This is a genomic window from Butyrivibrio sp. XB500-5 (genome assembly GCF_003625505.1).
In the GTDB taxonomy this organism is placed as follows: Bacteria; Bacillota; Clostridia; order Lachnospirales; family Lachnospiraceae; genus Butyrivibrio.
In genome coordinates this window covers 115,343-173,013 of record NZ_RAIS01000008.1, presented here as the reverse complement: position 1 = coordinate 173,013, position 57,671 = coordinate 115,343, and the positions used below count along the sequence as shown (strand labels likewise).

At 41.6% G+C, this 57,671-nt stretch carries 48 protein-coding genes (1 of these 48 cut by a window edge); 46 read left to right on the top strand and 2 right to left on the bottom strand.

Translation table 11 applies throughout. The annotated features are described in order from the left end of the window. From essC to D6856_RS13805, 41 genes are all read left to right on the top strand, one after another. Positions 1-1,028, top strand: partial view of a type VII secretion protein EssC gene (gene essC / locus D6856_RS14005; RefSeq protein WP_120687405.1) — the end only. It extends 3,556 nt beyond the left edge of the window; the window shows 1,028 of its 4,584 coding nt (coding positions 3,557-4,584); the start codon falls outside the window, past its left edge; it ends in the stop codon at positions 1,026-1,028. A 34-nt stretch (positions 1,029-1,062) separates the two neighbouring features. Continuing rightward, positions 1,063-1,392 carry a hypothetical protein gene (locus D6856_RS14000; RefSeq protein WP_120687404.1) on the top strand — a complete coding sequence of 110 codons (330 nt, stop codon included), beginning with the start codon at positions 1,063-1,065 and terminating at the stop codon, positions 1,390-1,392. A gap of 16 nt (positions 1,393-1,408) precedes the next feature. Next, positions 1,409-1,717: a hypothetical protein gene (locus D6856_RS13995; protein WP_120687403.1), complete on the top strand. Its 309-nt coding sequence runs from the start codon at positions 1,409-1,411 to the stop codon at positions 1,715-1,717. 68 nt (positions 1,718-1,785) lie between these two features. Next, the gene (locus D6856_RS13990) at positions 1,786-2,184 is read left to right on the top strand and encodes a hypothetical protein (RefSeq protein ID WP_120687402.1); all 399 of its coding nucleotides are present in this window, start codon (positions 1,786-1,788) and stop codon (positions 2,182-2,184) included. Between the two features lie 15 nt (positions 2,185-2,199). After that, positions 2,200-2,448 (top strand): EsaB/YukD family protein, encoded by a 249-nt coding sequence (locus D6856_RS13985; RefSeq protein ID WP_120687401.1) that lies wholly within the window; start codon positions 2,200-2,202, stop codon positions 2,446-2,448. Between the two features lie 3 nt (positions 2,449-2,451). Then, the gene (locus D6856_RS13980) at positions 2,452-3,462 is read left to right on the top strand and encodes a hypothetical protein (RefSeq protein WP_120687400.1); all 1,011 of its coding nucleotides are present in this window, start codon (positions 2,452-2,454) and stop codon (positions 3,460-3,462) included. A gap of 18 nt (positions 3,463-3,480) precedes the next feature. Continuing rightward, positions 3,481-4,338, top strand: coding sequence for an FHA domain-containing protein (locus tag D6856_RS13975; RefSeq protein ID WP_120687399.1), 858 nt, complete (start codon positions 3,481-3,483; stop codon positions 4,336-4,338). Positions 4,339-4,382: 44 nt separating this feature from the next. Beyond that, positions 4,383-8,042, top strand: coding sequence for a hypothetical protein (locus D6856_RS13970; RefSeq protein ID WP_120687398.1), 3,660 nt, complete (start codon positions 4,383-4,385; stop codon positions 8,040-8,042). Next, on the top strand, positions 8,030-9,184 hold the full coding sequence (locus tag D6856_RS13965; RefSeq protein WP_158588966.1) for a WG repeat-containing protein: 1,155 nt from the start codon (positions 8,030-8,032) through the stop codon (positions 9,182-9,184). The genes D6856_RS13970 and D6856_RS13965 overlap by 13 nt, the downstream gene beginning before the upstream one ends. A 64-nt stretch (positions 9,185-9,248) precedes the next feature. Continuing rightward, positions 9,249-11,816, top strand: coding sequence for a hypothetical protein (locus D6856_RS13960; protein ID WP_120687396.1), 2,568 nt, complete (start codon positions 9,249-9,251; stop codon positions 11,814-11,816). A 20-nt stretch (positions 11,817-11,836) separates the two neighbouring features. Next, complete coding sequence (locus tag D6856_RS13955) at positions 11,837-12,382, top strand: hypothetical protein (RefSeq protein ID WP_120687395.1); 546 nt, start codon at positions 11,837-11,839, stop codon at positions 12,380-12,382. Beyond that, positions 12,357-12,890, top strand: coding sequence for a hypothetical protein (locus D6856_RS13950; RefSeq protein ID WP_120687394.1), 534 nt, complete (start codon positions 12,357-12,359; stop codon positions 12,888-12,890). The genes D6856_RS13955 and D6856_RS13950 overlap by 26 nt, the downstream gene beginning before the upstream one ends. A 59-nt stretch (positions 12,891-12,949) precedes the next feature. After that, the gene (locus tag D6856_RS13945; RefSeq protein WP_120687393.1) at positions 12,950-13,366 is read left to right on the top strand and encodes a hypothetical protein; all 417 of its coding nucleotides are present in this window, start codon (positions 12,950-12,952) and stop codon (positions 13,364-13,366) included. 34 nt (positions 13,367-13,400) lie between these two features. Then, on the top strand, positions 13,401-13,832 hold the full coding sequence (locus tag D6856_RS13940; RefSeq protein WP_147367847.1) for a hypothetical protein: 432 nt from the start codon (positions 13,401-13,403) through the stop codon (positions 13,830-13,832). Continuing rightward, positions 13,825-14,748, top strand: coding sequence for a leucine-rich repeat domain-containing protein (locus D6856_RS13935; protein WP_158588964.1), 924 nt, complete (start codon positions 13,825-13,827; stop codon positions 14,746-14,748). Before D6856_RS13940 ends, D6856_RS13935 begins: the two co-directional genes overlap by 8 nt. 77 nt (positions 14,749-14,825) lie before the next feature. Beyond that, the gene (locus tag D6856_RS13930; RefSeq protein ID WP_120687390.1) at positions 14,826-17,384 is read left to right on the top strand and encodes a hypothetical protein; all 2,559 of its coding nucleotides are present in this window, start codon (positions 14,826-14,828) and stop codon (positions 17,382-17,384) included. Beyond that, positions 17,381-18,394 (top strand): hypothetical protein, encoded by a 1,014-nt coding sequence (locus D6856_RS13925; protein WP_120687389.1) that lies wholly within the window; start codon positions 17,381-17,383, stop codon positions 18,392-18,394. The genes D6856_RS13930 and D6856_RS13925 overlap by 4 nt, the downstream gene beginning before the upstream one ends. 165 nt (positions 18,395-18,559) lie before the next feature. After that, positions 18,560-20,911 carry a hypothetical protein gene (locus D6856_RS13920; RefSeq protein WP_120687388.1) on the top strand — a complete coding sequence of 784 codons (2,352 nt, stop codon included), beginning with the start codon at positions 18,560-18,562 and terminating at the stop codon, positions 20,909-20,911. A 45-nt stretch (positions 20,912-20,956) separates the two neighbouring features. Then, the gene (locus tag D6856_RS13915; RefSeq protein ID WP_120687387.1) at positions 20,957-21,349 is read left to right on the top strand and encodes a hypothetical protein; all 393 of its coding nucleotides are present in this window, start codon (positions 20,957-20,959) and stop codon (positions 21,347-21,349) included. Between the two features lie 22 nt (positions 21,350-21,371). Next, entirely contained in the window at positions 21,372-22,091 is a 720-nt protein-coding gene (locus D6856_RS13910; protein WP_120687386.1) for a hypothetical protein, read from the top strand. Positions 22,092-22,113: 22 nt separating this feature from the next. Continuing rightward, a complete protein-coding gene (locus tag D6856_RS13905; RefSeq protein ID WP_120687385.1) occupies positions 22,114-22,569 on the top strand; it encodes a hypothetical protein in 456 nt (151 codons plus the stop codon). After that, a complete protein-coding gene (locus D6856_RS13900; protein ID WP_120687384.1) occupies positions 22,566-22,919 on the top strand; it encodes a hypothetical protein in 354 nt (117 codons plus the stop codon). The genes D6856_RS13905 and D6856_RS13900 overlap by 4 nt, the downstream gene beginning before the upstream one ends. A gap of 43 nt (positions 22,920-22,962) precedes the next feature. Beyond that, the gene (locus tag D6856_RS13895; protein WP_120687383.1) at positions 22,963-23,484 is read left to right on the top strand and encodes a hypothetical protein; all 522 of its coding nucleotides are present in this window, start codon (positions 22,963-22,965) and stop codon (positions 23,482-23,484) included. Between the two features lie 47 nt (positions 23,485-23,531). Further along, the gene (locus D6856_RS13890) at positions 23,532-24,350 is read left to right on the top strand and encodes a hypothetical protein (protein ID WP_092246528.1); all 819 of its coding nucleotides are present in this window, start codon (positions 23,532-23,534) and stop codon (positions 24,348-24,350) included. Positions 24,351-24,431: 81 nt separating this feature from the next. After that, positions 24,432-25,250 carry a PP2C family protein-serine/threonine phosphatase gene (locus tag D6856_RS13885; RefSeq protein WP_092246525.1) on the top strand — a complete coding sequence of 273 codons (819 nt, stop codon included), beginning with the start codon at positions 24,432-24,434 and terminating at the stop codon, positions 25,248-25,250. Between the two features lie 45 nt (positions 25,251-25,295). Beyond that, positions 25,296-26,981 (top strand): serine/threonine protein kinase, encoded by a 1,686-nt coding sequence (locus tag D6856_RS13880; protein ID WP_092246522.1) that lies wholly within the window; start codon positions 25,296-25,298, stop codon positions 26,979-26,981. 38 nt (positions 26,982-27,019) lie between these two features. Further along, on the top strand, positions 27,020-27,490 hold the full coding sequence (locus tag D6856_RS13875; RefSeq protein ID WP_092246519.1) for a hypothetical protein: 471 nt from the start codon (positions 27,020-27,022) through the stop codon (positions 27,488-27,490). Continuing rightward, on the top strand, positions 27,477-29,351 hold the full coding sequence (uvrC, locus tag D6856_RS13870; RefSeq protein ID WP_120687382.1) for an excinuclease ABC subunit UvrC: 1,875 nt from the start codon (positions 27,477-27,479) through the stop codon (positions 29,349-29,351). Before D6856_RS13875 ends, uvrC begins: the two co-directional genes overlap by 14 nt. 62 nt (positions 29,352-29,413) lie before the next feature. Beyond that, positions 29,414-30,358 carry an HPr(Ser) kinase/phosphatase gene (gene hprK, locus D6856_RS13865; RefSeq protein WP_120657949.1) on the top strand — a complete coding sequence of 315 codons (945 nt, stop codon included), beginning with the start codon at positions 29,414-29,416 and terminating at the stop codon, positions 30,356-30,358. A gap of 76 nt (positions 30,359-30,434) precedes the next feature. Beyond that, entirely contained in the window at positions 30,435-31,370 is a 936-nt protein-coding gene (locus D6856_RS13860; protein ID WP_120657950.1) for an ROK family glucokinase, read from the top strand. Positions 31,371-31,431: 61 nt separating this feature from the next. After that, positions 31,432-32,343 (top strand): UDP-N-acetylmuramate dehydrogenase, encoded by a 912-nt coding sequence (murB, locus tag D6856_RS13855; protein ID WP_243114097.1) that lies wholly within the window; start codon positions 31,432-31,434, stop codon positions 32,341-32,343. Between the two features lie 56 nt (positions 32,344-32,399). Beyond that, on the top strand, positions 32,400-33,275 hold the full coding sequence (rapZ, locus tag D6856_RS13850) for an RNase adapter RapZ (RefSeq protein WP_092246507.1): 876 nt from the start codon (positions 32,400-32,402) through the stop codon (positions 33,273-33,275). 55 nt (positions 33,276-33,330) lie between these two features. After that, positions 33,331-34,272, top strand: coding sequence for a DNA-binding protein WhiA (whiA, locus tag D6856_RS13845; protein WP_120687381.1), 942 nt, complete (start codon positions 33,331-33,333; stop codon positions 34,270-34,272). Between the two features lie 13 nt (positions 34,273-34,285). Then, positions 34,286-34,549, top strand: a complete 264-nt coding sequence (locus D6856_RS13840) for an HPr family phosphocarrier protein (RefSeq protein ID WP_120657952.1) — start codon at positions 34,286-34,288, stop codon at positions 34,547-34,549. Positions 34,550-34,768: 219 nt separating this feature from the next. Then, positions 34,769-35,722, top strand: coding sequence for a GNAT family N-acetyltransferase (locus D6856_RS13835; protein WP_120687380.1), 954 nt, complete (start codon positions 34,769-34,771; stop codon positions 35,720-35,722). Between the two features lie 166 nt (positions 35,723-35,888). Continuing rightward, complete coding sequence (locus D6856_RS13830) at positions 35,889-37,682, top strand: Na/Pi cotransporter family protein (protein ID WP_120687379.1); 1,794 nt, start codon at positions 35,889-35,891, stop codon at positions 37,680-37,682. A gap of 52 nt (positions 37,683-37,734) precedes the next feature. Continuing rightward, entirely contained in the window at positions 37,735-38,295 is a 561-nt protein-coding gene (locus D6856_RS13825) for an NUDIX hydrolase (RefSeq protein WP_120687378.1), read from the top strand. 62 nt (positions 38,296-38,357) lie between these two features. Continuing rightward, positions 38,358-39,122 (top strand): Crp/Fnr family transcriptional regulator, encoded by a 765-nt coding sequence (locus D6856_RS13820; protein WP_120687377.1) that lies wholly within the window; start codon positions 38,358-38,360, stop codon positions 39,120-39,122. A 13-nt stretch (positions 39,123-39,135) separates the two neighbouring features. Beyond that, complete coding sequence (gene pflA / locus D6856_RS13815; protein WP_120687376.1) at positions 39,136-39,867, top strand: pyruvate formate-lyase-activating protein; 732 nt, start codon at positions 39,136-39,138, stop codon at positions 39,865-39,867. Positions 39,868-40,032: 165 nt separating this feature from the next. Next, the gene (gene pflB / locus D6856_RS13810; protein WP_120687375.1) at positions 40,033-42,297 is read left to right on the top strand and encodes a formate C-acetyltransferase; all 2,265 of its coding nucleotides are present in this window, start codon (positions 40,033-40,035) and stop codon (positions 42,295-42,297) included. A gap of 211 nt (positions 42,298-42,508) precedes the next feature. Continuing rightward, positions 42,509-43,864, top strand: a complete 1,356-nt coding sequence (locus D6856_RS13805; RefSeq protein ID WP_120687374.1) for an MATE family efflux transporter — start codon at positions 42,509-42,511, stop codon at positions 43,862-43,864. Here the strand turns inward: D6856_RS13805 and D6856_RS13800 are convergent. Beyond that, positions 43,848-44,351 carry a helix-turn-helix domain-containing protein gene (locus tag D6856_RS13800; RefSeq protein ID WP_120687373.1) on the bottom strand — a complete coding sequence of 168 codons (504 nt, stop codon included), beginning with the start codon at positions 44,349-44,351 and terminating at the stop codon, positions 43,848-43,850. The two genes, D6856_RS13805 and D6856_RS13800, sit on opposite strands and share 17 nt — an antisense overlap. Before the next feature lie 435 nt (positions 44,352-44,786). On the opposite strand from D6856_RS13800, the gene D6856_RS13795 reads away from it, so the two are divergent. The 5 genes from D6856_RS13795 (at position 44,787) to D6856_RS13775 (ending at position 56,355) form a co-directional block, all read left to right on the top strand. Beyond that, positions 44,787-46,556, top strand: a complete 1,770-nt coding sequence (locus D6856_RS13795) for an ammonium transporter (RefSeq protein WP_120687372.1) — start codon at positions 44,787-44,789, stop codon at positions 46,554-46,556. Positions 46,557-46,660: 104 nt separating this feature from the next. Continuing rightward, positions 46,661-48,244: an asparagine synthase B gene (gene asnB / locus D6856_RS13790; protein ID WP_120687371.1), complete on the top strand. Its 1,584-nt coding sequence runs from the start codon at positions 46,661-46,663 to the stop codon at positions 48,242-48,244. A 27-nt stretch (positions 48,245-48,271) separates the two neighbouring features. Further along, positions 48,272-50,380: a glutamine synthetase III family protein gene (locus tag D6856_RS13785; protein ID WP_120687424.1), complete on the top strand. Its 2,109-nt coding sequence runs from the start codon at positions 48,272-48,274 to the stop codon at positions 50,378-50,380. Between the two features lie 64 nt (positions 50,381-50,444). Further along, entirely contained in the window at positions 50,445-54,854 is a 4,410-nt protein-coding gene (gene gltB, locus D6856_RS13780; protein ID WP_120687370.1) for a glutamate synthase large subunit, read from the top strand. 13 nt (positions 54,855-54,867) lie between these two features. Then, the gene (locus D6856_RS13775; protein ID WP_120687369.1) at positions 54,868-56,355 is read left to right on the top strand and encodes a glutamate synthase subunit beta; all 1,488 of its coding nucleotides are present in this window, start codon (positions 54,868-54,870) and stop codon (positions 56,353-56,355) included. Between the two features lie 119 nt (positions 56,356-56,474). On the opposite strand, the gene D6856_RS13770 is transcribed toward D6856_RS13775, so the two are convergent. After that, positions 56,475-57,623, bottom strand: a complete 1,149-nt coding sequence (locus D6856_RS13770; protein ID WP_243114096.1) for a peptidoglycan recognition protein family protein — start codon at positions 57,621-57,623, stop codon at positions 56,475-56,477. Positions 57,624-57,671 lie beyond the last annotated feature (48 nt).

The window sequence follows — 57,671 nt, the reverse complement described above, 5'->3', positions numbered from 1 at the left end:
TCGGATTTAAGATTCTGACAAACTTCGGAAGAAAGATCGCATATTACTGTAATGATTCCAGTCAGTACGGCGGTTTATTTGACAGATGCCGGTTAGAACCGGACGAAGTGGCGGGAAGAGCCATAACAATAGTAGATGGACAGATAAGAGAGTTTCAAACTTATCTTTCGTTTGATGCTAAGAAAGAGATAGAGAGAATAGACAAGATCAAGGAATATGTCAAAGAGATCAATACTAAGTGTGGCGATGTTCACGCATATAGAATTCCGACTATTCCGGAAGAAGTTACTGAAGATTATATCGAAGAACATTACGACAGCCAACTTCAGCAGATCAGAGAGTACAACATACCGATTGGTATCAGCTATTCGACTATCGAACCTGTTTATTTGCAATTACAAAGATCAACACTGTTCTCTTGTATGGGTACAGATGAATCTGACAGGTTAGCGTTTATTAAAAGCACGGTTTACAGACTTAATAAATATAAAGATGTGGCTCCGACAAAGCTGTATATCGTAGACAGCGTTAATAGGGAGTTGTCATTTGCACAAGACCTCGATATAACAGCGGGTTATGCTATTACGGCAGGTACCGTCAGCGAGTATATCAAAGAAATCAGTGATGAGGTCGGAACTCGATACGACGAGATGGAAAACAATCCTGACGTATTGTTTGGTAAACCGATGTTGATACTTATCATTAATTCACCATTAGCAGTGGATATGATATCACAAGATATCGAAACCTCTCAGCGTTACGATTTTATCGTAAGCAAATTAAGAGGCTACAGAGCTTGTATTATGCATTCCAATCTTGAGAACACTGCTATTACTTTCAAGTCAGGCGAGATACTTAGACAGGTTTCGCAAGAAGCAACGCATATCATGTTTGAAAATGCAAATATGATAAAACCTGTTGAAATACCGCTTGCATTTGCAAGGAAAAATAGCAAGAAGCCGGAGAATGGAGATGCGTTTTACATAGGAACAGGCGTAATCGATAAAATTAAAACAATTACGTCATAACCCAAAATAATAAAAGGAAAAGGAGAAAGAAAAAATGAGCAATGCAGTAGGCGCAGTAGGAGCCAGCTATAGCGTTTTGGAACAGTGTATATCTGAAAGCAAGACGCAGCTACAGGAGATGGAGCAGCTTTATTCCAGAGCAATTAATGAGAAGTTGTCTCCCGAAGTAATGAATGGTGCAGAGGTAGAGCAGTACGAGGCAATTGTTGCCGACATCAAGAATAAGCTTGATATCATAAATGCCAATATTGCATCATTTACAAAACAGCTTGCAAAGACATCTGTATCTCACAAAGCTAACGAGAGTCAGAATGTTAGTGCACTAGTTAACGGTTATTTAAGTGGCGTTGGCGGAAACGCATAAGAAGGAGGAAAGAAATATGCCAGGAGTAATGGAACATTTTGTCGATATCGGCTTAACAAATCAGAAGGGATCAAAGTGGGAGCAGTATGCTCATGAAGCATCTCTTATCATTAAAAAGCATTATAATACAATTGCAACAGCAGCTGCACAGGGAATTATCGGAGCTGCATCTAATGTACTTAGCAATGCGAATGAGACTGTTAATCCCGGAATGCTTAAGCATACAGATAAGATGGCTGGTTTAGGTGCCGGACTCAAGAAGGCGGCAGTTAACGCATCTAATATGGATTCTGAGGTTTCAAGAACATTTAATGTAAATGCTTGAATTTTATATGTTTATAAGTCCGGACCGGAAATTTGTCCGGACTTATAAACCCTTATGGGAGGAAAGATATGTCAGATAACGGAATGGATAATTATGATGCTGCGGCAGAAGCGGAAAGAAGACGACAAGAAGAAATCGCACATCTAAAAGCGGAAAAAGCGTATTTAGAAGGAAGAATCAATGCCCTTGAAGGTTATAAAGCTGAGCTTGAAGGGATAATAGAGGCAACGACCGGAGAGGTTCTTGAACCGGAGATTGATTACGATATGATGGTTGTTCTCGATATCGCTCATTGGAAAGGTGATCGAGAAAGAGAAGGCGAGAATAAGCGATATGATAGCACAGATAAAATATCGGGTCATAATTCGGAAATACAAACTGTAATTCAAAAAATAGAAGAATTACTGAGAAAGTATTATGAAAGACTAAGAGAAGTTGAAGCACGATTAAGAGCACTTGGGGCTTGATAAAACGGGGCTAAGATGGACAATAAAGCAATAATAATATTTAAAAGTAAAAAGAATGAAACAGGTATTGATATAGAGATACCTTTAAATATTTCTGCGAATGAATTGATCTACGGATTGAATCAGGGAATACATTTAGGAATAAATATGGACGATCCCGAGCAGTGTTATCTCAGAATGGAAAACCCGATAGGTTTTTTGAGAGGAGATACTATGCTAAATGAGTACGGGATAAGAAACGGATCTGTGATATATGTGGAGTAAATGATGAAGGCATTAATATTTGTCAGCTGCGATGAAGAATATGCGGAAAGCGTAGTGGGAACTCTTTCGAGAGAAGTCTCGGGAGAATATAAACTTGAAGTGATTACCGATATGGACTATCTGAATAGTTATTTAGAGACTTCCCACAAGATAGATACATTGATTCTTGATGAAAAACTTCGAAAAGATTTTTCAAATCAAGCTGTCAGTCACTTGTTTATTGTAACCGAGACAGATATGATCGGTGCCGACATTATCAGTAAATATGCGGGAGCGCAGGGTATACTGAAAATCTTGGGCTCAAAATATCTCAGACGCAGAAAAGGATCCGAGCAAAACAGCAGAACAACAATACACGATATAGTAAGTATCAGCGATACGGAAATTAAGACAGTAGCAGCCTTGACGATTGCAGGACAGCTCGTAAAGTTTGGCCGAAAAGTTCTTTACTTGTCCGCGGATAATCTTCAGGACTTTAATTATGCGATGCCGGAAAAAGAATGTTATTCCGAGGAAGATCATGCACTCATAATAAACGCGGTATCCAAAGGAATAACCGGCGAGCTTTCCAAATTAATAAAGAACAACGGGTTTGATTATGTTCCACAGTTTAGACATCTGCTGTCATCATATGGAATGACTTCTTCTACAATATTCCGATTTGCTGAAATAATCAGAAGATTAGATATATACGATGAGATAGTGATAGAGCATCCGTATGGGTTTTCTGCGGATAGTATCACAAGACTGGCAAACAGTAAAAGCACGATTATTATAACTAGCAACAAAGATGGTGCAAACAGAAAACTGGAAAAACTCTTGGATAATACAAGAGAAATAACAGAGAATAGTCTTCTTGTTATGTATTCTGAAAATGGAAAATACGAAATAAATGAATCCGAGAAATCTATGTACGGCGTAAATATATGCGAGAAGATAAAAGACGTTTCGGGAAGCATAGAAGACTTGATCGAGAATAAAGTACTACGAGATACAGCTGAGGCACTTCTTTAAATAAAGAGGAAACAATAAATGAAAAAGAAGCAATTTAAAAACCATGTATTATATGAGATTTCAGAAGGAGATCATGTCTCCAATCTGGGAATTAATTCCGTGCTTCGCCAAAAAGAATACATGTTGCCAATACGCGATATCGATTACAACGGAAAACACAGCATTATCTGCGCCACGGACAATCTGGTAAAAGAGACTGAAAGAAGTATCAGCGAGTCAAAAATAGCGATACTTATCAAGTCCCTTTCGGAACTGTTACGTGTGTGCAGCGAAAGTGCTTTTTTGGATTATACATATATAGATTTAACCGATGAAACAGTATTTTTTGACAGACAAGAAAATGTATATCGGTTTCCGCTTATTCCTGTAGATAACGCCGAAGAGCTTTCTGATAGAAAGGAATGGCTGGATTGTTTAAAAAAATTTTTACTTATGGGACTGGCTGAGAATAGCAATAACAGATCTCTTTTGCAGTTTAGAGAAGGACTGGAGAATGCGGATGATATTGTTTCATATGTAATTGAAAAAGCACCATCGATAAAAATAATAGATGAACTCAAAAGAGAATCTGAGGAAAATAGTATCGAACTTGAATACGATGGTCATTACGGTACATTTTCTCTTTTTATATGTAAGGATGAATTTGTTATCGGACAAGCAGATGATTGCGATGGTATATTACGCATGAATCCGACAATATCGAGACATCACTGTAGGATAAGACATACAACAGACGGCTGGGCAGTTGCTGATATGGGAAGCAGTAATGGGACCGGCGTTGATGGGATTCAGCTTAATCCCAATCAATTTATACCGATCCACAGCGGTGATAAACTAAGGATATCGGATATGGACTTTACGGTTCAAATTGGATGATCAAACATTAACGAGAGTAACGCTTATAACAAGGAGGATTATACATGGGTTTCAACGACGGAAAATTTTACGACGCAAAACTTTCAAGAGATTATTATGAAGGACTAAGGAAATCCCGTAGGGATTTTGATGATAACGCAGACCTTGTAAGGATAGCACATGATGCTTTTGATTCCAACGCGCTTTACAACGGAGACACCGCACGAGCTCATAAGAGATTCATCAAGAACGGCTGCGGAAAGATGCTCAATGATGACACCAAGATGATGGAAGAAATGACTGCGCATCAGGAATACATGATGAACACTTTTGAGGGTATGGTCGATGCAGATCCCAATGCCAGGATAGAGATAAATACTCTCGATACTATCAATCGAGATTTTAAGGCTTTTCACGGAAGATTTAAAGAGCTTACCGAACATACCCATAAAGTAGTAACGGATCTGAATAATGAATTCGGAGCTGAAGTCGGAGGATTCCCATTTCCTAACGGCCCTGCTGCGCTTGAACCTCTGACATTACTTTGCGGCGGAGAAGATCCGGGCAAAGGCTATCTTAAAGATTGTCAGAACATGCTCATATCTTATGATGATACTGTGCACGGATACTTAAAGACAAAAGAAATTCCCTATAATACTCTGGACTTAAATAAGAGAGTCAAGGCAACTAAGCAGATCATAAATGCATATGCATATGCAGATCCCGATGTAGACGGAGTAAAGATCGATCAACTTGAAGGACCGAAAGCTAAGGCGGTCAAGGTGGTCAACAAGCGAATGGATGATTTCTGTTCTGAAATAGAGAAATATTTTGATAAAAAAATAGATCAGAGCACTGTGATCGGTGATGGTAAAAACTCCGATGACGGTTCATTCTTATGCTCTTTTGAAATGATAGAGGCATCAAAGAGCCCTCAGGCTAAGGCAGTTTTGTCTTCACCTTATTATACTCCCGCCAAAAAGCTGGTAACAGAAAACGCAAAGCCATATATTGCTGATTCCAACGCTTATAAGATTACTCCAAGAGACACCGCTATTGCATTTGGTGTTGCAGGCGCTGCACAGAGCTATGTAGAAAGCGGAAACATCTCAGCGATTGGAGATAATGCGGCCAATTTCTATGAGGCATTCCAGCAGGGCGGAGCGAGCTATGTTATCGATAGCGTAGCAGGCACATGCAGTATGCCCGGAGCACAGAATAATATCATGAACCTGTTGGCAACAAATAACGGCGGACAGGTATATGAGATGACCTATGACGATAACAATGTACTGCCTGATCCTACAGGAGTACAAGGCCTAATTAATTTAAATACAACTACCGCAGGAATAAACGGTCAGATTACAAATACATGGAATAATATCGGAAGTACTGTTGGAAGCCAGGGTCAGGGCAATATAGGAGCAGCGTTGGAAAATCTCTTCCAGGCGTTTGGATATATTACGGTCTTTGGTTCATCTTTCTTTAATAGCAATGCAGGCTCTAGTGCAGGTAGTCCTTTTAAAGGAATTGATCCTAAGATGCTGACTACGAAAATGATTAAAGGTGCTAGTTTGAATGAGGAGGATGAGGAAGAAGAGGATACTACTATTACGACACCTCCCACAAATGTTACGAACGTTAATAATACTACAAATACTACAAGAACTACGAATGCACCGAACAATACATATACAGGCGGACAGACTACGATAACAAGTTTATCAAAAGCTCAAGAATTATTACTTATAGATCCGGCAACCGGAAAGTATGGATTTGAAGAGCTTGCTGAAAGGATAAGAAACGGAGAGCAGCCTACCAAAGAAGAGCTGGATGCTTTAGCAGAGATCTTTGAATCGTATTTTGGAAGATTAGAGGATGGTACTGCAAGACCAATCGATTACGAAGTGGCAGGACGCTTGTTGAAGGTTTTGGTAGATGCACAAGAGACTCCAGGTAGTTATCAATATATAGTAAATGAAGAGCTATCCAAAAAAATACTAAGCAGATTAGACCCGAATTCGCTGGCCGCATTAACCATAAACAGGTTGAAATTTAAAGGTGAACTTGGCGATGAAGTCGCTAATGGTAAAGCTCATTCAATGGAGATGCTGTCCTTTAGCATAACAAAAGATAGAGCCGGAATCGCATTAACAATGAATGTTGATAGTAATAATGATGGAAATGCTGATTTCACTTATCATAAAGGAAGAATAGTATCATTGGAGAGTGCTACAACTTATATTCAAAAAGAACGCGCCAAAGATTCTAAGTTTGGAAACGGTGTTCCGACAGAGGAACTTGCTCGTATTCTGACTTCAGTACAAACAAAGAATGATATGAACTTTTTTGAGTGCTTAATAAATGATGGAAACTATGATGATGCATTTTCATTAACGGACGAATTAACGTTAACGGCGCAGATGGGACTTGCAGATTATCATATGTATTTTTATGAAACTGATGCAAACGGTAATTTAGTGGAAAATGAGAAGACGAAGGAGTTTATAAAAATATTAAACAGTGCTTTAAAGGGAGGCGAGAGCACAGACGATGTTACTGCACGTCGTATGTATACAAATTATTTATATACAGCGGCAGAATTGAGAGCAGCAAGTTATGCGTATTCTTTTTCATGTTATGGAAAAGATGCAAATCTTGGCCTTACTGATGAGCAATGGAACGCATTAAACGGTCAATATATAAAAGAATTAAATTTGGCGAATTTGTATGGACTATTTGCTGAAAAAACAGGAAATATTAATGGCTTTGCGTATTACCAAGTAGATGGCATAAAACAGATTTCAGAACCGGGTGGATTGGCAATAGATTTTAAAAAATATGATGCGACAGGATTTGATCCCACAGCAAATCATCCGGTGCTCGTTTTTGAGCCGGGCAAAACCGAAACTCATGTGTTTTATACATTTGATGGAGATTTGGCAACTGGTCTGCAGAATCAAAATATGGATTTAGCTAATAGAGTTGACGAATTACTTGATGAAAAAGCCAAAAATGCGTTAAAAACACTTGCTAAAGATGCAGTCAATGGAGTGGCGGCCTTTTTTGGCCCAGAAGCCTTAATTTTAGCGGCAGTAATAAACCTTGGAATAAGTGGCTTTGATGCTACTCAGAAAAAAATATCATTAAATGCTGCATATACAAATGCGATAAAGGCTGCAAGTCAGAATACGGAGTGTGCGGCTATTTTATCCGGATTAAATACCGCTAGTAATGTTGGATCGGCAGGAATCAATTTACTATCTGATTTAATAATATGGAATCAAAGTGTTGCTGATTCTTTAGCTAGACAGAGTGAAGAGTCACTCGAGTATAGAGCGTTATGGTTTGGAACAGGAGCCTATACTTATGTAGGATCAAATAAAATAGATATTATTTATAATCCAACAATTGTTTCGCCTAGATGTGTGAGTCATATCGCTGATTGGAATGAAAAAGGATTTGCTGGTGTGATGGGATGGACTAATACAGATGAAATAATTAGTTATCTTAAAGAGAATCATGGAAGTGCATTGGGGGATGATGATATAAAAGAAATAGAAAAGATTCTTAATGGCGGAGACGGCTTCTCAGTACTGGAATTAGATGATTATAGTGAATTTAACGGTTATATGAATCATATTCAAAATGCGTATAATGCTATTAATGGGGATGAAAAGGATATAAATGTAATGACAGAATGGAGCGAATTATGCCAGCAGTAAAAAATAATCAATTAGTGACAGGTATTTTTATAGCTATTTTCTTGATGTCCTTTACGATAGGAGGTTGTTCAAGAGAAAACCCGAAAGAAGTAGGATATTATATCATCGATGAAAATTTGAATATTATTAATCCCGATACTCCATTTGAACTTGAACCCGGAGATTTTTCAAAAGAAGGATACACTTTGGGAAAAGGATGTAATGCGCAATATATGATGAACACCAAGGGAGAGATAATAAGTGGTCCTGATGATTCATATGCCGGAAGAAACTTTGGTGAAGATGGCTATTTTAAGACGGGCAAGGGATATTATGATAAGGACTTTAACTTGGTGGTAGAGATTAAATATATGGATGGAGATATTGCACCTTCAAGGATTGGTGACGCCCCAAAGTCTTTTTCGAAAAATGGATTAGCAGCAGCACAGGTATTGAGAGCAAAAAAGAATGGAACCGGTATGGATAAAGTGTGGGGATATATTGATAATACCGGTGAGTTTGTAATAGAGCCTCAATATAAGGAAGCAGAAGATTTTGGCGATAATGGGTATGCGTTAGTAGAGAATATGGACGATACGTTTGAATTTATTGATGAGAACGGAGATGTGGTTTCGGAAAAATATTCAAATGCTTATTCTTTTAGTGACAACGGTCTGGCTTTTGTGTGTGAATTAGACACAAAAAGGGCAGGGTACGTTAATGATAATTTTGAATATGTAATAGAGGGAGATTACAATTCTGAAGAACCCTTTGCGGACAATAACCTTGCAGTTGTTACAAAAAAGATCGATGGGAAACTCAGATGGGGATTCATTAATGAAAAAGGTGAACAGGTTATTGATTTTCAATTTAGTGCTGCCCCATATGGTTTTGTAAATGGATATTGCGTAGTTGGTAAAGACGGTAAATGGGGATTTATTGATGAAACAGGTAATTATATATTTGAGAAAAAATTTAGCAGGCAACCCAATTCTTTCTCAGAGGATGGCATAGCATTGGTTCAGGATGACAACGGTTTATATGGCTATATAAAAACTGACGGAACATGGCTATTAGAGCCGCAGTTTGAAAAGGCAACAGACTTTAGCAATGGTTATGCAGGAGTGTGGTTAAACAAAAAACAGAAACTTAAAAAGCAATAATATAACTATAGATTATCAAAGTTAAGAAGAAAGAGTTTTATAACAAGAAAGCGGGGATGAAAAAATGTCAAAAGCAGCAGGGCTTAACCTGAGCAATGGTAGCACCCTATATTTGGATAACAGCACATATAAGGCAAGGCAAAACCAGTTACATCAAACTGCAAGTCAGCTGAATTTTAGTAAAGCACCTTTTGAGATGGAGAATGAAGTATGCGGTACAGAAGGAATGTTTCTGCTTGCCGATTATTGGCATGGGGTTTCAGATTCAAGTGATTACCTGCAGGTATTTTTGACCAAAGATGTAAATAAGATAAATAATGATGTGCAGAATTCAATAAATCAGACGGATGCCAAAATAGCAGAATCGTTTTCTACCAATGAACGCGATTATATTCTTCCTGCGGCAAAGGCTGTGATACCTTATACACCACCATATGTTTCAGTTACCACAATAAATAATAATCCGGGAACTGTTTTTTCTCTTGAAGAATATCTTGCAGCATTTTTGAGCGTATATGATGTTGATCAAGAGACTATGGCACTCGCAGAAGAGTGGATAGAGGCATATAAGGCAGGAGACCCTGTTATCATCCAGAAGATGAAAAAGTATCAGAATCTTTCTGCACAGCAGTGGGAGAATCTGTCTGAACAGGAATTAAAAGAGTTCACTGCTCTTACGGTTGTTTATACATGGTCCAATTACGTTGTGGAACAAGGCGGAGAAAGTGTAGAAAATTATGATACATATAAAGAGATCTGCGAGAAGATGACCGCGAATCTCTATTCATTTAAGCCAATTACTGAAGGATATGATTACGTTGAGGCAACGCCGGATTCAGCACTTATCTTTGCTTTGAAGACAGCCATGGAGAGCATGGGGATGTCAGATTCATTGGCATTCAATGTGGCAACAAAGGTAGAGAATGACGGTAACTCATACATTGTATATGATTCTCAATATCAGCCTAATCCCAAAGACGTTAACGTTGCATACAGCTTTGATGAGAGCGGATTTGTAAGTGTAAACATCGAGGATAGTTATGTTACAGATTATCCATTACACACAAATCAGTTTTTGGCTACAAGTAGAGACCATGCAGCTAATTATATGAATAGTCAGAGAGAAGCAAATCCCGGTTGGGATAGCCATGGCATGAGTGATGATGAACTTGTCGGAATGTATCAATCAGTTATGAACCCTAACGATCTGCAGGCTATGACCAATATAGCGATATCAGATAAAGATTTTATGGTTAATGGCAAATATGCTTTTGACATAGATTACTGGGAAGATGATACATCTCATACATGGAATTATGATAGAGGAATAAGTGATACATTTAGTGTGGCTCTTGGTGAGATGGGATCCAACATGTTGTACAGACAGGATACCGGGAACTATGAGAGCTACATAAATGCAGCATTGCAGAGCAGTATAAACGGAAGCAGACATAATATAATGCTTGACATTGCAACCGGCGCCGGAGTCTATGCTGATACATGCTCTATGGCGGTGATAAATGATGAGGCAGATCCACTAGGAGGTGGAAATGATTACCCGCTCCACATGCAGCTAAATGCAGCGAATGCAAACTTTGGTGTGTTCAGCCAGATGTATGAGAAGTTTGATGACGATACGAAATATACAAATATTGATATCGGACATATAACATACTCAAATCAGACAGGAGATATTAATTTTAATATTACCGCTGATACAGACAAGACAAACTTTTTCTTTTGGCATGATAGAGAAGAAGGAAAGACTATCACGATTGATTCAACTATAGAATCCGGAAAGGAAGCTATAGATGACTACGTTGAAGGAAAGCAGGCACAATTAAAGAAAGAGCTTCAGCGTAAGCAGGAAGATCTTGTAGTAGATACAGTTATAGATCTAACAGGATGTATCAATCCATATCTTAAAGACGGTATATACTTTGTAAAAGATTCCATGGCAGAAAAAGACGTAACGATGGATTCTGTTAACCTGGTTAAAGATGGAATTAAGGTTGCTTGTAGTGAAAGTAAGAACTTTAACCGTGGTATTGGAGGAGCAGTTACTATTTTTGGTGCAATCTCTAAATATAATAATATGCTTGCCACTTATGAAGCGGATAAGGAGAACTATAACCGCATAGAAAAGCTTGAGCTGTTCTATAACTACAATACCGCTTCCGGAACAGTGGGATTATATGATTATGATACTATCAGAAAGATTCAGGATTGGAATCAAAACGGTATTGTTGAGATTCTTGGAGAAGATTGCGGAAAAACAAATGAGCAGATCTATCAGTCAATGTATACAGCAAGCGGGGAACTTAAAAACCCTGTGCTTGAAAAGATTGCAACCGATCTGTGCGATCAATCGTTTGATGATCTGAATAACAATCCGACTGCCGAGGATATCGCTACGGCTTACAGCACGATTGAGGAAGAATCGGGATATACAAAAGACGAGATCAATAATGCTATTGATGTCTTAGTAAATGGATACAGCGAGAATGGAGAATATCATGTTGTAACCGATATTCCTTTTGAACTTCAGCATGCATGTCTTGATGCGTTACAAGAAGGCGATTCAAGCATTGATGTTTATTACGCTTGGGAGACATATTATCAGAATCAATAATAAAAAAGGAAGTTGAGAAAATGAAAAAGATGGGAATATTAATAATAACAATTCTTGTACTTATAGCAGTTGTCGGCCTTGGATATTACCTTATATACAAACCTCATATGAAAGGGAAACGGGCAGAACAGAAAACGGAAATTGAACAGTTATATTTTCATCAGAACCATGCGTTTGGAATGGGCTTAGCCCCTAGTTATCTTGACTATAATAAAATTAATAAAAACAGGCTTATCGAAAGACTGGCCGCATATGAAGATAGCGGCCAAGCTAAAGCTGAAGTTTCTTTAGATGATATTAAGCAGTATTTGTCCGGTGAGTATGATGAAAGCGGAAAGCTTGCAGCAGAGAACAGACCGGAGAATATCGAGGCTTATATTGATTGGGCTTGGAGTGATGATGGAGAAAAATATATCAAAGACTATATTCAGTGGATCACCAATTATCAACTTGATCATACTGATAAATATAGCGAAGAATCGATTGACAAATTATCGGAAGATAAGCTGCTTGAACTAATTGATGATTTTAAGAATTGCGATGATAAAGATCAGTATAAACGTTAAAAACCTGTTGGCAACAAATAATGGCGGACAGGTATACGAGATGACCTATGACGATAACAATGCACTGCCAGATCCTACAGCGGTACAAGGTCTGATTAATTTAAATACAACTACCGCAGGAATAAACGGTCAGATTACAAATACATGGAATAATATCGGAAGTACTGTTGGAAGCCAGGGTCAGGGCAATATAGGAACAACACTGGAAGATCTTTTTCAGGCGTTTGGATATATTACTGTCTATGGTTCGACTTTCTTGGCTAACAGCAACTCAGGTTCTAATGCAGGAGCCCCTCAAAAGGGTGTACAGCCTCAAAATGTCACCGCATACAATATGAGTACAAAAGGCGGAAGTACTACACCAACACCGGCAGTGCTCGGAATGCAAAAGAACGCTAAGAGCGTAACAACTTCGGTTAGCTCTTTATTTGGAAAGGGAAAAACTAAAGCTAAACCCCAAAAGACAATAGATGATTACCCTGAATATAAACAGGAGATCCTGAAGTAGATGCAAAGATAGTTGAGATCTTTGAAAAATATGTCAGCAATAATGATGCTAGACAATATTTGAAAGAGCTTGAGAGTAAAACTGTTGTTGGAGAGTGTGTTTGCCCGCGTGAATATGAAATTACAATAAGGGGTGCGGCTGTTGTTATTACAATGGATCCGTCATCATCAGTTGAGGAGTTGCTGTTCCATCAGTCGGATAAAAGAATAGAAGCTGCGGTAAACTATTGGGAGAAGCAGGGAGAATATGAATATTCACACATGTTCTTTGATAGAGAACAGATTATCGATATGTATAAGTGTGCTGAAAATGGCACTGATGCAGAATTTATCGATGATTTACTAAGAACCGATGGTACCTATAAAGAAGTATTTGATGTAGATCCGGATAAAATGAGCAGCAAAATGACTATGGTGTTTGGCCAGTATGGAAATACTCTAGCATCGTTAGCTTATTTATTCGGTAAGCTCTTATGATGTCTTGGATTCTGATTTATCAGATAATTATTATGTGAAGATAGATGATTATGGAACGATACGTTTGATTCAAAGATGGAATCATGAAGGAATATCTGCAGTATATGAAAATGGTTCGGGAGACGGGTCAGCACAAAAGGAATTATTGGCGGGTAGAATTAATAATATGATTGATGATACCTGTAGAAATATGATAGACCCTGAAGATAAAGGATATGAAGAAAAGCGAGAAGAAATAGAAAAAGCCTATAATACCATTATATATGGAACGGGTGTAGATAATACATACGATTCCATATTGGACATTCCTAATGATGTAATGAGAGATTGTGAAGAAAGAATAGATATGATAATGAATAACAAAAATGAAAAAACTGTAGTTACAGCTATAAACGAACACCGAAGTCAAGCTATAGCTACAGATGATCAGCAAAGTCAAGCTAATGCGGAGCAGAACGATGGATAAAAGAAAATGGAAAGTAATTGCGATAATACTATGCATTATTGGAATACTACTAGCAATTATTGTAGTTAATGTTGATAGAAAATTTTTTTGGGTTGGGGATTACAATTATAAATTCTTTTTAGGAAGCAGAAGAGCGGTAATTGAAGATTATAGAGGAAATGAAGAAGAGATACGTATTCCATCAAGCATAGGACCATTTAAAATAACTTTTATTGAGTATCAAGCTTATGAGGGCAAAGATTTTATAAAGAGCGTGTATATACCTCAAAAAGCTAGGGCAACAGGTGTGTCTTTTGTGCACTGTCGTAATCTTGAGTCAGTTATATGCGAGGAAGGGGTAGTTGAACTAAGCTATTATTTTTGTGATTGTCAGAATTTACATGAAGTAGTATTACCTGAAAGCTTGGAAGAGATTAGAGCTGACGCATTTCAGGATTGTTCATCTTTGAATAAAGTTACGATACCTAATAATGGTAAACGAATTATTATAGGGGATAGTGCCTTTAAAAATACAGAATTTGAGGTTAGCCATAAAAATGACAGCTATTATGTTGCCGGCGATAATATCCTAATATTTGATAATGCTCAGTCTGAAAATGAAATTGTCATTCCACAAGGTGTTAAATGGGATTGTGAACGAACTAGCATTGAAAAAGCAGATATTTATTGCCCTGATAGCTTACTCGCTGCAGCGTATATTATTGAAACTGATGCTGAGCTATTTGTAGGAGCAGAAGATTTTGAAGAGATAAATATCAAAGGTGAAGGCACAGTTGTTGCTCCGGAGAATTCTCCTATAGCAAAGTATTGTCAGGAAAACGGCATAAATTTCCGCCCTATCACAGAGGAAGAAGATGCTATCAGAAGAGAAAAGACTGAAGCGGCTGCAGCAGATGTGGTTTATCAGGATGAATAATAGACTCTCAGATAAAAAACATAAATAGCTATAGCTAAGAAGAAAGAGTTTTATAACAAGAAAGCGGGGATGAAAAAATGTCAAAAGCAAAAGCAGCAGGGCTTAACCTGAGTGATGGTAGTACCCTATATTTGGATAACGCCACATATAAGGCAAGGCAAAACCAGTTACATCAAACTGCAAGTCAGCTGAATTTTAGTAAAGCACCTTTTGAGATGGAGAATGAAGTATGCGGTACAGAAGGGATGTTTCTTCTGGCCGATTATTGGCATGGAGTTTCAGATTCAAGTGATAATCTGCAGAGTTTTTTAACCACAGATGTAAATAAGATAAACAGTGATGTTCAGAATTCGATCAATCAGACTGATGCAAAAATAGCCGGATCCTTTTCTACCGTAGGTGCAAATTCACAGGCGAATATTCTTGAAGCAGTAAAATACTATGTGGCGCATGAGAAAGCAAAGTCAATTGTTTCGGTTTCAGTTTTGGCAAATGTTCAAGCTGCGAAAACAGCGGCTTATAATGCTTTGCGTGCTCAGTTTATGTCTGTATATAACATAGATGAAGAAACGATGGCGCAAGTTGAGGAATTGATTGAGAAATATGAGGCTGGTGATCCAGCGGTTGTGACAATGCTCCAGAAATATCACAATAAATCAGAAAGTGATTGGAAAAACTTGTCTGAAGAGGAATATAAAGAATTTGCGGCTCTTACTGTACTATATGCGTTTTCGGGATATATGGTGGAAAAAGGAGCGAATGGTGGAGAGGGATTTGAAACATATAATAAAATATGCGCACAGATGACGTCTCAATTATATGCGGTTAATACGGATAATGATGAGGACAAGCTATTTAATGATGCATCACTTGATTATCAGCTTGTTTATTATATGAAAGCGGCTATGGCGAGCATGGGTGCTTCAGATTGTCTGAGTTATAATATTATGACTAAAGTGGAAGGCGATACGAATACATATCGTGTTAATAATCCGGATTATTATGATAAGAACGTTGATGTGTATTTTTATTATGATGAGAATGGCTTTGTAAGTGTCAACATTCAAGATAGTTATTTTATGAATGGTTCAAGCCCGGAGCATGTAAATCATTTTTTAGCTACGGGAAAAGAGCACGCTGCTGATTATATTGAAAGTTTGCGAGAGGGATGTTCAGATTATAGCAATCATGGAATGACTGATGATCAGCTTGCCGGAATGTTTCAGGCAGTTTCAAATCCTAACGATTTCAAGATCATGTCCAATATAGTTACATCGGATTCTGATTTTTTGAATAACGGGAATAATGCTTTTGATATTGAGTATTGGGAAGATTATACTAACGATTTTACTTATTCTAAAGGAATAAGTGATACATTTAGCGTTGCGTTGGGACAAATGCCAGCAACTATGCTTAATAATTTGGATACCACTAATTATAATAGCTTTATAGGAGCAGTAGCAGAAGCAAGCATGGATAGTTTTGGTAACCATAATATCTTAAGAGATATAGCATCCGGAGCAGGAGTGTATGCGGATATGTGCGCTCTAAATGTTATGGAAGATGAGCAAGGTGATTCAAACGATTATGAAATAAAGACGACGTTGAATTCAGCAAATGCTACATATGGAATCTTAAGTGATTTATATGGGGTGCTTTGTGACGATACAGGAACATTCCAAGGAGCTGCTTCATATTCGAATTTGGACATTAAAGGTCTTCGTTACACACCGGAAACCGGAGCGCTAGAGATGGATATAGAGGTGGACAAAGATGCGGGTTACTTTTTTTGGAGAGATACAACAAGAGAACAGGTAACACTTAAATCTAATCTTTTGTCAGGCGGGGATGGCCAGAATGCTCTTCAAGAAAACATACAGCAAGACTTGAAGGAGGAATTGGCTCGAAAGAAAGCTAATTTGGCAGTTGATACTTTGATTGATTTAACCGGATGCATAAATCCTGCTTTAAAAAGCGGACTTGCGGTTGTAAAGGATGTATCAACTCAGAGCGATTCGACGTTGCATTCTGTATCGCTATTAAAAGATGGATTAAATCAAGCAGGCATTAAGAGCGATGGACTAAATAGGACATTTTCTGGAGCTTCCACGCTTCTGGGTGCATTGTCTAAGTATAACAGCATGGAGAAGGAATATGAAGACTCAATGAATAAAAGTCGAAATGCACAAAAACTTAATTCCTTCTATAACTATAATACAGGATCAGAAACGGTTGGATTATATGATTATGATACTATCAGAATGGTTCAGAATTGGAATGACAACGGTATCGTAGAGGTAATAGGGGGTAATGAAGGTACAAACAGTAGGGTCTATGGATCGGTGGTAGATAGTGATAATAATATAGAACTGGATGCATTGAGGATAATAGCAACAGATGTATATGATAAAAAGCATAATTTTGATAAAGCGAGTGCTGATACTATATATGAAGAGTTAGAAGATATAGGATATCAAAAAGAAGATATAGAAAATGCAGTTAATGTTATTGTATATGGACATTGCGAAGAAGGGAATTATAACGATATTACAGACATACCATTTGATCTGCAAAATGCTTGTTTAGATGCAATCGTTCAAAATAATACAGATATAAATTGGGAGGATTTTCATTGAAAATAAATAATCGAATATATATTTTTGTAGTATTATTAACTGCTGTCTTTTTTTTCGCTATAGCCAGTGATGGATATAGATTGAATTATACCAGCGCCGGACGTGACGGATATACTGATAGGACAGTATATCCCAAAGGCCGGGATGCTTCTAAAGTACAAGAGGGAAAGAAAGAGAAATTAGGTGAGTTTAGTTCAGTTGATGAAGCAATTAATGAACTGGGAATTTCAGTTCATAAAAGAAAGGACTATTCTGATAATTCTTTTCTGTTTAGTTTTATTGAAACGGAAGAAGCCGAATTAGAGATAACATGTTATCAATATGATAATAAGACGGGAGAGATGTATAAAATAAATGATTCCTCTGGTTATATAAGCGACATACGTAATTTCTTCTATGACGGATATTGGTATGATTATAGTTTTGTAGAAGGCTTAATGCAGTTATGTTTGGAGGATTTTAAGTATATTCCCGGTCAGGAAGATTATGATGATATTTATTATGGAGTTTGGATCGGTGATGAAATTAAGAATATAAGTTTCAAAGAAGGAAAGTTTGAATATTCTTTGCTTGATGAGCAAAGTAGTGAACAAAAAATATATTTATGGACTTACGAGTTAACTGATTCAAAAGAACTATTGAGTTCAGTGACAGCGCCTGAAGAGTATGCAGATAGTGTACATTACAATTACGACACAAAAGATGTTAAGAAGCTACTTGGAGTAAAATGCAAGCTGACAATCGATATGAGGATTATTATCTATTGGATATTAACACTTGCATTATCAGTATTATTTGTATTTGTTGTTCGCAAGACATTTCTATTAAATAATAATAGTGAAGCGTCTACTATGAGAGTTTTAATGTGGATAATTTCGATTCTTTTGTGTGTGATTGTAACTTCGCTGATTTCATATTATATTTCTAATCCAAGATTATTCTTTGGAACAGAGGGAATAAATAAATATATGCAAAAACTAATAGGCTTTAAGTTACCGAACGCATATTAATAGCAGTAGTAGTTTTTGGAGTAAATAAGGGGAAAACATCCAATATTATATTCAGTAGCTTACTGATTAATGCTTTTAAGAATTGCGATGATAAAGATCAGTATAAACGTTAAAAACCTGTTGGCATAAGCTTATACATGAAGCTTATATTGGGGAGGACAAGACATGGGGTTTCACGACGGTAAATTTTACGATGCAAAGCTATCAAGAGAATATTATGAAGGGTTAAAAAAATCCAGAACGGATTTTGATGTCAATGCAGACCTTGTAAGATCTGCGAACAACGCCTTTGACGCCAATACACTCTATAACGGAGATACGGCAAGAGCTCACAAGAGATTCATCAAGAATGGCTGCGGAAAGATGCTCAATGATGAGACTGATATGATGGCTGAGATGACTTCACATCAGGAATATATGATGAGTGCTTTTGAGGGAATGGTAGATGCCGATCCCAATGCCAGGATAGAGATAAATACTCTCGATACTATCAACCGCGATTTCAAGGGCTTTCACGGAAGATTTAAAGAGCTTACCGAACAGACCCATAAGGTTGTAACGGATCTTAATAATGAATTTGGAGCTGAAGTCGGAGGATTCCCATATCCCAATGGCCCCGCCGCTTTAGAGCCTCTGACATTACTGTGCGGCGGAGAAGATCCGGGTAAAGGCTATTTTAAAGACTGTCAGAACATGCTCATATCTTATGATGAAACGGTACACGGATACTTAAAATCTAAAGATATTCCCTTTAATACACAAGATCTTAATAAGAGAGTCAAAGCAACTAAGCAGATCATAAATGCATATTCATATGCTGATCCCAAAGTAGATGAAGTAAAAATCGATCAGCTTGAAGGACCTAAAGTAAAAGCAGTAAAGGTCGTTAACAAGCGAATGGAAGATTTCTGTAAAGAAGTAGATAAGTACTTTGATAAAAAAATTGATCAGAGCACTGTGATCGGAGACGGTAAAAACTTCGGTGACGGTTCATTCTTATGCTCTTTTGAAATGATAGAGGCATCAAAGAGTCCTCAGGCCAAGGCAGTCTTGGCTTCACCATACTATGGCCCTGCCAAAAAGATGATAACTGAAAATGCAAAGCCCCATATCGCTAATTCCAATGCATATATGATTAACCCAAGAGACACTGCTATTGCGTTTGGTGTTGGAGGAGCTGCACAGAGCTACGTAGAAAACGGAAACATTTCGGGGATCGGAGAGAATGCGGAAAATTTCTATCAAGCATTCCAGCAGGGCGGAGCGAGTTACGTGATCGACAGCGTGGCCGGAACTTGCAGTATGCCCGGAGCAGTAACATCATTTGTTCCTTTAGGACATGGAAACCAAGGTGCTTTCATGAATTTAGCCGCATACCCAAATAGTGGAAATAATACTGTACTCCCTTTACCTTCTACAGTACAAGGATTGATAAACACTAATACCTCATCCGCAGGAATAAATGGACAGATAACAAATCTGTGGAATAATTTCGGAAACTCAATAGGAAGTCTTGGTCAGAGCAACGCTGGAACAACGCTTAATAATATGTTCCAGACGCTTGGATATATAACAGTTTTTGGTTCGTCATTCTTTAATAATAAATCAAAAGCTAATGATCCGTTTGATGATGATGGAATGTATGGAGGAGATCAAGGGGGAGCGAATACAGGATTTTTATTGTTTGGAAAGCGGGTATTTTATGATAAAGAATTATTTGCTTTTATAAGACAGCATCCCGGATATGAAAAATATACCGACGAGGAAATATGCGAATTGTTGGAGTGGTTAGAAAAAAAAGGTTGTACGTATGTAGCTGCGATAAATTCTATTTTTTATGAATATAAAGGTCGAGAGGAAGAATTTGAAAAGAAATTTGGATTTCCTATGGTTGGAAAGAATGGAGATTTTAATTACAATATGCTCCTTCTGGATTATTTCCTAGAAACTAAGGATACGATATATCTCGATGAACCTGAAGGTTTATTATGTTATGCAGCTTGTAGATTGCAATATTATAAGAAACATCCGGAATTATATAAGAAGAAATATGGGAAGAGTTTGTATGATGCAGATGGAGAATTAGCTTACCATTGGTATATAAATTGTTACGATGAAGCAGAAGCTGCATTGCAGTCGGGAAAGACAGAAGTAACGTTTGGAGAAGAGTATGATACAAGGTTTGCATTAAGTGTAGAAAATAGATTGTCTCACTATTGCGATGCGCGCGGGATTGATGTTGAGTTTAATCATATCTTTCCTCCGGATAATGAAGCTATACAGCAAGAATTAGACAATGGATGCGTGGTGGTCTTTCTTGCAGATCATTTCAATTTGGAAAACGAAAAAGGACAAATTGTATGTGAGGATGTTGGTGCGCATGAGATGACAATAACCGGTATTACTGAGGATGGGAGGTATGAAGTATCATCCTGGGGGGAAAAGTTTTATTTCGATCCGGTTAATAACGGTAAGGAAATGGAGAGTGATGCGTATTATTCTGTAGTATATAAATAATAAGTCATTATTTAGAGTGTTTTACGAGAAGGAGCAGGAGTGAAGATGAATAAAAGATTATTGGCATTAATGTTTGCTTTTTTCTTGATGGGGTGTGCAAATATGAACACAGATGAGAAAACTGAAAGCGATGCGATTTCATCAGTTAGTGATTCGTCATCAAATGAAACTTCAGTAATAGAAGAGGAGGATGTTATGTTAAAAGCCTGTTTTGGAACAGTCAAAGAAATAAATGGAGATGTGGTTACAATTGAAGGCGTTAATTCAAAAAAATACATAGGAGATATTGGGAAGTTTGAAAAATTAGATGAGGGAACTTTTGTATATTTTGAGTTCTCATCCTATGAAGAAACAGAAGAAGGGATTAACGTTGAGTTCACCATTTTTAGAGAGCAAAGCAGAGATCCCAATAGCTCTGATTACAAGGTGATAAATTAAATGCTGACGCAGGAATAATATTATGAATAAAAGGGTTCATTTAGCGGGCTTACTGATTCTGATGCTGATGATATTAACTTCATGTGGGCCGGAGCATTATGCAAGCAAATATGATGTGGGATTAGAGCACGAAGAGTGGGCTAATGAGATAGGACTTTTTTCTCATGAGAATCTTAAGGTGAGAGAGTATGAGGATGAAAATGCCGGCATCAAACTTGAACTTGAATATGAAAATGGATTAGCCGGATACAAAGAATTATGTGATGTGGTTAATGCGCACAATAAGTTTGTAGAAGAGAATCCGGATTATTTTCCAAGTGATATCAATGTGACTTTTACCAATAAATATGCAAGTGAATTTTCGCCGTCTTTTTTTTCCAATATAAGTAATGGTTCAAACGGGATAGACTATATTAGTAAATTAGGGAAAGAAGACACTGCAAAGGTTCAATATATGTATATTGATATTGCAAGTGCAACAACAGAGATTCAAAAAAGTGATGATATAGTGATAGATGTTCCTGCGATCATATTGGGGAATGACTATAGAAATATACCGAACGAGAATGCATATTCCTTCCTGAGTGAATGTAAGAGTGCAGAGCAAGTAATAATTGATTTTCATAACGTAGAATATGACAGGGGTGAAGTAAGTAATTGTATACGTAAATACTTACCGAATGCAGAAATATATTCTGTGGAATTTAATTCCGGAGAGAATCACTTAGAAAAATGTCCTTGAATATAAATATAGGAGATTAATGATGAAACTAGGGCCTTTTTTCGAAATGGCTATAAAAAGTTTTAATGGTGAGTGGTTTTATTTGTCTTATCTTGAAAATGAAAAATACTTATCGATGGTTGGTAAAATCTTTACTTTGTTTTCACCACTTCCGCTTAATGATAATTCTGTAAGCTACGATGATATTTTTTATACTGAATTTACAATAAAAGATCTTAAAGACGTTACAAGAGCTAAGATGTTCATAAAGTATAGGGGAAATGAATACGAAGCAATGAACGTAAGGAAAGGATTTGACAGTGTGGTATTAAAGGCGCGAAAAGGGTTTGAGAAAGAAGATGAAAAGCTGGGTTTTGAGTATAACCGCAACGAGGGAGTTACTTGGAGAATCATTACAAAGGATGAAATTGAAGATATACGAATCGAAGAAACCAGCTTTTACGATGAATTTTTAGAGAAGTACGGAAGCAAGGAATGATTTTCTCGTGTGAAATCAGAGCAGGAAAGATGTGTCTTAAGGTTAACGAATTAGAGGAAGTGTTAAAAGAAGAAGGTATACTCAAAGCACATATTGATGGCAGCATTAAGGAATATGTTAAAGGAGAAGTGGTTTATAGTAATAATGAATGGCATAACTGTACAGATGTATTTGGAATACATAAGTTAGAGGACGGAAGATATCGCATTTTCATAACGGAATCTGAAAGAGGAATGCCTAGATATTCTAAAGTTGTAGCCACTGAAGAAGAGGCATGTGACTTATTAGTGGAGAAGGTTAGAAGAGCAGAGAGCATATATCAAGACAAGTTAAAATGGTATACATCTTAAAGAAGAACCGTAATGCGTGTGAGTAAAAAGGTATAATACAGCCATGAATATGATAGCAAAATATAAAGGAAATGAATACCGCTATACGTGTAAGATTGTACAATTCGGTGAAGATTGGAGATTCTATAAGGCGGAACATGCTGATTATAGTCATATAATTACAAGTGATCCTCAAAAATATAGAATGGATTTTCAGCCGAATAGTTATGGGGATATGGCAAAAAAAGTAGATGAAGAAGAATTGACAGATATTTTCTATGTAATGTGTTATGTGGATTATGACACCGGATTGTCTAAGATTCCTACAGAGTGGTTAGTTAATAATATTATAGATGGAAAAATTGAAATAGAGTATGGACTTGGATTGCTTCCGGGATGGAGAGGAATCGACCGATATGTATGCAGTAAACAGCTAGATAGAAATGAGGTGTCTGCGCCGAAGATAAGGGTTGTGTACACAAAAAAAGACGGGGTAATGCTATCAGAACCTCATGTTGAAGAGAAGAATGTTGATATTGATGAATTGATTCGAGTTTATGAGCATTATTTACGGGACAATCTGTAGAAATAATTATTTTTACTGTATGAAAACTATTTGGAGGAAATAGATTAATGATCCTTAAATTTATAAGCTTGGCAGTAGCTTTTCTGCTGGCTTTTATCGCAATGAATATAGTGAACAATAAAGGCTATTACGGAGCTAAGATCGGATTTTTCTTTTATGGATTGGTAACTCCGATCATAGCTTTGATACATGCGAATATCCTACCGGACAAGACAGACAGTACAAAAAGACAGTTTTCGTCAAAGGCGGTTCTTTTCAATGTCCTGGCGGAGATTTTTTCGGTTTATGGATTTTTTGCATCGTTAATCACATCATTCGAAGCTATAAAAATGGATGGGTTAATTGCTTTTTCAAGCGTTATGGCGGCACTGTATTCCATAATGTTTATATTGGATGGAATATTACCGCTTCTTCTTGTCATATCAATATTGCTGATAAGAAAATATAGGTTTTCACAGTTTGTGTACGGAGGATTTGTTCTGTCTTCGGTTATTAATCTGGTTAGAATGATGGTTGTACTGGTAAGGAATATTACGGCGGAATCCGGTGAGATCATCTTTTATATTGCTTTCACAGTTGGAGCATTTATGGTTGGATTGGCATATGTCTTGCTTTTTCGAATTGTCAGCCATTACGGAATAAAGGGAGAGCGACTTTCTACAGGAAAGTTTAAATTTATATTTATCGCTCCTGCTTTGCTTATATTCTTTAGTATCATAGTAAAAATTATAGGAGCAATAGTTGGTAAATATATGATATTGTCCTTTATATCATCATTGCGTGTGCAGTTGTTTTTAACGATTCCGACACTAGTCTTTTTGGGATTATTCTATTTTTATGATAGCCAAGATATAGCTGATAAATAGAAGCAGAAAGAATTGATACTCCCAATGAAGTTTTATATAATATAATCCAATAGCTATGCTAATAATGATCTAGGTGACAACATGGAATTTAAAGTGTGCTTTTGCACTGACAAGGGCCTGGTGAAACAGGTCAATCAGGACGCCATCATGGTTAAGGTGGCGGGAACAAGTCAATACGGAAAGGTTCTGATGGGCGTTTTGTGCGACGGAATGGGCGGATTGTCTCAGGGCGAGGTCGCAAGTTCGGATCTCGTTGCGGCTTTCGCGACGTGGTTTGAAAAGGGACTCCCGGCGGCGCTTTCCGGAAAGAACAAGACAGAACGGCTCGACAATGAATCGGAAGGCGAACAGGCAGATGTCCGGGCGGAGATTCAGTACCAGTGGACAGAGCTTATTAATGACGTCAACAAGAGACTTGGCGCGTTCGGAAGAGCAAACGGAGCCAAACTGGGAACCACCGTTGTCGCTATTCTTTTTATCGGCGATGAATTCATTGCCGTCAATGTCGGCGATTCACGTATATATATGTTAAAAGACAAAGAGAAAACGCAGATCACTCATGATCAGAGCGTTGTCCAAAGTCTCATAGACAAGGGCGTTATGACAAGAGATGAAGCGGAGGAGAGCCCTCAGCGAAGTGTTCTTTTGCAATGCGTCGGTGCATCCGAGACGGTTAAGCCACAATTTATTTTTGGAGAAGTTGCCCCCAATACCTCAGCAATACTGTGCTCTGACGGTTTTTGGCGCAAACTCACCGAAGAAGAATTTACAGATGGACTTGACATTTTGCCCGATGTAACAGAAGATGATATGCAAAAGAAACTTGACGAGATTTTGGAACTTATTAAATCAAAAGGCGAGAAAGATAACATTTCCGCCATACAAATTTACGCATACTAGTATTGCGCTATGACGAATACGCGATATTAATGATAGGAAGCAGCTATGTTAGAAATAGGAAGCATTGTCGGAGGGAAGTACAAGGTACTTAATGTAATAGGCCAAGGCGGAATGAGCACGGTTTATCTTGCGATGAACGAGCGTGCCAACAAGCAGTGGGCGATCAAAGAGGTCAGGGAAGATGCCGTGACCAATTTCCAGCTTGTCAAGCAGAGCCTTATAACGGAGACTGAGCTTTTGAAGACTCTTTCTCATCCATATCTACCGAGCATCGTCGACGTTATCGAAGAGGATGGTCGCTTCCTTATTGTTATGGATTATATCGAGGGCAACACTCTTGAGAGAGCGCTTGATTACATCGGACCGCAGCCTCAGGAGTACGTAATAGAGTGGGGAATCCAGCTCTGTGACGTTCTCGAGTACCTTCACACAAGAGAACCCGCGATCATATACAGAGATCTTAAACCGTCCAATATCATGCTTCGTCCCAACGGAACGATTACACTTATCGATTTTGGTACGGCACGTGAGTATAAAGAAGAAAATACCGGCGATACCTCATACCTTGGAACCCGTGATTACGCGGCACCCGAGCAGTTCGGCGGAATGGGACAGACCGACGCAAGAACAGATATTTACTGCCTTGGAGCGACATTGTATCACCTTGTTACCGGACACAGCCCGAGTGAGCCTCCGTACGAGTTCAAGCCGATAAGAGACTGGAATCCGGCGCTTTCACCCGGACTTGAGTACATCATAAACAAATGCGTACAGAGTAATCCTGAGGACAGATACAACTCCTGCGCGGAAGTAATGTACGATCTTCAGAACTACTTAGAGCTCGATAAGGGCTACAGAAAAGAGGCTAAGCTCAGCGTTTCTCTTTTTGTCACCGTCCTTATCATTTGTTTCCTTGCGACTGTAACAGCGATAGATTCACACAGCAGGGCTAAAAACATAGTGGAGGAAAGCTACATCGAATATAAAGCTGCCGCTAACGCCGCAGAGGATGAACTGACGGCGACCACTTTGTACACGAAAGCTATAATGGTTCAGCCCACCAATAAAGACGGATACCTCGATCTTCTTAATAAAGTCTTCCTTAAAGATGAGGTTTTGACCAAGGAAGAAGACGAGTTGATCAGACAGATCATGATCACTCCCGTAGATAACAGCACCATAGAGAAAAAGCTTTCTCAGGATAAAGATGCTTATGCGGCAGTGGCTTATGAATATGGACTTGCGTATTTCTACAATTATAATGATACAGGCAACAAGCAGATGGCTGCCAAGTGGTTTGAGCTTGCAACAAGTCAGAGAAGACTTCCCAAGTCCAGACAGGAAAGAGCTACAAGGCTTGGCAAGATCTCACAGTACTATTCGATCATAGGAAAAGAGTCTAAGAGCGGCGATAAGGAAGTTAGCTACATGGACTTCTGGAACGATCTCGTAGCCATAGCAGACGGTAATATTGCCAAGGCTGACAATGTAGTAACAGCTCTTGTAATCTATAAAGAGCTTGCAAGCCAGGTATATAATAATGCCAATAAGTTCTATGCAGACGGTGTAGGACTTCAGGAGATGACAGACGAGCTTTATGCTATTCACACTCATATTGAGAAAGATATTATTATCTCTTATGAGCTTACGCAGAAGCAGAAAGACTTAATGGAAGAGACGCAGAGAATCGTTGATTCGGCATTGGAAGTGCTGGACAACGTCGGCAAATGATTGAAGTTATCTCTTTTGCGGGATAACGGAGGATTGATATGGACGGAAATATTCAATATTTCAATATGGTTGCGACTGTTTCAACCATCATAGCTGTAGTTATGTTTTTGCTTGCCATTCTTATGTGGTTCAAGCTTGGAATGTATCACTACATCATGGTTCTTAGCGGCAGCAGTGCAAGAAAAGGTGCTGAGAAGATCAGACGAGCAGCTCAGGAACAGGGCGCGCAGAGCGGCCATATAGGCAGCGGTAAAGCCGTAGTTACATGGGGCACTTCCGAGAGCCTTTGGAAAAAAGCAGAGAACTTTTTTGAAGGTAAGAACGAGAACTACCTTCTTTATAGTAAAGACCTCAGATACTTGGAGCAGACTATGCCCCTTGAAAGTGCTGAGGAGTATGCTACTAGGGTACTTGAAGAGATCAAGGATCCAGAGCCCGAGCCGGATAACAAGTCCGATTTCATTATCGAGCGTGAGATCATAAGCAAGTATTATAATGGCAAACTTTGATGTCAAAGAAGAACTTAAAAAACTCCCGAACAAGCCCGGGGTCTACATCATGCATGATGCCAACGACACCATCATGTATGTAGGCAAGGCGATAAACCTGCACAATCGTGTCAGGTCTTATTTTCGTTCAAATATAGGTCGCGGACCGCAGATCGACAGGATGGTCAAGCAGATCGCGAGGTTCGAATACATTGTCACGGATTCCGAACTTGAGGCACTTGTGCTCGAGAACAATCTCATCAAGGAGCACTGCCCAAGATACAATACCCTGTTAAAAGACGATAAGACATACCCCTACATTAAAGTCACGGTAGCCGAGGATTATCCGAGAGTTCTTTTCTCCAGACTTATGAAAAAAGACAGATCGAGATACTTCGGCCCTTTCACGAGCGCGGCGGCGGTAAAAGACACTATCGATCTGATAAACAAACTCTACGGGCTCAGGACCTGTAACAGGAATCTTCCGAGAGATATCGGGCTTGAGAGACCGTGTCTTAATTATCATATGAAGCAGTGCTGCGGCCCGTGCACAGGTGAAGTCACCAAAGAGCAGTACAGAGAAAGAGTCGATAAAGCGCTTGAATTCTTGGGCGGCAATTACGGAGTTATTATAAAAGAGCTTGAGCAGAAGATGCAGGATGCGTCGGACGAGCTCGATTTCGAGGCGGCGGCGCGCTACAGAGATCTTCTTGCGAGCGTCAAGGTTGTTGCGCAGAAGCAGAAAATGACAGACTCTTCTATGGAAGATAAAGATATCATCGCGATCGCATCGGACGACAAAGATGCGGTAGTTCAGGTGTTCTTTGTGCGAGACGGAAGACTTATCGGCAGAGAGCATTTCTATATGACACACGTGTCTGAAAATCCGCAGGCCGAGATCCTTCAGGATTTTGTAAAACAATTCTATGCGGGCACTCCGTTTATTCCCAGAACCCTTATGCTTCCGGAGACAATAGAAGACATGGAGATCATTGAAAAATGGCTCTCGACGAGAAAAGGCAGCAGGGTATATATCACCGTCCCTGAAAGAGGTCAGAAGGAAAAGCTCATGGAGCTTGCGGCGCAGAACGCACATCTTGTCTTAAGTAAAGATAAAGAGCGAATCAAGCGCGAAGAAGGAAGGACAATAGGAGCGGTAAAAGAGATTGAAAAGCTCCTTGGTATAAAAGGCCTTAACCGAATGGAAGCCTATGATATCTCGAATATCAGCGGCTTCGCCAATGTTGGTTCAATGGTCGTATACGAAAAAGGTAAACCTAAAAAGAGCGACTACAGAAAGTTTAGGATAAAAACTGTCGCGGGTCCCGATGACTACGCGTGCATGCACGAAGTCCTTACGAGGCGTCTCCTTCACGGAATCGAAGAAAGACAAGAGCTTGAAGTAAGAGATATCGATGCGAAATACGGAAGCTTCACCAAGTTTCCCGATCTTATACTTATGGACGGCGGACGCGGTCAGGTCAACATCTGCCTGCAAGTTCTTGAAGAGCTTGGAATCAAGATCCCCGTATGCGGAATGGTCAAAGACGACAATCACAGAACCAGAGGCTTATATTTTAATAATGTAGAGCTGCCGATAGATACAAGGTCCGAGGGCTTTAAGCTCATCACAAGGATTCAGGATGAGGCGCACAGATTCGCGATAGAATATCATAGATCTCTTCGCAGTAAGTCGCAGGTCAAGAGCTCTCTGGATAACATCCCCGGCATAGGACCGGCAAGAAGAAAAGCGCTGATGAAGCATTTCAGATCGATAGAAGATATCAAGAATGCAACTGTGGAGGAACTCTCTGCGGTTCCAGAGATTCCTGAGAATGTTGCGGCAGACATCTATGGCTTTTTTCACAGCGAAGCAAATTGAAGAAGTATAGTTTCTATGATATTATTTAGCCGTATATAGTTAATGCTTATTGGGAGGTCTTTATGGCAAGCGTTAGTCTTAAAACCATCATCGAGAAAATGAAGCTCGATAATCTGACACCCGAGCTGGACATCAAGAAGATCCGTATCAGCCAGCCTGATATCAACAGACCGGCACTTCAGCTCGCAGGTTACTTTGAACACTTTGAAGCGACCAGACTTCAGGTAATCGGCTTCGTTGAGTATACGTACATGGAGTCTTTTTCCGACGAAGAAAAAGAGAAAATGTATAAGGAGTTCTTATCGTTTGATATTCCGGGAGTTGTCTTCTGCAGAGAGCTCATTCCGGATCCTATATTCATAAAGATCGCATTGCAGGAAAAAGTTCCTGTACTTATGACCAAGAAATCAACTTCCGCATTTATGGCGGAGATCATCAGATGGCTCAATGTTAAGCTTGCGCCCTGCATTTCAATCCACGGCGTTCTTGTCGATGTTTACGGTGTCGGCGTTCTTATTACGGGTGAGAGCGGAATCGGTAAATCAGAGACTGCAATAGAGCTTATCAAGAGAGGACATCGTCTTGTATCCGATGATGTTGTTGAGCTTAGAAGAGTAAGTGAGGAGACGCTTATCGGCTCGGCTCCCGATATAACCAAGCACTTCATCGAGATGAGAGGTGTCGGAATCATCGACGTTAAAACCCTCTACGGTGTATCGAGTGTAAGAGAGACCCAGACGATCGACCTTGTTATCAAGCTTGAGGACTGGGATAAAGATAAAGAGTACGACAGATTAGGTCTTGAAGAAGAGTACACAGAGTACCTCGGAAACAAGATCGTGTGTCATCGCATCCCGATTCGTCCCGGACGAAATCTTGCTGTAATCTGTGAGTCCGCAGCGGTTAATCACAGACAGAAGGCAATGGGCTACAATGCGGCACAGGAGCTCTACAACAGAGTTCAGAATTCGCTTGCAAAGAGAAGATCAGAGGAAGACGACGACTGATCTGAAAGACAGAAATAATCGGAGGCAATATTTCTTTTGACTTCGTTATCATATTTATAGAGGAGAATTATAGAAAATGAGCAGATATGTATTTGGCGTAGATATCGGAGGAACTACGGTTAAGATTGGACTTCTCACTGAGGCAGGCGAGAAGATCGAGGTTTGGGAGATTCCCACAAGGACCGAGAATCACGGAGAGAATATTCTTCCCGATGTTGCGCAGTCCATAAGAGCCAAGATGAACGAAAAGGGCATTGACGATTCTGAAGTTATCGGTGCGGGCGTAGGTGTTCCCGGTGCAGTTAATGTCGACGGAATCTGCCATCAGGCGGTTAACCTTGGCTGGGAAAAGATGAATGTAGTTAACGAGCTTCATTCAAGACTTAAGCTTCCCGTTAAGGCAGGAAACGACGCTAACGTTGCGGCTCTCGGCGAGCAGTGGAAGGGCGGCGGACAGGGTTATCCCAACATGCTCCTTGTAACACTCGGAACCGGAGTTGGCGGCGGTATCATAAATGAAGGCAAGATCCTTACAGGTTCAAGAGGATCGGGCGGAGAGATCGGACACATTCACCTTGTAGATGATGAGCCCGATGCATGCGGATGTGGTAATCACGGCTGCTTTGAGCAGTTTGCGAGCGCAACCGGTGCAGTAAGAATTGCAAAAAGAGTTCTTGCGGAGTACGACGATGACAGCGTTCTTCGCGGCAAGGACTTTGCTTGTAAAGATATTTTCGATGCAGCCAAGAACGGCGATAAGATCGCAAAGATCTGTGCCGACAAGTATGGCTATTATCTCGGAAAAGGTATCGCAGCGGTTGCAACTGTTGTTAACCCTGAGATCATCGTTATCGGCGGCGGTGTTTCCAAGGCCGGCGATATGCTCTTTGATCTTTTGATGCCAAGCTTTAAGAAGTATGTATTCTCAGGCTGCGCAGATGCTAAGTTTGCTCTTGCAAAGCTTGGAAACGATGCGGGAGTATTTGGTGCAGCCAAGATGCTTCTGTATTAATACACATACAAGCTTTGGCTAAACTGTTTTGAACCGAACGTTTATAGAGGTGAAAGTTTTTTTGAATAAAGAAGTAGTTGAGTATATGAGACAGATTGTCTCATCCGAAAATGTAATAGAGAACGAAGATATGAGCAGGCACACAACGTTTAAAACGGGTGGGCCTGCGAGCTTATTTATAAGTCCGGCTGACACCGAGCAGCTTAAAAAGGTTATCGAAGTACTTGATCGTATTTCCGCAGACTTTTTTATCCTCGGAAACGGAAGCAATATTCTTGTGTCGGACAAGGGCTATGACGGAGCGGTTATTTCACTTAGGAAATTTTCCGAGGTTACGCTTAAGGATGACACAACGATCGTGGCGGAAGCCGGAGCACTTAATTCAGCCATAGCTTCTTTTGCCAGAGATAATTCTCTTACGGGCTTTGAATTCGCTGCGGGGATTCCCGGAACAATAGGCGGAGCGATGATCATGAACGCGGGAGCCTATGACGGAGAGATGAAGCTGGTGACCAAAGAGGTTACGGTGCTTTCTCCTTCGGGCGAGATAATGGTGCTTGATAATTCGACCATGGAATTCGGATACAGGACCAGCGCGATAAAGGGACGAGGATATGTTGTTCTTTCGGTCGAGCTTTCATTAACAAAAGGCGATCAGGCGGCAATAAACGAAAAGATGGCCGATCTTGCGGCAAGAAGAAGAGACAAGCAGCCGCTTGAATATCCAAGTGCGGGATCAACATTTAAAAGACCCGAAGGATATTTTGCCGGAAAGCTTATCGAGGATGCGGGGCTTCGCGGATACAGCGTCGGCGGCGCCGCGGTTTCGGATAAGCACTGCGGATTTGTTATCAACAAGGGCGGAGCGACTTCGTCCGATATATATAGACTTATAACTGAAGTAAAAGATAAAGTGCAAAAAGAATCAGGTGTTGAGCTCGAGCCTGAAGTAATAATGCTTGGTGAGTTCTGAGCACTTTGATGTTTTAATAGTTTTTTGTTTGAAGGATATATAAGGAAGGGTAATTTATGAGGTTCGTTATTGTGACCGGAATGAGCGGCGGCGGAAAAGCTACCGCGATACATATGCTTGAGGATGCGGGATTCTACTGTGTTGATAATCTTCCCGTTTCTCTTATTGAGAAGTTTGCGGAGCTTATAACGCTTCCCGAGAATGAGATAGATAAGGCGGTTCTTGGAATTGATGCAAGAGCCGGTGAAAGATTTGACCAGGTTGCGGGAATGATCGATTCCCTTAAGGAAAGGGGAATCCCTGTTGAAGTTCTTTTCATGGACGCTAGCGACCAGGTGCTCATCAAGAGATACAAAGAGACAAGACGTGTTCATCCCATGAATGTCAACGCCACGGGCAATCGTATCGAAGACGGTATTGCCAAGGAGAGAGAGGTTCTGGCAGAGGTCAAGAAGCGCGCGGATTACGTTATAGATTCTTCCCAGCTTCTTACAAGAGAACTCAGGGAAGAGCTTGATAGGATCTTCGTTAAGAACGAAGACTACAATTCTCTTATGGTAACGATCCTTTCATTTGGATTTAAGTACGGTATTCCTTCGGACGCCGATCTTGTTTTTGATGTAAGGTTTTTACCCAATCCCTTCTATATAGATGAGCTCAAACCACAGACGGGAAATGATAAACCCGTTCAGGATTACGTTAAGAGCTTCCCTGCTTGCGGAGAGTTCCTTGATAAGCTGACGGACATGCTTACTTTCCTTATTCCGGGCTATGTTCAGGAAGGAAAGTATCAGCTGGTTGTAGCGATTGGTTGTACCGGAGGCCAGCACAGAAGCGTTACGATAGCCAACGAGCTCTATGACAGACTCAAGGCTTCGGGCGGAAATTTCGGACTTAAGCTGGCACACAGGGATGTCAAGCACGCGAAGTGATCGGACTTACAATTTTTCGATGCTAAGTTTTTGATAGAGAGAAACAAGGTGAGATATGTCTTTTTCATCGGATGTTAAAGAAGAACTTGTAGGGCATTTCGGGAATTCGAGACATTGTCAACTGGCCGAGATAGCGGCGATAATATCCGCCATAGGATACGTGAAAGTGGGCAGCGATGGGCAAAAGAAGCTGTTCCTTCAGGCCGACAATGAACAGATAGTCAGAAAGTTCTTTACATTATTAAGAAAAGCATTTAATATAGGAACTAGCATTTTTGAGAAAGATGCTGATATCAAGGCGAATGGCCGTATTTACAGGCTTGTATCGATTGACGGATCGGTTCTTGAAGCTTGTCTCAAGGCAGTTAAGCTCGTTACTCCCGAGGGAGAGCTTAAGGACTTACAAGATGGTATCAGCCCCATGGTCACCAAGAATTCATGTTGTAAAAGAGCTTTTATCAGAGATTCTTTTCTGTGTCTTGGTTCCATAAGCGATCCCAATAAGGGTTATCATCTTGAGTTTGTCTGTGACCGTGAGATTCAGGCGGTTCAGCTGCAGGAGATGATCGAAAGTTTTGATATCGAGGCCCGCATAGTTAAACGCAAAAAGTATTATGTGCTCTATGTTAAGGAGGGCTCGGGGATAGTTGATCTTCTAAATATCATGGAGGCTCATGTAAGCCTTATGAATCTTGAGAATCTCAGGATAGTCAAGGAGATGAGGAATTCCATTAACAGAAGAGTCAACTGCGAGGTTGCCAATATTACCAAGACGGTTAATGCAGCCACCAAGCAAATAGAGGACATAACGTATATAAGAGACCATTACGGTTTCGACAATCTGCAGGACAGTCTTAGAGAAATGGCAGAGGTAAGGCTTGAGCATCCGGATGCAACACTTCTGGAGCTTGGAGGTTACCTGGAGCCACCTGTAGGAAAATCCGGTGTTAATCATCGTCTTAGAAAGTTAAGTGAGCTCGCTGAAAAGCTGAGATGAGGAGGAAAAATCTATGTTAACAAAATCTGTTGAGATCAAGTTGCCCAGAGGGCTTGAGGCTAGACCCGTTGCTGAACTTGTTCAGCTTGCGAGCAAGTACGAGAGCACAGTGCATATCGAGGCACAGTCCAAGAAAGTAAATGCCAAGAGTATCATGGGAATGATGACACTTAACCTCAATTCGGGTGAGGAAGTTACAGTGATCGCTGAGGGAACAGACGAAGTATCTGCAGTTGCCGATATGGAGAGCTTCCTTCTTGGAAACGGACAGAAATAAAAAAAGACCCTAAAAAGGGAGGATGCCAGGTAAGTTAACTTACCTGGCATATTATGAAAAAGTTTTATTTGGTATTGTCTTAACTCATCTGACAATATTATATTAACAGGCGAGTATGTACAAAAGATGATTTGAGGTAACCATTCTTTTAATTAATTGTAAATAAATTATGAACGCGAGGATTCCTTAGGGAATCTTTTTCTGTTTAGGAGCCCACCGGTGCTGAAGAAGATCTTGTTTTATATTGATAAAAAGAATATGACGGACAATGAAGTCGCAGCAAATATTAATGAGGCGGCTGATTATGTGAAGAGCTGTGGGTTCGAGGTGACTGTAAAGCTTTCTGGCGCTGTAGGTGATGAAAATAAAGCCGGCGTGAAAGCTCAGGATTCATCAGGAAGCGCTTCATTGGAAGAGTCTCTTTTCCTTACGGATTCAAGTCTGGCGGCGAAACTCCTTACGGACGAAGGCGCCTATGTTGTCGGATTATCTCATGAGCTTAATAAGAACGAGGATTTCTCCGGGCTTAAATATGTCTTTACCGACATTCAAGACGTCGACATCGATTCATATATAAAGGCTTATCAGAGATATGCGCATCTTCCGTGGGAGGTTATCAAGACACCAAGACTACTTATAAGAGAGACCACTCTTTCTGATGTCGACAGATTCTACGAGCTATACAAGGATCCCGAGATGACAAAGTATATGGAAGGGCTCTTTGAAAATCCCGAAGATGAGAAGCGCTATCAGAAAGATTATATTGAGAAAGTTTACGGCCTTATGGGCTTTGGAATATGGACCGTAGTAAAAAGAGATGACAACACCGTCATCGGAAGAGCAGGCTATTCCGTAAGAAACGGCTTTGATGATATCGAGCTTGGCTTTCTTATTGGTAAAGATTATCAGGGACAAGGCTACGCCTACGAAGCCTGCGATGCGATCTTGCAATACGGAAAGGAGATCCTTCTTTTTGAAAAAGTCCAGACACTTGTAAAAGAAGAAAACACCGTATCGATTAACCTATGCAAAAAGCTTGGATTTACGGAGCTTGATAACGTAGAAGTTGAAGAGAATATCTACGGCGAAGAGTATAATACCGTGAAAACGGGAGGCGCCAAGCAACCAAACGCCGCAAGAGGCAAGTATGTAAGATTGATGAAACAGCTATAATATCAGATGCCGGAGAACAAGCCAAGAACGCAGTGTTTTTCGGCATCCTTTAATTTAAGGTGGCTTTTTTCCTCTACATCCTTTAATATATATGTGTAACAGAAGGATTATAGTTTGATAGGTACGGAGAGTGAAGCTCTTAATGATGAGTGCCTATGGAGGAGAAATGGACCCAAAAGAATTATTTACTTTGATAGCAGGACTGATAGGTGGTCTTGCGATGTTCCTTTACGGAATGAATGTTATGAGCGGAGGTCTTACCAAGGCCGCCGGAGGAAGGCTTGAAAGTGTACTTGCCAAAGTAACCAAGCATCCTATAATCGCGTATTTATTCGGTGTCGGTGTTACCGCACTGGTTCAATCATCATCCGCATCTACCGTAATGGTAGTCGGTCTCGTTAACTCGGGAATTATGACTCTTAAGCAGGCAGTCAATGTTATCCTTGGTGCTAACCTCGGTACAACATTTACAGCTTGGCTTCTTTCACTTAACGGTATCAGCAGTGAGAATTTCTTTGTAAGCTTACTTAAACCCAAGTCATTTACACCTTTCCTTGCAATGATAGGTATAGCATTATATATGTTCTCCAAGAACGACAAGAAGAAAAACATCGGAACAGTTCTTCTCGGATTTTCAGTTCTTATGTTTGGAATGAGCAACATGTCAGATGCTATGGCTCCGCTTAAGACCAATGAGGAGTTCAAACAGCTACTTACAACCTTCAGCAATCCCATTATCGGCTTCATGGTCGGAATCATTTTCACAATGGTCATCCAGAGTTCGGCCGGTACTATCGGTGTGCTTCAGGCGATCGCGAGGGATGTTCCCGTATTATACAGTGTAGCAATTCCCGTCGTAGTGGGAGCCGAAGTAGGTACATGTATTACAGCCATTCTTTCATCATTCGGTGCCAATAAGAACGGTAAGAGAACAGCTCTCATGCACCTTTACTTCAACCTTATCAAGGCGCTTTCCTTTATGATCATTTTCTACATCGTAAACAGCATTGTTCATTTTTCTTTTATGGGCAACAGGATCGGAATGGCAGGAATCGCCGGAATTCATACGCTTATTAACTTAGTCGCAACACCGCTTATGCTTCCATTTGCGGGATTACTTGTAAATCTTGCGCTTAAGACAATTCCTATAGATGAAAAAGAGAAGAAGGAACAGGAGGAACAGCAGGGAATCCGTACACTCGATCCCCGCTTCCTTTCAAACCCGCCCTTTGCTCTTGAACAGGCAAGACAGGCAGCCATTGATATGGCTAACATGGCAAAAGATTCATTATACAAGGCTGTCGACCTTATTACCGATTTCAAGGAAGAGACAGCGGAAGAGGTTGATTATCTTGAGAGAAAGGTCGATCAGTACGAAGACCAGCTCGGAACTTATCTTATGAAGATAAACAACCATCATCTTTCACCTGAGGACAGCCATACACTTTCAGTGCTTCTGCACTGTATCACAGACTATGAGAGAATAAGTGACCACGCGCTCAACATCATGCAGAAGGCTCGTGGAATGAGCGAGAACAAGAGAAGCTTTACTCCCAAGGCGCAGAGCGAGATGGATATCTTTTCTTCTGCGGTAAAAGAGATCGTGGATATGTCGATCAATGCGCTTAAGACGCAGGATCCTGAAGTTGCCAAGACTATCGAACCTTTGGAAGAAGCTATTGACGGTATTCATAAAGAAGTTAAACGTCGTCACGTAAGACGACTTCGCAAAGGAAAATGTACGATTGAGCAGGGCTTTGATCTTAGCGACATCGGAACCGATTACGAGCGTATCGCCGATCACTGCAGTAACATAGCTGTCGGAATCATTGAAGTTAATGAGGATGCGTACGATGCTCACGGCTATCTCGAAGCACTTAAGGCCGAAAAGAGAGAAGGCTTTGAGCAGGCAGTTGATTTCTATGAGCGCAAGTACGAGCTTCCTTCAGTAAAGTTCTAAGTATAAAACAGAAGTACAAACACATTGTATTTACAAAAATCAGGTAATAACTATGGATTTTCAGTATCTGGAAAAAAGAGAGCAGGGCGAGTTTATTACCCGCTACAATCTGCATTACAAGACAGTAGACAACAAAGACAAGACATACGAGATAATCAGCAGAAATCCCGATCTTAAAGGCTTCGATGACATTCGCAACAAAAAAGTTGATGCGGTAGTGCTCATCATGCACGACGAGACAGGAGAAAAAATACTTATAAATAAAGAGTTCAGAATGGCAGCAGGTGCCTGGGTTTATAATTTTCCCGCGGGGCTTATAGATCCCGGTGAAGTTCCGGAAGAGAGCGCCAGAAGAGAACTCAAGGAAGAGACGGGACTTGATATCATCGCGATAGATGACTGGATCGGAGAGAGTTACAGTGCAGTCGGGTTTTCAAATGAAAAGAATGTGTGCTGCGTCGGAAGAGCTTCCGGCACTTTTGCCAAGAGCAGCTCGACTCTTGAAGAGATTCAGCCCGGATGGTATACCAAAGAAGAAGTAAGAGATTTATTGAAAAAAGAGCCTTTTGCCGCAAGGACACAGGCTTATTGCTACGCATGGTCACATAAGTAAATTGCGGTCGCCGTTGATGCGCAAGGTACGCAAGGTTTATTATTTGCATTTTCGGTATTGATATGAGTGAAAAGAAAGATCAGAAAAACAAAGGAATATATCAGGCTCCAAAGAATAAAGAAGAGCTGAAAAAAGGCATAGAAGGCCTTAAGATATGTGAGGATTGCGGAGGACTTTGCACAGAGAGTGTGCCCATCATGGAAGGACTTCCCGTCAATGCTCAGGTCAGTCTTATGGAGCATTCCGTTCATGAAACGCTCAAAAAGAACAGTTATCTTTTCCGAGAAGGTGAGCCTGTTGACTCCATATGTATAATCAGGAAGGGAAGAGTTAAGCTTTGCAGATATGATTCCCTTGGAAGAGAGCAGATCATCACTATTCTCGCCGATCACGATATCATCTGGGAAGGAATGTTCCTGGATGGCAGTATTTATCCGTATTCAGCGGTATGTCTTACCAATGCATCCATCTGCACGATTCACAGAGACGATTTCATCAAGGTAGTCGACAATCCGACAGCTGCCATGAATATTATTATTCTTTTGAGTAAAAAGCTTCATGACGCCAACGAGCGTAACATGCTGCTTTCAACCAAAGATCCCATGGCAAGACTGGCAGGCTTTTTAATGTACAGAGTTGACAGAAGCGTAGAAGATGATATAGTTTTAAAGCTCGATGATATAGCTGCGAGTGTCAACTTAAGGACGGAGACTGTCAGCAGGAAGCTGCGCGAGATGGAAAAAGAGGGCCTGATCCAAAGAATCGGTCATGCAAGGATCAAAGTTCTTGACAGAGACGCCCTCAGAGATATTTATATTTACCAGTAATTTAGGAGTTTTTATGATTAAAGGTGCAATTCATTCAATAGAGACCTTCGGTTCCGTTGACGGACCCGGAATCAGATTTATAGTTTTTTTAAAGGGATGCAATCTCAGATGTAAGTATTGTCACAATGCAGATACATGGGATCCGAAATCCGAGGATATGAGAACGCCCGATGAGCTTCTCGATTTCGCGGAGAGATACAGAAGCTACTGGGGCGAAGAAGGCGGAATCACGGTAAGCGGAGGCGAGCCGCTTCTTCAGATAGATTTCCTTATCGAGCTTTTTACCAAGGCCAAAGAGCGCGGAATAAATACTTGCATAGACACGGCGCTTCAGCCTTTTACAAGAGAAGAACCTTTCTTTTCCAAGTTTAATAAGCTTGTGGAAGTAACGGATCTTATGCTTGTTGATATCAAGCACATAGATAATGAGGAACACAAGAAGCTCACGGGACTTCCCAATGAGAATATTCTCGACGGAATGCGGTATTTGTCGGAAATCGGACAGCCGATCTGGATAAGACACGTACTTGTTCCCGATATCACGGACGTCGACGAATACCTCATAAAGACCAGAGCATTTATTGAGAATCTTTCTAACGTTAAAAAGATAGAAGTTCTTCCCTACCATTCTCTGGGGCAGCATAAATTCGAGGCTCTCGGAATACCGTACCAGTTAGAAGGCGTAAAATCGCCGTCTAAAGAGCGTGTGGAGAACGCAACCCAGATTTTACGCGGGTTAAAGTGATCGATATATCGAAAAAGACAGCAAAAAAGCGCTGTCTTTTTTTTAACAATATTTTTCAAAACTTGATTCTAATCAATGTTTGGCAAAATCCTTAATGGTAATATAATTCTCGGTCAGTATAAGTGATAATTATTTAACAATACTGCTTTGAAAGGAGTTTATGATATGAACGAAGCATGGAGAGGTTTTAAAGGAACCCACTGGCTGGATGATGTTAACGTAAGAGATTTCATCCAGAACAACTATACACCTTATGATGGAGACGAGAGCTTTTTAGCAGCACCCACAGATGCAACAGATAAGCTTTGGGGCAAGCTTCAGGAGCTTCAGAAGCAGGAGCGTGAAAAGGGCGGCGTTCTTGAGTGTGAGACAGAGGTTGTTTCAAGTCTTACAGCATACGGCCCCGGATATATCGATGAGTCTATGAAGGATCTTGAGAAGGTAGTTGGTCTTCAGACAGATAAGCCTCTTAAGAGAGCATTCATGCCTTTCGGTGGAATCAAGATGGCTGAGGAAGCTGCTGAGACATACGGCTACAAGGTTAACGAGAAGTTCCACAAGATCTTCACAGAGTATCACAAGACTCACAACCAGGCAGTATTTGATGCATATACACCTGAGATGAGAGCAGCAAGACACAGCCACATCGTAACAGGTCTTCCTGATACATACGGCCGTGGACGTATCGTAGGCGACTACAGAAGAGTAGCTCTTTACGGTATCGACTACCTCATCGAGAAGAAGATGGAAGATTACAACAACTGCGGTGACGGAACAATGCTTGATCACATCATCCGTCAGAGAGAAGAGATCTCAGAGCAGGTTAGAGCACTTAAGGGAATGAAGGAGATGGCTAAGGTTTACGGCTATGACATCTCAGCTCCCGCTAAGAATGCTAAAGAGGCTGTTCAGTGGCTCTACTTTGGTTACCTTGCAGCTATCAAGACTCAGAACGGTGCTGCTATGTCAGTAGGACGTGTATCAACATTCCTTGACATCTACATCGAGAGAGATATTAAAGAGGGAACACTTACAGAGAGCGAGGCTCAGGAGCTCATCGACCACATGACAATGAAGTTCAGAATGGTTAAGTTCGCTCGTATCCCTTCATACAACAACCTTTTCTCAGGCGATCCCGTTTGGGCAACACTTGAGGTTGGTGGACTTGGTATGGACGGTCGTCACATGGTTACAAAGAACGACTTCCGTTTCCTCCACACACTTGAGAACATGGGACCTTCACCCGAGCCTAACCTTACAGTACTTTACACATCAAAGCTTCCTGAAACATTCAAGAAGTATGCTGCTAAGATCTCAGTTACAACATCTTCAATCCAGTATGAGAACGACGATGTTATGCGTCCTATCTGGGGCGATGATTACAGCATCTGCTGCTGCGTATCAGCTACACAGACAGGTAAAGAGATGCAGTTCTTCGGAGCAAGAGCTAACCTTGCTAAGTGCCTTCTTTACGCTATCAACGGTGGTAAGGATGAGAAGTTCCTTACAAAGGACGGCAAGCACATGCAGATCGGACCTGAAATGGCTCCTATCACAGGCGACGTTCTTGAGTATGACGAAGTTATGCGTAAGTATGACATCATGATGGATTGGCTTGCAGGACTCTATGTAAACATCCTCAACCTTATCCAGTACATGCACGACAAGTACTACTACGAAGCAGCTGAGATGGCTCTTATCGATACAAACGTAAGACGTACATTCGCTACAGGTATCGCAGGATTCTCACACGTTGTTGATTCACTTTCAGCTATCAAGTACGCTAAGGTTTCAACTGTTCGTGACGAATCTGGTCTTGTTATCGATTACAAGATCGAGGGTGACTTCCCCAGATACGGTAACGACGATGAGAGAGCAGACGAGATCGCTGTATGGCTCCTTAAGACATTCATGAAGAAGATCGAGAAGCACCACACATATCGTGATTCTGAGCCTACAACATCTATCCTTACTATCACATCTAACGTTGTTTACGGTAAGGCTACAGGTGCTACACCTGACGGAAGACCTGCATTCGCTTCATTCGCACCCGGAGCATCACCTTCATACGGTGCAGAGAAGGCCGGACTTCTTGCTTCACTTAACTCTGTTGCTAAGATTCCTTACGAGTACGCTCTTGACGGAATTTCTAACACACAGACAATGAACCCCAACGCTCTTGGTCATGACGACGAGGAGAGATCAAACAAGCTTGTTAACGTTCTTGATGGTTACTTCAACCAGGGTGCTCATCACCTCAACGTTAACGTATTTGGTAAGGAGAAGCTCATCGATGCTATGGAGCATCCTGAGAAGCCTGAGTATGCTAACTTCACTATCCGTGTATCAGGATATGCTGTTAAGTTCATCAACCTTACAAAGGAGCAGCAGCTTGACGTTATCGCTCGTACATGCCACGAGGCACTTTGATAACATAAACAAGTTTCATTGCAATACGTTGTTTTATAATAAGAAGAACGACTCGATTTTTCGGGTCGTTCTTTTTATGTCATACGCTTCATGATTTTAGATAAAAATAATAATTTAAACTATTTTATTTTGCACAAAACAATGATAGAGTGAAGATATGTGAAAGCCTTAAAAATACAGCTTTTACCCAGATTATCATATGAGGCGTATTATGAATAAAAGATATGTCACCGACATGACAGAAGGCAATGAACTTCTGCTTCTTATTAAGTTCACTATCCCAATGCTCTTTGGAAATCTCTTCCAACAGTTTTACAATATGGCGGATACCATTATCGTGGGACATTACGGCGGTAAATACGGAATGCCCGCTATCGGTGCGGTCGGAAGTGTCAACTTTCTCTTTTTCTCACTTTGTATGGGAATGGGAGCCGGAGTCGGCATCATGATCTCGCAGCATTTTGGCGCGGGTAAGGATGATTACGTTAAGAAGATAGTCGGTAACTCAATATATATTACACTTGTAGCAGGTCTGCTTATGAGTATCATCAGTGTGACCCTCGCAGAGCCTATACTTAATATAATGAAGATACCGGATGAGTGTATGCCCGACGCGCTTACATATATGAGAGTTGTCTGCGGAGCAACAATCCTTGTTGCGGGTTATAACATGATCTCTTCTATATTAAGAGCGCTCGGAGATTCAAGGACCCCTCTTATCTTCCTGGTGGTTGCATGCCTTATAAACATTGTCCTTGACCTTATAACCGTTAAATGGCTCGGAATGGGCGTCTTGGGAGCTGCGCTTGCAACGGTTATCTCTCAGACAATTGCCATGATCGGATCGATAGTTGTGGGAATCAGGATCAATCCATATCTTCAGATAGAAAAAAGACATCGCGAGGTTGATACCGATATCATAGACAACGCGATAAGGCTCGGCGTTCCGCTTGCGCTTCAGAACGCGCTTATAGCCTTTTCTTGTGTGGCACTTCAAACTGTAGTAAACGGCTTTAAGAGTGACGTTATGACAGCTTATACGGCAACAGGAAGGATCGAGCAGCTTGTTCAGCAGCCTCTCGGATCGCTTGGTACAGCCGTATCAACATTTACGGGACAGAATACCGGCGCCAAAAAGCTTAACAGGGTAAAGAGCGGATGCATAAAGAGTGTTGCTCTTATTGCGGCATTCAGTGTTCTTATGGTTATAGTTATGTTTACGCAAGGAGAGAATATAATAAGATTATTTACGCCCAATGAAAACGCCATCAAGATTGGCGCTAAGGGACTTAAGATAACAAGCATGTTCTATTTCTTCTTGGGACTTATATATGTATTCAGAGGAACGCTCAACGGCGTCGGAGATGCTGCGTTTGCCCTTATAAACGGAATATTGGAAGTAGTCGGAAGACTAGGCTTTGCAGCGATATTGGTATCCATATCCGGTATTGGAATGTGGGGCTGCTGGTATACCAACGGACTTACATGGGCCATAACCGGAATAGGATGTGTGCTTAGATATATGAAAGGAAGCTGGAGAAAAAGAATCTTCAACGAAGTTCTCTGAGCTTTTTGCCGTTGATCTTGCCATCGGCGATCATGTTAGCCATCCAGATCTTTAATGATTCAACCGTCATATCGATATTATCAAGCTGTTTTTGTATCTCAACAAAATCTTTCAGCTCATCGTCAGAAATAACGCCATCGGCGGTAATCTCGATGAGCTTTGTTTTTTGACTGTCGAGAGAATTAAGTGCCGAGAGCATACCAAGTACGATCTCCGATAAAGAAGAAACCTTAACTTCCGGAACTGTATCTTTTCCTATACGGCACTCGTGCGTGCAGTAGTAGTTGCACAGTTCGGGACGCTTATAGGCATTGGCCATATCAACGACATCCTCGGGATGAACAAGAGTCTTTTCCGTCTCAAGCTTCTCAAGTCGGCTCTCGCTGATGGTTCCTATAAGCTCACTTGCCTGAGCTCTTGTAAGACCCAGAGCCTCTCTGCTTTCAAAGTATATATTCTTATTTTCTCTGACGGATTTCTTGCCCATGATAATCTCCTGAAATATTCATCTGTTAGATAGTGTCTCCGTTATTATACAGCAGTGTTGGTGCGAAGGAACAGTGACTTCGAAAATAAATTGAAAAAAATTTTAAAAACATGCTTGACAATGATTGTATACCGAAGTACAATCGTTATCAATAAGGCAAGGGCGTCTTAGAGAATACTCTCTAAGGCGCTTTCTGTGTTTTTGGATGCTAATCCGCGGAAGTATACTTTTAATTGTATACAAGTATTCATACATGAGGAAACTTGTCCTATACAAAAAACGGTCTATGACCGGCAATAATATTAAATATGTAAGGACGGCACAATGGGGTGTCATGCTGATGTTAATATGCAGCAATCCCGTTGTGTCGTTCTTTTATCTTAGAGGAATCATGAAAATAAGAGATTTCTCGATGATCAGATTGGAGGAGAAAGTATGAGCGAAGAAATCTTAAGTGCGGTTAACGGCCAGGTCTTCAGTGTCTGGTTCCTGATCGGCGCAGCATTGGTATTCTGGATGCAAGCCGGTTTTGCTATGTGTGAGGCAGGCTTCACAAGAGCCAAGAACACCGGAAATATCATAATGAAGAACCTTATGGATTTCTGTATTGGTACTGTAGTGTTCATCTTGATCGGTTTCGGATTATTACTTGGTGAAGATATTTTAGGAATTATCGGAAGACCCGGTTTTGACATCTTCACAAGTTATGCAAACTTTGATTGGTCCAACTTTGTATTCAACCTTGTGTTCTGTGCAACAACAGCAACAATCGTTTCAGGATCAATGGCTGAGAGAACAAAGTTCTTATCATATTGTGTGTACTCGGCAGTTATTTCAGCAGTGATCTACCCCATCGAAGCACATTGGGTATGGGGCGGCGGATTCCTGGCACAGATGGGATTCCACGATTTTGCTGGTTCAACATGTATCCACATGGTTGGTGGTATCTCAGCTCTCGTCGGAGCAGCTATTCTCGGACCCCGTATCGGTAAGTTCGAAAGAAATAAGGAAGGCAAAGTTACCAAGGTAAATGCTTTCCCCGGACACAACCTTGTGGCAGCTTCACTCGGTGTATTCATCCTTTGGCTTGGATGGTACGGATTCAACGGTGCAGCTTGTACTTCAGTAGAGCAGCTCGGATCCGTATTCGTAACAACAACAATCGCACCTGCACTTGCAACTGTAACATGTATGATCTTCACATGGCTTAGATATGGTAAGCCCGATGTTTCAATGTGTCTCAACGCATCACTTGCAGGTCTTGTAGCTATCACAGCTCCCTGTGATGTAACAGATGCTTTCGGAGCAATCGTGATCGGTATCGTAGCTGGTCTCCTTGTTTGCCTCGGTGTTTGGTTCCTTGATTACAAGCTTCACGTTGACGATCCCGTTGGTGCCGTTGCGGTTCACTGCTTGAACGGTATCTGGGGAACAATTGCAGTTGGTCTTTTCGCAACAAACACAGCGCCCGGTTATTCAATCGCTGATGCACAGGGCAACGAGCTCGTAGGTCTTTTCTACGGCGGCGGTTTCAAGCTTCTTGGTCTTCAGATTACAGGATTCTTAGCCGTAGCAGCTTGGACAGTAGTTACTATTACAATCACATTCTTCGCTATTAAGAAGATACTTGGACTTAGAGTTACAGAAGAGGAAGAGATCCTCGGACTTGATTCAACAGAACACGGACTTGCTTCTGCATATTCAGGATTCGCTATCATGGATGTCTCAAACACCCTCAACATGGATGTCAACGACAACACAGATCTTGGTCAGAGCGAATATGTATATGCTTCACAGGTTCAGAAAGATGCAGCGGTTCCCGTTGTCACAGGTCCTGTTCATACACAGTCCGCTATACATAAAGTAGTAATCATCGCAAAGCTCTCTCGTTACGACAAGCTTCGTAAGGCAATGAACGATCTCGGTGTAACCGGCATGACGGTAACTCAGGTAATGGGCTGCGGAGTTCAGAAGGGTTCCGGCGACATGTACCGTGGAGTTGAGATGGATGCAACACTTCTTCCCAAGGTCAAGGTTGAGGTTGTTGTAAGCAAGATTCCTGTAGAAGCAGTTATAGAAGCAGCTAAGAAGACATTGTACACCGGCCACATCGGCGACGGTAAGATCTTCGTTTACAGCGTAGACAAGGTAGTAAAGATCAGAACAGGTGAGGAAGATCTTGAAGCTCTTGCAGACGTTGAATAATTGTGATCACTTGGCGAGGCCCTTTCGAGCCCGGTGCGAACGCCTTACGTCGAGCAGAGCTGGGGCGTAAGTTCATTATAAAAGAATAACTAGGAGGATGGAGTATGTGCGCAATACTGACATACGAAGGTGATGACATATCCGAGCAGGAGTTTCAAACTCTTTTGCAAAGAACAAGCCTTAGAGGCCCGGATATGTCCAGGTACAAAAAGGTAGAAAAAGGATATATAGGTTTTAATCGTCTCTCGATAATGGGACTGAATGAAGAAGGAATGCAACCCTTCTACCTTAATGATAATGCAGTAATTTGTAACGGAGAGTTATATGGATTCAGAGCACTGCGAGAGTACCTGGTATCCCTCGGATACAGCTTTAGAAGTGACAGTGATTGCGAGATACTCCTCCCTTTGTATGAGAAACTCGGAACCAAGATGTTCGATATTCTCGATGCGGAATTTGCCTGCGTCATATATGACGGTGAAAAGAAAAAGTTCATAGCTGCAAGAGATCCGATAGGAATCAGACCTCTTTACTATGGATACGATAAAAAAGGAAATATAATCTTCGCATCGGAGCCCAAGAACATGGTTGGTGTGGCAGACAAGATAATGCCTTTCCCTCCCGGACATTACTACGAGGACGGCAAGTTCATCTGCTACAGAGATATGACTAAGGTAAAAGAAGTAAAGTTTGACGAAGTAAACGTGATCGCGGAAAAGATCCACGACAAGCTTCTTAAAGGAATTGAAAAGAGACTTTCAGCCGATGCGCCGATAGGATTTCTTTTATCGGGTGGCCTTGATTCATCACTTGTATGCGGAGCCGCAGCAAAGATGCTTGGCAAGAAGATAAGAACCTTCGCGATCGGAATGGACATAGACGCGATCGACCTCAAGTACGCAAGAGAAGTTGCGGATTATATAGGAAGCGAACACACAGAAGTGATCATTTCCAAAAAAGATGTTATTGAGGCGGTCGAGCCTGTTATAGAAGCTCTCGGAACATATGACATTACGACAATACGAGCTTCTATCGGAATGTATCTTCTGTGCAAATGGATTCACGAAAACACAGATATCAAGGTAATCCTTACAGGAGAGATATCCGACGAGCTCTTTGGATATAAATATACAGACTTTGCGCCGAGCGCGGATGAGTTCCAGAAAGAAGCGCAAAAGAGAATTCACGAGATACACATGTACGACGTACTCAGAGCCGACAGATGTATCAGCGTAAACTCTCTTGAAGCGAGAGTTCCTTTCGGGGATCTTGATTTTGTAGAGTACGTAATGAGCATAGACCCGCAGAAGAAGATGAACACCTACGGCATCGGAAAATATCTTTTGCGACATGCGTTTGAAAAAGATGAGCTGATACCGAGGACGATCCTCATGAGAGAGAAAGCTGCTTTCTCAGACGCGGTAGGACATTCACTTCGAGATGACCTTATAGAGTGTGCGGATAGCCTTTACAGCTACGCAGATTACGAGACCAAGAAAAAGAAATACACTCACGCAACTCCTTTCACAAAGGAATCACTTTGGTACAGAGAGATTTTTGAAAAGTATTATCCCGGCCAGTCAGATATGGTTGTGGACTTCTGGATGCCCAACAAGAACTGGGAAGGTTGCAATGTAAACGATCCTTCCGCAAGAGTTCTTTCAAACTACGGAGCATCTGCAAAATAAATGAGTATGAATATGGAGGACAAAAAGATGATCGATGCATCAAAACTTACAGAACAATTCGGAAGTCTGGTATTTAGCGACAAGATTATGAAAGAGCGCTTGCCTAAGGACATTTACAAGGCAGTGCACAAGACAATAGAAAAAGGAACACACCTTGAGCTCGACGTTGCAAATACAGTCGCAGCAGTAATGAAAGAGTGGGCTATCGAAAACGGTGCAACACATTTCACACATTGGTTCCAGCCTATGACAGGTCTTACAGCAGAGAAGCACGACAGCTTCATTTCACCTACAGGCAACGGACAGATCCTCATGGAGTTCTCGGGAAAAGAGCTTGTTAAGGGCGAACCTGATGCATCAAGCTTCCCTTCAGGAGGACTCAGAGCAACATTCGAGGCAAGAGGATACACAGCATGGGATCCTTCATCACCTGCATTTATCAAGGACGGATCACTTTACATTCCTACAGCATTCTGCTCATACGGCGGAGAAGCACTTGATAAAAAGACTCCTCTTTTAAGATCAATGGATGCTCTTTCAAAAGAAGCAGTTAAGGTCCTTAACCTTCTCGGATATAAGGACGTTGCAAGAGTAGATACTACGATCGGTTCCGAGCAGGAATACTTCCTTATCGACAAGGATTTCTATAAGCAGAGAAAAGACCTTCTCTTCACAGGAAGAACTCTTATCGGAGCACCTGCATCAAAGGGACAGGAGATGGAAGATCACTACTTTGGTGTTATCAAGCCCAAGGTATCGGCATATATGCACGATCTTGACGAGGAACTCTGGAAACTCGGAATTCCCGCTAAGACCAAACACAACGAGGTTGCTCCTTCACAGCACGAGCTTGCTCCCGTATTCGAGACAGCTAACGTAGCCGTAGATCATAACCAGCTCACAATGGAAGTTATGAAGAAGGTTGCTGACAAGCACAATTACGCTTGCCTCCTTCATGAGAAGCCTTTCGAAGGAATCAACGGATCAGGTAAGCACAACAACTGGTCAGTATGCACAGATACAGGAATGAACCTTCTCGATCCCGGAAAGACACCGGCAGAGAACATTCCTTTCCTCGTATTCTTAACAGCAGTGATCGCAGCAGTTGATGAGTATGCACCAATCCTTCGTCTCTCTGTTGCATCTGCAGGAAACGATCACAGACTCGGCGGAAACGAGGCACCTCCGGCAATCGTATCTATCTTCGTTGGAGATGAGCTTGCACAGGTTATCAAGAGTGTTGAAGAAGGCACAGCATATCACGGAGCAGCTAAAGTTCAGATGGGTATGGGTGCGGATGTACTTCCTCACTTTACAAAGGACAACACAGACAGAAACAGAACATCACCTTTCGCATTCACAGGAAACAAGTTTGAGTTCCGTATGCCCGGTTCTGCAGTGTCTGTAGCAAACGCAAACATCGTTCTTAATACAGCAGTTGCTGAGATACTTACAAGACTTTACGAGAAGCTTTCAAAGTTCAGCGAAGCTGAGATGAAAGAAAAGGTTCTAGAGGTTCTTCAGGAAGAACTTAAAGAACATAAGAGAGTTCTTTTCAACGGAAACGGATACTCGGATGAGTGGGTTGCCGAGGCTGAAAAGAGAGGTCTTCCTAACCTCAAGTCACTTCCCGAGGCAATGCCTTACTGGATCAAGGACGAGTCGATCAGTCTCTTCACAAAGCACAAGATCTTCACAGAAGAAGAGATCAGATCAAGATATGACATTCTCCTTGAGAACTACTCAAAGTCAATTCATATCGAGGCGCTCACAATGGAAGAGATGGTCAGAAAAGATCTTACAGAAGGAATCATTTCTTATGAAAAAGATCTTACAAGTGAGATCCTTCAGAAGAAGAGTGTTCTTGAAGGCGTAGGCGGAAAGCTTGAGAGCGGAATCCTCAAAGAGCTTGATGAAGCATCCGAGAAGATGGGACAGGCTCTTGCAAAGCTTACAGAAGATACAAAGGCAGCAGAAGAAAAGGCTGATCTTTTGGAGCAGGCAAGCTACTACAAAGAGCAGATCCTTACAGATATGGATGAGGTCAGAAAATACGCGGATAAGGCAGAAGCTCTGGTACCCGATAAGTACCTCAGCTATCCGACATACGGTCAGATGTTATTTTCACTTAGATAATGGCGGAGCAATTCGTGTTATCGGCTAGAAACAAGATTTAAGAAAAAGGATAAGGATAATAAGGATGGAGATGTGGAAAGAAGAACATGATGCCTGCGGAATAGGTGCAGTCATCAATATAGACGGAACCCCGGACAATAAAGTACTTGGCGATGCGCTCTCGATCGTAGAGAAGCTTGAGCACAGAGCCGGTAAAGATGCTTCCGGAAAAGTTGGCGATGGCGTTGGAATATTGGTGCAGATATCGCACTCATTTTTCTCAAAAGAAGCCAAGAAAATTGGAATGAAACTGGGAGGAGCCGGAGATTACGGAATCGGTATGTTCTTTTTTCCGCAGGACTCCATGAAGCGTATGTTTGCAAAACGTATGCTTGAAGTTATTGCAGAAAAGCAGGATCTTAAGGTTCTGGGATGGAGAGATGTAGAGATCCATCCCGAGATCCTTGGTGAAGCAGCGCTTGTATGCATGCCGCATATCAGCCAGTGCTTTATCGAAAGACCCAAGGATGTCAAAAAAGGCATCGACTTTGACAGAAAATTATATTGCTTAAGAAGAGAGTATGAGAAGAGCTCAGACGATACTTATATCTGCTCTTTCTCATCAAGAACCATTGTTTATAAAGGAATGTTCCTTGTAGGACAGCTTAGAAATTTCTATGAGGATCTTCTTTCACCCGATTACAAGACTGCTATCGCTATGGTTCACTCAAGATTCTCAACCAACACAACGCCTTCATGGCATAGAGCACATCCTTACAGGATGATCGCTCACAACGGTGAGATCAACACCATCAGAGGTAACAGCGACAGAATGCTTGCCCGTGAAGAGACAATGGCATCAAGCATTCTTGAAAAAGATCTCGGCAAGGTTTATCCCGTTATCGCAGCGTCCGGATCGGATTCCGCGATGCTTGATAATACGCTCGAATTCCTTTACATGAATGGAATGGAGCTTCCTCTTGCAATGATGATCACAATCCCTGAACCATGGAAGCACAATGATTTCATGAAACAGGACAGAAAAGATTTCTATCATTACTATGCAACAATGATGGAGCCTTGGGATGGCCCCGCTGCGGTTCTTTTTACAGACGGAGAACTGTTCGGTGCAACTCTCGACAGAAACGGACTTCGTCCTTCAAGATATTATGTTACCAAGGACGGAAGACTTATACTTGCATCCGAAGTCGGAGTGCTTGATATCCTCGAGGAAAATATTGAGAAGAAATCCAGACTTTCACCGGGACACATGCTCCTTGTAAATACCAAGGAAGGCAGGATCATTTCCGATGAAGAGTGTAAGGAGAGATATTCAAAAACAAGCCCTTACGGTGAGTGGCTTGACAGATCTCTTTTGCACCTTAACAAGCTCAATATACCCAATAAGAAAATCCCTACGCACACTCAGGAAATGCGTGACAAATTATATAAAGTATTCGGATATTCATACGAAGACGTCAAGGATCAGATCATGCCCATGGCAACTAATGGCATTGAGCCTACTGTATCTATGGGAACAGACGTCCCGCTCGCATTTATATCCAAGCACCACCAGCCCTTGTTCTGCTATTTTAAGCAGCTCTTTGCGCAGGTTACCAATCCGCCTATCGACTCTTTGAGAGAGAAGGTGGTTACGGATACAACTGTTTACATCGGTTCCGATGGTAATCTTCTTCAGGAAAAGAGCGACAACTGCCGCGTGCTTGAGGTCAACAACCCTATCCTTACGGGTGTAGACCTAATGAAGATTGAGTCCTTGGATCAGGACGGCTTCCATGCCAAAAAGATCTCACTCTTATATTATAAAAACACTTCTGTAGAAAGAGCTTTGGATCAGCTAGACGTTGCAGTGGACAGAGCGGTTTCGGAAGGTGCGAACATCATCATCCTTTCTGACCGTGGAGTTGATGAGAACCACATGCCGATCCCTTCTCTTTTGGCAGTTTCATCTGTTGAGCAGCATCTGGTAAGAACAAAGAGACGTACAGCCGTTTCTCTCATCCTTGAGAGCGGTGAGCCTCGCGACGTTCATCAGATCGCGTGTCTGCTTGGTTACGGTGCAAGAGCCATCCATCCTTATCTTGCGCACGAATGTATAGCAGAACTCATAGATAACGGAATCCTTGATAAGGATTACCACACAGCGATAGATGATTATAACAAAGCTCTTCTCGGAGGTGTTGTAAAGATTGCGGCTAAGATGGGCATCTCAACGCTGCAGTCCTATCAGTCGGCAAGAATTTTCGAGGCTATAGGTCTCTCCGACGAAGTTGTAAATAAGTACTTCACCGGCACTACAAACAGAGTCGGCGGAGTTGGTATAGATCAGATCGGTGAAGACGTGGAGATCAGGCACAACAGAGCCTTCGATCCTCTCGGACTTCCCGCAGATACAAGTCTTGATTCACTCGGCTTCCACAGCCTAAGAAGCGGCGATGACAAAGAGGATCACATGTATTCTCCCAAGACCATCGTTACTTTGCAGCGCTCGGTAAGAGAGGGTGACTATGAGAGATTCAAGGAATACTCTCATATGGTGGACGACGAGAACAGAATGCATACTTTGAGAGCTCTTTTGTCCTTCGTTCCTACAGGAAAAAAAGTGCCCCTCGAAGAGGTTGAGAGTGAAGACGAGATCGTAAAGAGATTCCAGACGGGAGCTATGTCGTACGGCTCACTCTCTCAGGAAGCTCATGAGACGATCGCTATCGCAATGAACAGACTCGGCGGAAAATCCAATACCGGTGAGGGCGGCGAAGCGATAGAAAGATTCGGAACAGAAAAGAACAGTGCCGTTAAGCAGGTAGCTTCAGGTAGATTTGGTGTTACCGGAAGATATCTTTTAAGCGGACAGGAAATACAGATCAAGATGGCGCAGGGTGCTAAGCCCGGTGAAGGTGGACATCTTCCCGGAGCAAAGGTATATCCTTGGGTTGCAAGAACACGTTTCTCAACTCCCGGTGTAACTCTTATTTCACCTCCGCCTCACCACGATATTTATTCGATCGAGGACCTGGCGCAGCTCATCTATGATCTTAAGAATGCCAATGACAAGGCTAGGATCTCGGTTAAGCTCGTTTCCGAAGCAGGTGTCGGAACGATCGCATCCGGTGTTGCAAAGGCAGGTGCGCAGGTTATCCTCGTATCCGGCTATGACGGAGGAACAGGTGCTGCTCCTTCATCATCAGTTCACCATGCGGGACTTCCTTGGGAGCTCGGCGTAAGTGAAGCTCACCAGGCACTTCTTGACAGCGGACTTAGAAGCAGAGTTGTTCTTGAGACCGACGGTAAGCTTATGACAGGTAGAGACGTTGCTATCGCAGCGCTCCTTGGTGCGGAAGAATTCGGTTTTGCCACAGCGCCTCTTGTAACTCTTGGTTGTATGATGATGCGTGTCTGCAACAAGGATACATGTCCTGTCGGAATCGCTACTCAGAACGAAGAGCTCAGAAAGAGATTTGCAGGAAAGCCCGAGCACCTTATGAACTTCATGCATTTCATCGCAAGAGAGCTTCGTGAGATCATGAGCGAGCTTGGCTTTAAGACTGTTGAAGAGATGGTCGGAAGAACCGATTGCCTCAAGATGAGAGATGTTCCTTCTCTTCGTTGCAGGGGTGCGGTCAATCTCGGAAGGATCATTGATTCTTCATATGCAAAGAGAAAAGACAGCCATTTCAACCCCAAGCATGTTTATAACTTTGAGCTTGAAAAGACTATCGATGCCAAGGTTCTTGTGCCTGCATACGAGAAGTTCAAGAAAGGTGGCAATAAGCCTGCCACTGTAAAAGTAGATATATCAAGTACCGACAGAAGCTTCGGTACACTCCTGGGAAGTAGGGTTACTGCCGACTTTACAGATACCCTTCCCGATGATTCGTTTACTGTTGTTGCAAACGGCGGAGGCGGACAGTCCTTTGGTGCGTTCATTCCAAACGGACTTACACTTCGTCTCTACGGTGATGCCAACGACGGTTTCGGAAAGGGATTGTCAGGCGGAAAGCTTATCGTTACCCCTTCCAAGAATGCTACATACAAGGCTCACGAAAATATTGTTATCGGTAACGTTGCGCTTTACGGAGCAACATCAGGTAAGGCATACGTATGCGGTATCGCTGGTGAGCGTTTCTGTGTAAGAAATTCAGGTGCCATTGCTGTCGCTGAAGGCTGCGGTGATCACGGATTGGAATATATGACAGGCGGAAAAGCAGTCATTCTCGGAATGACCGGTAAAAACTTCGCTGCCGGAATGAGCGGCGGAATCGCCTACGTTCTTGATAAGGAGCACACTCTTTATCTTAGAATGAACAAAGACATGGTTTCATTGACGGAACTTACTGACAAGGCTGATATTGCCGATCTTAAGGCTATCCTCAAGGACTATGCAAAAGAGACGGAATCAGAGTATGCAAAAGAGATTCTGGCTCACTTTGATGAATATATTCCTAACTTTAAAAAGATCGTACCGAATAAGTGATAGGAGGCAGAAAATGGGTAAAGTAACAGGATTTCTTGAATATAAAAGAACAACCAATGGAGATGTGCCTCCAAAGGAAAGATTATGTAACTTCAAAGAGTTTCACACATATCTCGACAGGGATAAAAGAGCGGAGCAGGCAGCCAGATGTATGAACTGCGGCGTTCCGTTCTGCCAGTCGGCAATAAGTCTTGGCGGAATGGTAACGGGATGTCCTCTGCACAACCTCATCCCCGAGTGGAACGATCAGATATATGCAGGACACGAGGAGCACGCATACAGCAGGCTCCACAAGACCAGTAACTTCCCCGAGTTCACGGGAAGGGTTTGTCCCGCGCTTTGTGAGAAAGCTTGCATGTGCGGACAGAACGGCGAAGCGGTTACCGTTCATGACAACGAGCTCTATCTTATAGAGACCGCGTTTAAAAAAGGCTATGTAAAGCCCATGATCCCCGCTATAAGAAGCGGTAAGAGAGTAGCCGTTGTAGGAAGCGGTCCTTCTGGACTTGCTACAGCCGATGAGCTCAATCACAGGGGACATATTGTTGATGTGTACGAAAGAGACGATCGCATAGGCGGACTTCTCATGTACGGTATCCCCAACATGAAGCTTGATAAAAAAGTCATCGAGAGACGTCGCAAGCTCATGGAGGAAGAGGGAGTAACATTCCATACAGGAGTTAATGTAGATAAAAAAGAAGCTCAGAAGCTGTTAAAAGAGTATGATGCCGTTGTACTTTGCTGCGGAGCAAAGAAGGCAAGACCTCTTCCCGTAGCTGATCCCGAGAAGATCAAAGGAGTGTATAACGCTGTCGATTTCCTTACAAGGACGACGAAAGCTCTTTTGGAATCTGAGGACAGATCTGTAGAGGCATTAAAAGCACACGGCGGATATATCGATGCGGAAGGCAAGCACGTAGTCATCGTAGGTGGTGGAGATACAGGTAACGACTGTATCGGAACTGTTTTAAGACACGGCGCAAAGAGCGTTACCGCACTTGAGATGATGCCCAAGCCTCCCGTAGAGAGAGCAGCAAACAATCCTTGGCCCGAGTGGCCGAAGGTCCTTAAGACCGACTACGGTCACGAGGAAGCAATAAGCGTATTCGGAGAGGACCCAAGAGTCTACGAGACAACAGTTAAGAGTGTCACCACAGACAAAAAGGGTTCCATTAAAGAGATAGAAACCGTAAAGGTTGCATTTAAGGACGGCAAGCTTACAGAAGTAGCCGGAACCGAAAAGAAATTGAAATGTGACCTGCTCCTTATAGCAGCGGGCTTCATCGGATGTGAAGATTATTCCGCTGACGCTTTTTCAGTAGAAAGAAGTCAGAGAGGAACTGTAATTACCGGTGAAGAAACCTACAGAGTAGGTGACACCAAAGTATTCTCCGCAGGAGACATGCACAGAGGACAGTCACTTGTTGTCTGGGCAATCGCGGAAGGCCGCGCCTGTGCCGGAGAAGTTGATAGATATTTGATGGGTTACTCTAACCTGTGATCAAATATATTTGCCTTTTTTACATTGTAAAAGCCCGAGTGGTATATGACCACTCGGGCTTTTGCTTTATGTGCGCTTTGCGCACGTTTTCAATTTGGAGGATTGGTAAGTGCTATATCTTATTTCTTTTTCAGATCTTCTTTGAACTGCTCCCATGCGTCGGGATGCTGTACATAATATCTCGGACAATCTTTTCCTGTGACATCGTAGTGTCTGATGACATGATCCGTATCGAGATTATATTTATCCATAAGCCACTGGGTGAGCTTTATAACCGTATCATATGATGCATCGGTAAACTGTCCGGTCTCATCCTGATGGCAGACCTCGATGGAAATAGTGTCATTATTTCTGTGATTGGTGGCCGCGGATCTTTCATTAAGCGGTACACACAGAATTGCTTCGCCTTCTATTCCTACTATGAAATGAGAACAGGAATCTGAACTCGGGTCGTTGAAATAGCTTCTGTTCTGTGCGGCGCTTGTTCCGGGGTTGGCGGTATAGTGGATTACTATATCTTCAACGCCATCCAAAGGTAATAATGTCCTTGAAGGATTTCCTTGATCTACACTGTCTATCAGATCAACCTGAACCCATGAAGGAACATCGATATCTTCCTTGCTATAGTCTGTTTTTTTATCATCGGAAGACTGTGAGCTCTCTGCTATCTTAGAGGTCTCGAGCCCGCCGCTGATAGGAAGTTTATTTACTATAAAGAAAAGGAGTCCTGCAAGAGCAAGAAGCTCTATAACAAGAAGGGAAAAACTGCCAAAAAGCTTGTTCTTTTTGCGCTTTCCGGGTCTTATTGCAAATTCGTCGTGATTGTCTGCTTCCGGTCTGCGAGTACGAGTTCTGTTATCCTCAAACTTGCGAGGATCGGCTCTTCGAGGTTCAGGTCTTCCGGGCTCGCGCCTGCGGTAGTCCGCTCTGTTATCGTCACCTCTGCGAGTATTTGCTCTGACATCGTCATATCTGTATCTGCGAGCATCTGTCCTTATATTGTCTGACCTACGTGAGCTTGCTAAAGGCTCGCCAGTCTGTGGATCAAATCTAGGCACACGCTGAAGCGGCTCGCCTGTCTGAGGGTCAAACCTGCGAGGTCTGGGCCTTCGTACATCTTCGTTACCGTAATTGTAAATTTCTCCTCTGCGGTAAGAAGGCTTGTCGTCACTGTATCTGCGTGCTTCCGATCTACGTGTGTTTGTGCCGCTGGCCTTTTTCATATCCGATCTGCTATTGTAATAAATACTATCTAATTCTCTTGACATCAAAAAATCGCCTCTTTCCAGTAAACAAGCGTGTATTACATACTGTAC

Bases quoted from the DNA above. Each gene is read 5' to 3' on its own strand.
- D6856_RS14000 (WP_120687404.1), top strand. From the start codon at position 1,063: ATGAGCAATGCAGTAGGCGCAGTAGGAGCCAGCTATAGCGTTTTGGAA.
- D6856_RS13995 (WP_120687403.1), top strand. From the start codon at position 1,409: ATGCCAGGAGTAATGGAACATTTTGTCGATATCGGCTTAACAAATCAG.
- D6856_RS13990 (WP_120687402.1), top strand. From the start codon at position 1,786: ATGTCAGATAACGGAATGGATAATTATGATGCTGCGGCAGAAGCGGAA.
- D6856_RS13985 (WP_120687401.1), top strand. From the start codon at position 2,200: ATGGACAATAAAGCAATAATAATATTTAAAAGTAAAAAGAATGAAACA.
- D6856_RS13980 (WP_120687400.1), top strand. From the start codon at position 2,452: ATGAAGGCATTAATATTTGTCAGCTGCGATGAAGAATATGCGGAAAGC.
- D6856_RS13975 (WP_120687399.1), top strand. From the start codon at position 3,481: ATGAAAAAGAAGCAATTTAAAAACCATGTATTATATGAGATTTCAGAA.
- D6856_RS13970 (WP_120687398.1), top strand. From the start codon at position 4,383: ATGGGTTTCAACGACGGAAAATTTTACGACGCAAAACTTTCAAGAGAT.
- D6856_RS13965 (WP_158588966.1), top strand. From the start codon at position 8,030: ATGCCAGCAGTAAAAAATAATCAATTAGTGACAGGTATTTTTATAGCT.
- D6856_RS13960 (WP_120687396.1), top strand. From the start codon at position 9,249: ATGTCAAAAGCAGCAGGGCTTAACCTGAGCAATGGTAGCACCCTATAT.
- D6856_RS13955 (WP_120687395.1), top strand. From the start codon at position 11,837: ATGAAAAAGATGGGAATATTAATAATAACAATTCTTGTACTTATAGCA.
- D6856_RS13950 (WP_120687394.1), top strand. From the start codon at position 12,357: ATGATAAAGATCAGTATAAACGTTAAAAACCTGTTGGCAACAAATAAT.
- D6856_RS13935 (WP_158588964.1), top strand. From the start codon at position 13,825: ATGGATAAAAGAAAATGGAAAGTAATTGCGATAATACTATGCATTATT.
- D6856_RS13930 (WP_120687390.1), top strand. From the start codon at position 14,826: ATGTCAAAAGCAAAAGCAGCAGGGCTTAACCTGAGTGATGGTAGTACC.
- D6856_RS13920 (WP_120687388.1), top strand. From the start codon at position 18,560: ATGGGGTTTCACGACGGTAAATTTTACGATGCAAAGCTATCAAGAGAA.
- D6856_RS13915 (WP_120687387.1), top strand. From the start codon at position 20,957: ATGAATAAAAGATTATTGGCATTAATGTTTGCTTTTTTCTTGATGGGG.
- D6856_RS13910 (WP_120687386.1), top strand. From the start codon at position 21,372: ATGAATAAAAGGGTTCATTTAGCGGGCTTACTGATTCTGATGCTGATG.
- D6856_RS13905 (WP_120687385.1), top strand. From the start codon at position 22,114: ATGAAACTAGGGCCTTTTTTCGAAATGGCTATAAAAAGTTTTAATGGT.
- D6856_RS13900 (WP_120687384.1), top strand. From the start codon at position 22,566: ATGATTTTCTCGTGTGAAATCAGAGCAGGAAAGATGTGTCTTAAGGTT.
- D6856_RS13895 (WP_120687383.1), top strand. From the start codon at position 22,963: ATGAATATGATAGCAAAATATAAAGGAAATGAATACCGCTATACGTGT.
- D6856_RS13890 (WP_092246528.1), top strand. From the start codon at position 23,532: ATGATCCTTAAATTTATAAGCTTGGCAGTAGCTTTTCTGCTGGCTTTT.
- D6856_RS13885 (WP_092246525.1), top strand. From the start codon at position 24,432: ATGGAATTTAAAGTGTGCTTTTGCACTGACAAGGGCCTGGTGAAACAG.
- D6856_RS13880 (WP_092246522.1), top strand. From the start codon at position 25,296: ATGTTAGAAATAGGAAGCATTGTCGGAGGGAAGTACAAGGTACTTAAT.
- D6856_RS13875 (WP_092246519.1), top strand. From the start codon at position 27,020: ATGGACGGAAATATTCAATATTTCAATATGGTTGCGACTGTTTCAACC.
- uvrC (WP_120687382.1), top strand. From the start codon at position 27,477: ATGGCAAACTTTGATGTCAAAGAAGAACTTAAAAAACTCCCGAACAAG.
- hprK (WP_120657949.1), top strand. From the start codon at position 29,414: ATGGCAAGCGTTAGTCTTAAAACCATCATCGAGAAAATGAAGCTCGAT.
- D6856_RS13860 (WP_120657950.1), top strand. From the start codon at position 30,435: ATGAGCAGATATGTATTTGGCGTAGATATCGGAGGAACTACGGTTAAG.
- rapZ (WP_092246507.1), top strand. From the start codon at position 32,400: ATGAGGTTCGTTATTGTGACCGGAATGAGCGGCGGCGGAAAAGCTACC.
- whiA (WP_120687381.1), top strand. From the start codon at position 33,331: ATGTCTTTTTCATCGGATGTTAAAGAAGAACTTGTAGGGCATTTCGGG.
- D6856_RS13840 (WP_120657952.1), top strand. From the start codon at position 34,286: ATGTTAACAAAATCTGTTGAGATCAAGTTGCCCAGAGGGCTTGAGGCT.
- D6856_RS13830 (WP_120687379.1), top strand. From the start codon at position 35,889: ATGGACCCAAAAGAATTATTTACTTTGATAGCAGGACTGATAGGTGGT.
- D6856_RS13825 (WP_120687378.1), top strand. From the start codon at position 37,735: ATGGATTTTCAGTATCTGGAAAAAAGAGAGCAGGGCGAGTTTATTACC.
- D6856_RS13820 (WP_120687377.1), top strand. From the start codon at position 38,358: ATGAGTGAAAAGAAAGATCAGAAAAACAAAGGAATATATCAGGCTCCA.
- pflA (WP_120687376.1), top strand. From the start codon at position 39,136: ATGATTAAAGGTGCAATTCATTCAATAGAGACCTTCGGTTCCGTTGAC.
- pflB (WP_120687375.1), top strand. From the start codon at position 40,033: ATGAACGAAGCATGGAGAGGTTTTAAAGGAACCCACTGGCTGGATGAT.
- D6856_RS13805 (WP_120687374.1), top strand. From the start codon at position 42,509: ATGAATAAAAGATATGTCACCGACATGACAGAAGGCAATGAACTTCTG.
- D6856_RS13800 (WP_120687373.1), bottom strand. From the start codon at position 44,351: ATGGGCAAGAAATCCGTCAGAGAAAATAAGAATATATACTTTGAAAGC.
- D6856_RS13795 (WP_120687372.1), top strand. From the start codon at position 44,787: ATGAGCGAAGAAATCTTAAGTGCGGTTAACGGCCAGGTCTTCAGTGTC.
- asnB (WP_120687371.1), top strand. From the start codon at position 46,661: ATGTGCGCAATACTGACATACGAAGGTGATGACATATCCGAGCAGGAG.
- D6856_RS13785 (WP_120687424.1), top strand. From the start codon at position 48,272: ATGATCGATGCATCAAAACTTACAGAACAATTCGGAAGTCTGGTATTT.
- gltB (WP_120687370.1), top strand. From the start codon at position 50,445: ATGGAGATGTGGAAAGAAGAACATGATGCCTGCGGAATAGGTGCAGTC.
- D6856_RS13775 (WP_120687369.1), top strand. From the start codon at position 54,868: ATGGGTAAAGTAACAGGATTTCTTGAATATAAAAGAACAACCAATGGA.
- D6856_RS13770 (WP_243114096.1), bottom strand. From the start codon at position 57,623: ATGTCAAGAGAATTAGATAGTATTTATTACAATAGCAGATCGGATATG.